Origin of the sequence: Polaromonas sp. YR568 (assembly GCF_900116715.1) — a bacterium.
Classification (GTDB): Bacteria; Pseudomonadota; Gammaproteobacteria; order Burkholderiales; family Burkholderiaceae_C; genus Polaromonas.
The window spans coordinates 113,998-168,615 of record NZ_FPBM01000007.1 but is presented as its reverse complement, the minus strand read 5'-3'; the positions used below and the strand labels follow the sequence as shown (position 1 = coordinate 168,615).

The window sequence follows — 54,618 nt, the reverse complement described above, 5'->3', positions numbered from 1 at the left end:
GGCAAGCGCGGCGACCAGCATGCCCGCCAACACGCCGCCCGCCGCCATGGCGGTGAGCGACAGGCCGCACAACATAAAGCCGATGGCAACGCCGGGCAGGATCGCATGGCTGAGCGCGTCGCCGAGCAGGCTCATGCGCCGCAGGCTCAGGAAGACGCCTATGGGTGCGGCGCTGAGCGAGAGCGCCAGTGTGGCCACCAGCGCGCGGCGCATAAAGGCAAACTCGGCAAACGGTGCTGCCAGCAGGCTCCACGCGCCGTGGATCATGCCCTGGTGAGTCATCAGGCCGGTGTCCATCAGGCTGCGGCCTTTTGCGCGTGCCATGCAGCCGGCGCCGGGCCGGTGCGGCAGACCTCGGCTGCCTCGTCCCATGCTTCGGCCATGGCGCGTGACTGTGCGAGATGGCTGTCGGTCAGCACCTGCGCGGTGGGGCCCCAGGCCACCAGCTCGCGGGCCAGCAGCAAGGTTTGCGGAAAGTGCTGGCACACCTGCGTGTTGTCGTGCAGCACGGTGATCACGGTGCGTTGTTGCTGGTGCCACAGCTGCACCAGCGCCAGCAGCGCCGAGGTGGTTTTGCTGTCCATGGCGCTGAAGGGCTCGTCCAGCAAGATCAGCTCGGCGTCTTGCACCAGCAGGCGGGCAAACAGCACCCGCTGCAACTGCCCGCTGGAGAGCGAACTGATGGGCCGGCGCTCAAAGCCCTCCAACCCCACCGAGTGCAATGCTGAATCGACACGCGCCAGCTGCCCGCCCTGCACGCCGCCCCACGCGCCCTGGTGCGGCCAGCAGCCCAGTAGCACGCAGTCGTGCACATCAATCGGGAAGCCGCGGTCAATCTCCGCGAGCTGCGGCAGGTAGGCGATGCGCGCGCGCGGCGCAGACACGGCCACCCGCCCGCCCGAGGCCGGCAGCAGGCCCATGATGCTTTTGAGCAGCGTGCTTTTGCCGGAGCCGTTGGGCCCGATCACCGCAGTGAGCGAGCCCTGCGCAAAGCAGCCGCTGATGTGGTGAAGGGCGGGGTGCTGACGGTAGCTGACGGTGAGGTCGTCCAGCGTCACCATGGCATCAGCTCCAGGCTGGCCCAGTGGACGGCCAGCCACAGCAGCACCACAGCGGGCGCTACGGCCAGCACACGCAGCCAGGCTGACCAGGCCAGCACGCTGCGGGCCGGGGGTTTTGTGTTGGTCGGAGGGGTGGAAGCAGATGGAGGTGGCAAGCGGTGTCCGTCTTTACAAATTTTTGGGTGGAAAGCGCATCAAAAGTCGCCGGGTCGCGGTCATAATGCAACTCGATTGCAGTATAGTTTAATGCAACATTGTTGCGTTATTGCTTATTCCGCCTTTTGTCCCGTCGCCAGAAACTTCAAAACTTCAAAGACACATGGCCTCCTCCATTCCCCCCAGCGATTTCCCGGCCGACCCCATAGACACCCTGTTGTCGGCCCACGGCCTGCGTCGCACGGCAGCCGCGCGGCTGGTGCTGGGCTGGCTGCTGGCGCACCCTGACACCAGCTACACCCATGCGCAATTGCAGGCGGCGCTGGCCGACGATGCCGAGCCGGCGCTGGACCGCGTGACGCTGTACCGCCTGATCGACCGGCTCACGCAGGTCGGTTTGCTGCTGTGCCGGGTCGATACCAACCGTGTGCGCCGCTACCAGGCCATGCCCAGCAGCGTGCATGCGATTCCGCACTTTGAATGCCAAACCTGCCACCGCGACAGCCCGCTTGCGGGCGCGCTGTCGGGCAAGCGTTCGGGCGCCTTGAAGGCCAGCGCCAAAGACCTGGAGCGCGCCGCGCAAACCGCGCTGGAAGCTTTGAAGGCGCTGGGCTACCAGGGCATGAGCATGGACTTTGCGGTGCGCGGTGTGTGCGCTGATTGCGCGACCGGTGCGACAGGTGCAAGCGGCGCGGCTTCTTCATGATCAGCACCCGCCAGCTGGCTTACCGCTACGCCAAGGGCCCCGAGCTGCGCTTTGCGGACGTGGAGGTAGCGCAGGGCGACACACTGTTGCTGCGCGGCGCCTCGGGCTCGGGCAAGTCGACCTGGCTGGCGCTGGCCGCAGGCTTGCTTGCGCCGGGCGAGGGCGACATTACCGTGGCGGGCCAGTCCTTGAAGGCGTTGGGCGCGCGTGCGGGTGACGCCTGGCGGGCTAAGGCCATTGGTTTTTTGCCGCAAAAATTGCATTTGAGTACAGCGTTGACGGTGCAAGGCAACCTGGCCATGGCGCAGTGGGCTGCCGGCCAGCCGGCGGATGACGGCCGCATTGCCGAGGCGCTGGATGCATTGGATGTGCGTGCGCTGGCGGAACGCAAGCCGGCGCAACTCTCGGGCGGGCAGGCGCAGCGTGTGGCGCTGGCGCGGGCGGTATTGCTCAAGCCGCGTGTGATCCTGGCCGATGAACCGACAGCCAGCCTGGACGATGAGGCCGCCGCCGCGTCGTTGGCCCTGCTGCAGGCCACGGCCAGCCAGGAGGGCGCGACGCTGGTGATTGCCACGCACGATGCGCGCGTGGCGGAATTCTTTCAAGGCAAAGAGGGCGTCCAGTCCATCAACATCGTGGGCGTACAACGATGAAAACCATCCTGTTTGCCTGGCGCTATTTGTGGTCGCGGCCGCTGGCGGCGGCGCTTAATCTGTTGCTGCTCACTTTGGGGCTGGCTTCCATCACCTTCCTGCTGCTGGTCAGCCACCAGCTCAGCCAGGCCTTTGACCGCGACGTGGCGGGTATCGACGTGGTGGTGGGCGCCAAGGGCAGCCCGATGCAGCTGATTTTGTCGGGCGTGTTCCACCTCGACGTGCCGACAGGCAATGTGCCGCTGGCCGCCATCAGGGAGCTCGAAAAACACCCGCAGGTCGCGAAGATCATTCCCATCAGCCTGGGCGACAGCTTCCGGGGCTACCGCATCGTGGGCACCACGCCTGACTACATCAGCCATTACGACGCGCAACTGGCGCAGGGCACCTTGTGGGCCAAGTCCATGCAGGCGGTTATCGGCGCGCAGGTGGCGCGGCAAACGGGCCTGAAAGTGGGCGACAGCTTTGTGGGCACACACGGGCTGGCCGGCGGAGGCGAAGAGCACAAGCTGAGCCCTTATGTGGTGTCGGGCATCCTGGCCGACAGCCACACCGTGCTGGACCGCCTGGTGCTGACGGCGACTGAATCCGTCTGGCAGGTGCATGAAACCGATACCGCGCTGGACGACGACGACCGCAAGGTGCTGGAAGAAGACCGCGAAATCACGCTGGCGCTCATCCAGTACAAATCGCCGCTGGCGGCGGTGACTTTTCCGCGCTACATCAACAGCAGCACCGAGATGCAGGCCGCCGCGCCGGCGCTGGAAATCACGCGCCTTTTGAGCATGGTGGGTGTGGGCACCGATGTGCTGCGCGCGCTGGCCGGTGTGTTGCTGCTGACTGCGGGTTTGAGTGTGTTTATCGCGCTGTGGGGCGCCGTGCGTGAGCGCAGGGCCGACCTGGCGCTGCTGCGCATGCTGGGTGCGCCGCCGGCCAAGGTGGCCGGCCTGCTGCTGTGCGAAGCGCTGTGGCTGGCGCTGCTGGCTACCCTGCTGGGCGTGCTGGCGGGGCAGGGCCTGACGGCGCTGCTGGCCTGGGCCTTGCAGCTTGAAAAATCCGTGTTGATCGGTGCGCTGTCATGGCCGGTCGAGCTGGTAAGTGTGCCGGTACTGGCTTTCGGGGTGGCGCTGGCGTCTGCGCTGCTGCCCGCCTGGGAAGCCTACCGGGTCAGTGTGTTTGAACTTCTCCAATCAAGGTAACTTTTATGACAAGCGCCCGTTCCATCAAGACATTCCTCACCGTGTCACCCATCCTGGCCGCCATTGCCGCGGTGGCGCTCAGCGTCAGCTTCTCGGTTGCGCACGCGCAGCACAACGACAAGGACAGCAAGGAAACCAAAGAAGACATCCAGCGCCACCGCGCCATGGCTGCCGCCCACGAAGGCGCGGCCAAGTGCCTGGAGTCGGGTAAAAAAGACGAGGTTTGCGAAAAAGAACTGCAAGCCGCTTGCAAAGGGCTGGCAGTCGGCAAATACTGCGGGATGAAACACGTCCACTGAGACGCCTGTTTTCCCCCATTTCCTTCTGGAGCACCGCATGACCACCTCCTGCGCACCTACCGCACGCGTTGCACGTATTGCACGCATTGATCAATTGCCGGGCCTCAAACACGCGCTGGCTTGTGGCGCGTTGCTGGCAGCTTGCGGTTTGTCGGCGCAGACCTTGTCGTCGCCCATTGCATCTTCGCCCGCGCCTGCCGGTGCAAAGCCGGCCGCCACCGCGCCGGGCTTTGACTTGCCGGTGGGCCAGGGCCCGGGCGTGCATGGCGCCAACAGCCCCTTCCCGCCGCTGGCTGCCCGCACGGACGTGGTGCCCTGGTCGATGCTGACATCGGTGAAAACCAAAACCGAGAAGAACCGCATCCTGCCGGTCTTCAACCTCGATCAGATGACGCTGAACCAGAAGACGCAGCGCATCCAGGGTTTCATGATGCCGCTGGACCCGGGCGAAAAGCAGAAGCACTTTTTGCTGTCGTCGGTGCCGCTGACCTGCGCCTTCTGCCTGCCCGGCGGGCCTGAGAGCATGGTCGAGGTCAAAACCAAAACACCGGTGAAGTACAGCATGGAGCCGGTGGTGGTGGAGGGGCGCTTTCTGGTGCTGAATGATGACTCTTACGGGCTGTATTACCGCATCACCGATGCCACCAGCGTCAAGTAAGCGCCGTAGCTTTGCCGGCGTGTGGCTGCTCGCTGCCACGCTCTTGCTGGCGCAGCTGCTGGGTTTGATGCACGGCGTTGTGCACGGTCCGCAGGCGCATTTGCATCCGCATGCGCATGTTCACCACGAGCTTGCCTCTGCGCATGCCTCGCACGACCACGGCCATGATCACGACGATTCAGCCGCCGCACACGATGAACACGGCGGCTGGCTGGCGTCGCTGTTCTCCTCGCACAGCGGCGATTCGGATTGCCGGCTGTTTGACCAGGCCAGCCAGGGCCATGCAGCCCCTGTGCTGCCCATGCTGAGTTTGCCGCTGGTGCTGTGCACCGTGGCCTTCGATCTCTCCCGCGGCGAAGCACTCGCCCGCTGGGCGGCGCTGTTTGACGCGCGCGGCCCGCCCCTGACTCACTAATCCCCCGTTTCCCCAGGTTGCTTCGCGCTGGCCTTACAGGCCGGGCGCAGCTTTGCTCTTTGCCGATGTTTTTCGGCTTTCCCCCGATTCAGTGAGTCACCATGAAACCACCTTTTATCAGCCGCGCGCTCTGCGCCGCGGCCACGCTTTCTTGCGGCCTGGCCAGTGCCCAGACTGCAGCGCCCGTCCCCGCGCCCGCCCCCAGCCTGAAAGAAGTCACCGTCACCGGCAACCCGCTGGGCGCTGCCGATTTGATCGCGCCTGCTGCGCAGTACTCGGGCGCCGGACTGCTGCTCCGGTCCAAAACCACGCTGGGTGAAACGCTGGACGGCACGCCCGGCGTGAGCAGCACCTACTTCGGCCCCAACGCCAGCCGGCCCATCATCCGCGGGCTGGACGGCGACCGCATCCGCATCCTGGGCAACGGCGGCGCGACGCTGGACGCCTCCAGTCTGAGCTATGACCACGCGGTCACCAGCGACCCGATCAGCATCGAGCGTGTGGAAGTGCTGCGCGGCCCGGGCGCCTTGCTCTACGGCGGCAGCGCGGTGGGCGGCGTGGTGAATGTGATCGACAACCGCATCCCGCGTGAGGCGCTGTTTGATGAGAAGGGCGGCATAGGCGGCAAGGTTGACCTGGGCCTGGCCACCGGCAACCGCGAGAAAAGCAGCGGCGTGCTGCTTGAAGGCGGCAACAACCGTTATGCGCTGCATGTGGATGTGTTCAACCGCGACACCGGCGATGTGAAGGTGCCCACAGATCTCGCCTGCAGCAAGGGCGGCGTCAACACGATTACCAACCGCATCTGCAACTCCGACAGCAAGGTACGCGGCGGTGCGGCGGGCGGCTCGCTGTTCTTTGACCACGGCTACCTGGGCGCATCCGTCAGCACTTACCGCAGCAACTACGGCACGGTGGCTGAGGACGACGTGACGATTGACATGAAGTCCAACCGCGCGGCGCTGGAAGGCGAGGTGCGCAACCTGGGTGGCTTTATCCAGAGCGTGAAAGGCCAGCTGAGCCACACCGACTACGAACACACCGAATTCGAAGGCCCCAACCCCGGCACGGTGTTCAAGAACAAGGGTAGCGACTTCCGGCTGGAGGCGCGTCATGCGCGCCTGGGCAATCTTGAAGGCGTGATCGGCTTTCAGGCCGAGAACAACAAGTTTTCTGCCGACGGCGCTGAGGCCTTTGCGCCTTACAGCAAGACCTCGCAGAACGCCGTGTTTGCGTATGAGGAATACGCCACCAGTTGGGGCAAGCTGAGTTTTGGTGGCCGGCTGGAGTCGGTGAAGGTGGAATCGCTGGGCAACCCGCTGGTGGCGCGCTTTGCGCCGCTGACGCGCGACTTCACGCCGCACAGCTATGCGATGGGCGCTTTGTGGAATGCGGCGCCGGGCTGGCAAGTCACCAGCAACCTGGCCTACACCGAACGCGCGCCCAAAGACTACGAGCTCTTTGCACAGGGCCCACACGTGGCGACCAAAGCCTGGGAAACCGGCGACCCGACGCTGGGCAAGGAAAAGTCGACCAGCCTGGACGTGGGCGCCAACTGGAAGTCGGGCGCCAACAGCTTTAGCGCCAACGCCTATGTGCACCGCTTCAAAAACTACATCGGCTTGCTGGCCACGGGCAACACCTATGGGCAGGAAGACGGCGCGCTCAACCCGGCCGACCTGGACGGCGACGGCGTGGACGATGCCGATCCGGACAACGGCATCCTTCCGGAGTTTGCCTACACCGGCGTGCGCGCCCGCTTTGTGGGGCTGGAGGCCAGCGGCAATATCCGCCTGATGGAAGGCGCCTCCACACTGGATCTGGCCTTGCGCGGCGACCTGGTGCGCGCCACCGACCTGAGCAGCGGCCAGCCGCTGCCGCGCATCGCGCCGGCGCGCGTGGGCGCCAGCCTGATCTGGGCCAGCGGTCCATGGGGCAGCAGCATCGGCTTTGACCATTCGATGGCGCAAAACCGCGTGGCGGCAGGCCAGCGCGCCACGTCGGCCTATACGCTGTGGAACCTGGCAGCCACCTACCGCATGAAGGCAGGCGTGAGCAACATCCTTTGGTATGCGCGGGTGGACAACCTGACCAACCAGCTGGCCTACAGCGCGGCTTCGGTATTGACGACGACGGCGTTCCCGAAGGCGCCGCTGCCGGGGCGCAGCCTGAAGGTGGGCATGCAGCTCGCTTTTTAAGCGGGGGCTCTACGTAAAGCACGCAGACTCGCTGGCAACCCGCACGCTAAGATCATGCGGATGAACCAGCTTGTCTTCGTGTCCCTGTTTCCTGTCGTCCTGTTGATTGCCGCAGGTTATGCCGCGGGCCGGGCGCAGTGGATCAGGGCCGATGCCATCAAGGACCTGTCCAACCTGATCTTTTTGCTGCTCACGCCGGCGCTTCTCTTTCGCACCATGAGCAAGGTGCGCATCGAGCAACTGGATTTCACGCCGGTGTTGGCCTACTTTCTGGCCGTCATCATTTTGTTTGGCGGCACCTTGCTGCTGCAGGGCTTTAACCGCCGCGCAGCGGTGCTGGCGCTGGCCAATACTTTTTCCAACACCGTGATGATCGGCATCGCGCTGATCGGCCTCATGTATGGGCCCGAGGGCCTGGTGACGCTGTTCACGCTGGTGTCGGTGCATTCACTGGTGCTGCTGACCAGCGCCACCGTGGTGCTGGAACTGGCTGTGGCGCACGAGCAAAAGCTGGGCACCAACGACGAAGTCACCCGCGCACCGCGCCACCCGGTGGCCACCGTGCTGATGGCCGTGAAGAACGCGCTGCTGCACCCGGTGCCGCTGCCCATCATTGCGGGCCTGCTGTTTGCGCAAACGGGCCTGGCGATTCCCGCCGTGATCGACAAGCCGCTGGAACTGCTGGCCAACGCCTTCGGCCCGCTGGCGCTGGTGATGGTGGGCGTGACGCTGGCCAACACCCGCGTGGGCGAGCACTGGCGGCAGGCCTTGGTGCTGGCCGGGGTGAAGAATTTGCTGCATCCGCTGCTGGTGTTTTTTCTGTGCCGTCTGCTGGGCGTGAGCGGCGTGCCCATGACGGTGATGGTGGTCGCCTCGGCCCTGCCGATTGGCGCGAATGTATTTTTGTTTTCCCAGCGCTACAAGGTGGCCGAAGAGCTGATCACCGCCAGCGTGGTGGTGTCGACCGCGCTGGCGCTGGTGACGCTGACTGTGGTGCTGCTGCTGGTCGGCCGTTTCGCATAAATCAAGCAAGGATTCACGGATGCAGTTCCTTCAATCACTCCCCATCTCGGCACAAACCATAGGCTTGCTGCTGCTGTCCAATGTCTTCATGACCTTTGCCTGGTACGGCCACCTCAAGAACCTGGCCACCTCACCCTGGTACGTCGCAGCCCTCATCAGCTGGGGTATCGCGCTCTTTGAATACCTGCTGCAAGTGCCGGGCAACCGCATCGGCTTCACCCAGTTCAGCGTAGGCCAGCTCAAGATCATGCAGGAAGTGATCACGCTGAGCGTGTTTGTGCCCTTTGCCGTGTTCTATCTGAATGAGCCCCTGAAGCTCGACTATCTGTGGGCCGCGCTGTGCATGGTGGGCGCCGTCTACTTCATCTTTCGCTCCGCCTGAATCTTCGGTATTGGTATTCGGTTCCCGTTCCCGTACCCGTACCCGTACCCGTACCCGTACCCGTACCCGTACCCGTACCCGTACCCGTACCCGTACCCGTACCCGTACCCGTACCCGTACCCGATTGCCCCTTCTGTCTGCGCCGAGGAGCACAGGGCCAGACGGATAAGGGCAAAAACTTGTTTGAGCGAAGCGAGTTGTTTTTGACCCCGTCTGGACCGAGCACCGCAGGTTGCCCGTAGCGAAGCGAAGGGACGCAGACAGTAGGGTCGCCTTTCTTTTGGGTACTTTTGGTGTTTGCGTAACTTCGCTGCGCGAAGTGAGCAAACCCCGCGCGCGCAGCGCGCCTTTGGCGAACAAAGAAAACCCGCTTTGCGGGTTTCGGTAAAAGTACCTCGCCCGCCGGGGCGAGACCCGGCCAGCAACCTTCGCAAGAGACCCCCCTTCAAACGCCCAAACCACCCCAGAATCCCGGGCGGTTAAACTGCGGCCAGTCACAAAAACGTCACAAATTTGACATATTTCCTGAGGAACTGACATGCTGTTTGGCAAATTGCTGCCCCGCGAAGGCAATTTTTTCGAGATGTTCAACCAGCATGCCGAACGGATCGTGGAGGCTGCGCACGCCTTCTCGAACCTGGTTGCCAACTACGCGGACGTGCAAAAGCGCGAATCCTTCAACCGTGAAGTCGACCACGCCGAGCGCGCCGCCGACCGCATCACCCATGAAGTCAACCGCGCGCTGCACAAGACTTTCATCACGCCGATCGACCGCGAGCAGATCCACAAGCTCATCAACACCATGGACGACGTAGCCGACCTGATCCAGGATTCGGCGGAGACCATGGCGCTGTACGACGTGCGCCACATGACCGAAGACATCGTGCGGCTGACCGACCTCAGCGTCAAATGCTGCGAGCGCCTGCAAGATGCCGTGGCGCTGATCGAAAAGGTCAGCGACCCCGCGACGGCCGAAGCCGCACTCAAGACCTGCGAAGAAATCGACAGGCTTGAATCCGACGCCGACCGCGTGATGCGCTCGGCCATGAGCCGCCTGTTCCGCGAAGAGCCCGACGTGCGGGAAGTCATCAAGCTCAAGGCGGTGTATGAACTGCTGGAAACCATCACCGACAAGTGCGAAGACGTCGCCAACCTGATCGAGGGCATCGTCCTCGAGAACTCCTGATCACGGGCGGCTGAACCATGCAAACCGTACAGGCCGCCCTGTGGGTGGTGTTTCTGCTGGTCTTTCTGGCCATCGCCTTCGACTTCATGAATGGCTTTCATGACGCGGCCAACTCGATTGCCACCGTGGTGTCGACCGGCGTGCTCAAGCCGGGGCAGGCGGTGCTGTTCGCCGCTTTCTTCAACTTCCTGGCGTATTTCGTCTTCCACCTGAGCGTGGCGGCGACCATCGGCAAGGGCATCGTGATGCCCGGTGTGGTCGACACCCACGTGGTGTTCGGTGCGCTGACGGGCGCCATCACCTGGAACATCCTCACCTGGTTCTACGGCATCCCCAGTAGCTCGTCGCATGCGCTGATCGGTGGCATCGTCGGGGCGGTGATCGCCAAGGCCGGTGCAAGCGCCTTGATTGCTTCAGGCGTGTTCAAGGTGGTGGCCTTTATCTTTGTCTCGCCCTTGCTCGGGTTTTTGCTGGGCTCGCTGATGATGGTGGCGGTGGCCTGGGTATGCCGCCGGGCGACGCCGTCAAGGGCCGACCGGTGGTTTCGCCGGCTTCAGCTGGTGTCCGCGGGCGCCTACAGCCTGGGGCATGGCGGCAACGATGCGCAAAAGACGGCCGGCATTATCTGGCTGCTGCTGATTGCTGCCACCACCAGCAATGTGCAGGGCCTGCCGGTCTGGATGATGGCGACCACCGAGCACCTGCCGGTCTGGGTGGTCATCGTCTGCTACATCGCCATCGGTTTCGGCACCATGTTCGGCGGCTGGCGCATCGTGAAAACCATGGGCCAGAAGATCACCAAACTCAAGCCTGTGGGCGGGTTTTGCGCTGAAACCGGCGGTGCGATGACATTGTTTTTGGCCACCGCGCTGGGCATTCCGGTATCGACCACACACACCATCACCGGCGCCATTGTGGGCGTGGGCTCCACACAGCGCGCGTCTGCCGTGCGTTGGGGTGTGGCCGGAAATATCGTCTGGGCCTGGATTTTCACCATTCCCGCTTCAGCCTTCGTGGCCGCAATCGCCTACTGGGTCAGCCTGCAGGTCTTTTGATCACTGAGAAATCTTGCGGGCTTCCTCGACCTGGTATTCGAAATAGCGCTGGAAGCTGAACACGATGCTGGACATCAGTGAAATCGTGCCGAACAGCAGCGCAAACACCACGGCGCCTATGGTCAGCCAGTTGGTGTTGCCGGCTTTCGTTCCCGGTACGCCTGCGTTGTGCAGCGCATTCCACTTGTCTGTCGACATCAGGCCGTAGTAAATCGCCGTGAGCGCCGTGCCCGCCAGGGTGAAGCCCAGTAGCGGAATCAGCACCCAGGCCAATTGGTCGTCTTGCCCGTAAAGGCGAACACGCTCCACGCCCCACCAGCCCAGCGCCGCCACGATGGGGTGCGCCCAGGCCCAGACGTCGCCCAGGCCGAACAGGTAGAGGCGATGAAGACCGAGCTGGCCGCCGATAAAGGCGAGCCAGGCTGCGAGGGTTTTGTTTTTGGGGGCTTTGGGAGAGGTGGAGGCGGAGGCTTGCATGCGGCGATTATGCGGCGGGCGCATCCTGGGGCGGCAGGGTGTCACCTGCGCCCAGGGTCTTTTCCATGATGACGATGTCGCGCCAGGCGCCGAACTTCCAGCCGCAGGAGACCATGGTGCCGACCTCCGTGAAGCCGAGCGAGCGGTGCACGCCCACCGAGCCCGCATTGGCCGAGTCGCCGATGACGGCCATGGCCTTGCGTATGCCCACGGCTTCAAGCCGCGCCAGCAGCTCGGCCAGCAGGGCGCGGCCCAGGCCCTTGCGGTGCTGGTCGGGTGCGAGGTAGATTGAGTCTTCCACCGAAAACCGGTAGGCGGGGCGCGGCTTGAACCAGTTGCCGTAGGCAAAACCCACAATGTTTCCGCCGTGCTCGGCCACCAGATAGGGCAGGCCCTTGGCCAGCACGTCGGCCCGGCGGGCGCTCATGTCGGACGCGCTGGGGGGCTCGGTTTCAAAGGTGCCGGTGCTGTGCAGCACATGGTGTCCGTAGATGGCTGTGATGGCGGGAATGTCTTCGTCGCGGCTGGGGCGTATGAGGGGCATGTCGGTCGTGGTTTCGGGGCTGGAAAGAGGGGGCAGGGGAGGGCGGGGGAGGCGAATTTGGGCCAAAACCGTTCCGCAGGCTATAATCTCAGGCTTTGCAGCAATTCGCTGGCCGGGTGGCCATGTCGTGTGTCTCAAGCGCTGCAGAACATTGGGGTACCTACCTTACCGGTAAGCTCCACCACCCGAAGGATAAATCATGGTCGTCATTCGACTTGCACGCGGCGGTTCCAAGCACCGTCCATTTTTCAATATTGTTGTGGCTGACAAACGCGTTCGCCGCGACGGCCGTTTCATCGAACGCATCGGTTTTTACAACCCGATTGCCAAAGGTGGCGAAGAAGGCCTGCGCATTGCGCAAGACCGCCTGACCCACTGGATCGGTGTGGGCGCCCAGCCGTCTCCTACCGTTCTGCGCCTGGTCAAGCAAGGTGCGTCGGCTGCCGTCAAAACGGCCTGAGTTTTAGAGATTGATGCAGCCCGGCCTTCAGCCGTCCGCTGGCTTGACACCCTCAAGCCTTCCGGACGACGCGATCGAAGTCGGGCGCATCCTGGATGCATGGGGTGTCAAGGGCTGGGTGAAAATCCTGCCGCACAGCACCGATCCAGAAGCGCTTTTTGCGGCTAAATCCTGGTTTTTGCAGGCGCCTGACGCCAAATTCCGGCCAGGGTTTACCGTGTTCTCCGGCACCGTCACGCTGAGCGTCGACGAAGCCAAAGTCCACTCCGATTCCGTCGTCGCCAAATTCAACGGCCTGGACGACCGCAATGCCGCCGAGGCTTTGCGCGGCGCGCGCATTTTTCTGCCGCGCAGCAGCTTTCCCGCCGCCTCCAAAGACGAGTACTACTGGGTCGACCTGATCGGCCTGAATGTGGTCAACCGCGAAGGTGTGGCTTTGGGGGTTGTGCGCGACCTGATGGCCACCGGCCCGCATTCAGTGCTGTGCGTGGAATACACCACCCAGCAGGAAGATGGCAAGGAAGACGGCAAGGAAGGCGGCGCCAGCGTGACCGCCGAACGCATGATTCCGTTTGTCTCTGTGTATGTCGACGCCGTCGATATCGCCGGCAAATGCATCACTGTTGACTGGCAGCCTGATTACTGATTTGTGCTGCTCTCGGGGGCTGATTGCCCTTAGTCGCCCGGCTCGCGCAAAATAGCCTTCCCATGCGCTTTGATGTCATCACCCTGTTCCCCGAGCTTTTCGCGCCTTTTTTGGCCAGCGGCGTCACGCGCCGTGCCTATGAATCGGGCCTGGTAGACGTCAAACTCTGGAACCCCCGCGAATTTGCCGACGGCAATTACCGCCGGGTCGATGACCGCCCCTTCGGCGGTGGGCCCGGCATGGTGATGATGGCCGAGCCGCTCACCCTGTGCCTTGAAAAAATCCAGGCAGATCGCGCTGCCAGCGGTGCACCCAAGGCTCCCACGGTGCTCTTTTCCCCCGTCGGCAAGGCCCTGGATCATTCGGGCGTTGAGGGCTGGTCAGCCAGCGTAGGCGCAGTGTTGATTTGCGGCCGCTACGAAGGGCTGGACCAGCGCTTTATCCAGGCCCATGTCGACCTTCAGATCAGCCTGGGCGACTTTGTGCTGTCGGGTGGTGAGATTGCGGCGATGGCCTTGCTGGATGCGGTGGCCCGGTTGCAGCCCGGCGTGCTCAATGACGAAGGCAGCCACCAACTGGACAGCTTCAACCCGGCGCTCGACGGTCTGCTCGACTGTCCCCACTACACACGGCCCGAAAGCTGGCGCGGCCAGCCCGTGCCGGCCATTCTGATGTCGGGAAACCACGCCCACATCGAGCGGTGGCGGCGCGAGCAGCGCCTGGCGCTGACCCAGCGTCGGCGCCCCGAATTGGTGCAAAAGGCCAGGCTAAGTGGGTATTTGAGCGAAAGCGACGAGGCTTTTCTGGCCGATTTGGTCGAAAACCCTGACAAAGACGCTTGAAAAAGCCCCGCCTTGCTATAATCAAAGGCTTTTCGATCCTCTGGCGGCCACTGCAACCATCTGAGTCATCCTCGGGTGAATCCATGGATTTGCGGTCTTTAGCGTAGCGCGTGAATGAACGAAAAAGTTAGATGGAAAAATCATGAATCTGATCCAGACTCTTGAGCAGGAAGAAATTTCCCGCCTCAACAAAACCATTCCCGCATACGCACCCGGCGACACCGTCATCGTGAGCGTGAACGTGGTTGAAGGTACCCGCAAACGTGTGCAGGCTTTTGAAGGTGTTGTGATTGCCAAGCGCAATCGCGGCCTGAACTCCAGCTTCATCGTCCGCAAGATTTCCAACGGCGAAGGCGTCGAGCGCACCTTCCAGGTGTACAGCCCGCTGATCGCCAAGATTGAAGTCAAGCGCCGCGGTGATGTGCGCCGCGCCAAGCTGTACTACCTGCGTAGCCGCAGCGGCAAATCCGCACGTATCAAGGAAAAGCTGGGCGCCTGATCTGCCAGTCCGGTTTGACCGGAATGCAGGGCAGCCCGAACAGCCCCTTAAAAAGCCGCTCCCCGAGCGGCTTTTTTTATGCCTGGGGCACAGCCCACCAACACCGCTTCCCGCCTCGATGAATTACAAGCCTCTGCCCAAGTTTGACCCGCGCAGCATTCCGGTGCTGGGCATTGACGACCACCTGGCCGGCGTGCCGCTGGAGCGCCTTTCCCCACAAGCCCTGCGCGAACGTTTCAGGCACCCACCGGTCTGGACGCCTGAGCACAGCGTCGAGAAAAAATTCACCGACCGCACGCCGGCGCTGGCAGCCGTGCTGGTTCCTCTGGTCATGCGCGATGAAGTGACTTTGCTGCTGACGGAGCGCACCGCCAATCTCTCCACTCATTCGGGCCAGGTCGCCTTGCCCGGCGGTCGTACCGACGAGACGGACCGCGATGCCGTCCACACAGCCCTGCGGGAAGCCCATGAGGAAGTCGGCTTGCCCGAAGCGCATGTCGAGGTGCTGGGCACGCTGCCCACCTATGTCACCGGCACCGCTTTCATCATCACGCCGGTCGTGGCGCTGGTCAAACCCGGCTTCGTGCTGCAACCCAACCCCGGCGAAGTCGCAGACGTCTTCGAGGTGCCGCTGGGTTATCTGATGAACCCGGCCAACCATCAGCGCCACGAGATGGAATTCGACGGCGCCATACGCCGGTGGATTTCCATGCCTTACTCCGACCCCGCCGTAGAAGGCGAGGACGGTGAGGCCAGGGAGCGCTACATCTGGGGCGCCACAGCGGGCATGCTGCGCAACCTCTATCGTTTCTTGATTGCCTGACACCCCCGTCCGGACTCACTTCGTGTAGTCCGTTCCCCCTCAAGGGGGGCGGCGCCTGGGGCCGGCAAAGCCGGACCCTCGGCCCCCACTGGTGAATACCACCCGCTAGTTACGCCCTGAATTCTTCAACCCAGCATGAGCCGTGGAACCGGCTTTGCCGGGCCACAGGCGGGCGGCCCCCGAGGGGCTGGAGCCCGCGGCTCCAAGCCTGCCTGCGCAGGCTTGGACGGGCGACAGAGGCGAAGCGTCTCGCGAGCCGCGGCCTGCAAGGCCTCGGGAGCGACACGCAGTGCGCGACCGTGGGGGCCGCTATGATTCATGCATGAGCTTTTTTGCCGTTTTGTTTGCCCTCATCATCGAACAGGCCCGGCCACTGGCTCGCGGCAACTGGATCCATGCCGGCTTTCGCGGATGGGCTCGCTGGACTAATCGCAGCCTGGATGCCGGCAAACCGCATCATGGCTGGATCGCCTGGACTGTTGCCGTCATCGTGCCTGCGCTGGTCACCATGCTGATTCACTGGCTGCTCTGGAGCATCAACATCGTGCTGGCCTTTGCCTGGAGCGTGGCGATTTTGTACGTCACGCTGGGCTTTCGGCAGTTCAGCCACTATTTCACCGACATACGCGACGCGCTGGACGACGGCGACGAAACCACGGCGCGCGAGCTGCTGGCGCAGTGGCGCCAGGTTGACGCCAGCGAACTGCCGCGCAGCGAAATCGTGCGGCACGTCATTGAATACTCGGTGCTGGCGGCACATCGCCACGTGTTTGGCGTGCTGGGCTGGTTTTCGGTGCTGGCCGCCCTGGGCCTGGGCCCCGCCGGCGCGGTGCTCTACCGCATGAGCGAGTTTGTCTCACGCTACTGGGCCTACAAGAGGAAGACCGCCGCTGCGGCAGGTGAGGGCGCCAGCATGGCCCTGCAGATCGCCGCCAGCCGCGCCTGGGGTGTGATCGACTTCGTGCCTGCGCGTGTCACCTCGCTGGGGTTTGCGGTGGTTGGCAGCTTTGAGGATGCGATCGACGCCTGGCGCAATTACACCCAGCGGTTTCCGGCTAACGCGCCCGTGGCCACCGAGAACCGCAACGACGGCATCATTCTGGCGGCGACATCCGGCGCCGTGAATGTGCGCCTCGGCGGAGAAGCGCTCAAAACCACTTTTTCGCCCAACACCTCCCAAGGCTTCCAGGCGGGCGGGCTCGATGCAGAAGACAGCATTGCCACTGAAGCCACGCCGGGGCGGGAGCCCGAAGTCGCGCACCTGCGAAGCATCGTGGGCCTGGTGTGGCGCTCCGTCGTGTTGTGGATGGTGCTACTTGCGTTGCTGACCCTGGCGCGTTTGCTGGGCTGAACCGCGCGCTACCGCAACACCTCAATACCGGCTTTGCGACAGCTCCGCAAACAGCTCGCTATACAAACGATAGCGGCTTGCGCTGATGCTGCTTGGGTGATCGGTTGAATTGACCTCTGAAATTACGCCACAGCCCGGTTCGTGAAGATGGGTGCAGTTGTAGAACTTGCAGTCTTGCGCATGAATCCTGAAGTCAGGCATATAGCCGGCCAGCCGCATCGGGTCGATATGGTGCAGCCCGAATTCCTGAAAGCCGGGTGAATCAATCAATGCCGTACTCCGTGTGTTTCCGTCACCGGTATCCACCCAATACAGCGTGGTGCTCGTCGTAGTGTGCTTGCCGGAGTTCAGCGCCTGTGAGATCTCCGCCGTCAGTACCCGCGCATCAGGCACCAGCAGGTTGGTCAGGCTGCTTTTGCCAGCGCCCGAAGGCCCCAGCACCAGCGTTTTTTTGTTCCGCAGCAGCTCCATCAGTTCCTGCAACTCCGCTGGCTGTGTGCCCGCCTGGCTGGCACTTTCAGTCTTGGGTTTGATGGCCAGCGACAGCATGCGGTAGCCCATGGTCCGGTAGGGCGCCAGCTTGATCCAGGCGCGGCCGAAGGGCTCGGCCAGGTCGCGTTTATTCAGCGCGATAACGGGTGTGATGCCTTCGGCCTCGGCGGCGATCAGCGCGCGGGTCAGCTGGCTTTCCGAAAATTCAGGCTCGGCCGCGATGAGGATCAGCACCTGGTCCAGGTTGGCCGCAAAGGACTTGGTACGCATCTCGTCCTGGCGGTAAAAGAGGTTGCTGCGTTCCTCGATTTTTTCGATGGTGCCTTCGTCTTGCGAGGGCAGCCAGCGGATGCGGTCACCGACCACTGCCTGGCTTTTTTTGCCGCGGGGGTGGCAGATGACGCGCTCGCCGCTGTCGGTTTCCACCAGCACATGGCGGCCAAAACCCGCCACCACCAGCCCCGGCTGCGTCCCCGCTGTGGGGGCCGCCGCAGGGCGTGAAGGTTTGCTCAAGCCAGCAAGGCGTCAACCTTCGACGCGCAAAAGAAGTCGCTGACGGAAATGCCGTCCACATCGTGCGTGTTGAAGCGTACGGTGCATTTGCCGTAGCTCACCGCCAGGTCGGGGTGATGGTCTTCGGCGTTGGCAATAAAGGCCAGCGCGTTCACAAAAGCGATGGTCTCGTAGTAGTTTTTGAAGGTGTAGGTTTTCTCGAGCGAGCCATCGATCAAGCGCCAGCCCAGGGCCTGCTCGCCGTTGAGCTTGCTCAGCTGGGTGACGATCTCGGTGGCGCTCAGCGCCCGGCGGTTTTGGTGGATGGGGTTGCTCATGTCGCAGCGCTTTCAACGGAAGGGATCATGCGGCCCAGCCGCTCGGAGGCGGGCGGGTGCGAATAGTAAAACTTCACAAACACCGGGTCGGGCGTGAGGGTGCTGGCATTGTCTTGATAAAGCTTGAGCAGCGCGCTCTGCAGGTCCTTGCCGTCGGTCTGCGCCACGGCATAGGCGTCGGCCTCGAACTCGTGTTTGCGCGAGAACTGGGCGAACACCGGCGAGATGAAGAAGCTGAAGAGCGGCACCACCAGCAAAAACAGCAGCAGCGCCAGCGCATCGTTGGCGCCGGTGAGATTGGGCCGCACGCCCAGGCCGGTATAGAACCACACCTGCGACGACAGCCAGCCCAGCAGCGCAAAACCAGCCAGGCTCATGGCAAACATCGAGATGATGCGTTTGATGATGTGTTTGTGCTTGAAATGGCCCAGTTCATGCGCCAGTACGGCGTCCACTTCGCCAGGGCTGAGCTGCTTGAGCAGGGTGTCGTAAAACACCACGCGCTTGGCCGCGCCAAACCCGGTGAAGTAGGCGTTGGCATGGGCCGAGCGTTTGCTGCCGTCCATCACGAAGAGGCCCTTGGCCGCAAAGCCGCAGCGCTGCATCAGCGCGGTCACACGCGCCTTCAGGGCCTCGTCTTCCAGGGGTTTGAATTTGTTGAACAGCGGTGCGATCACGGTGGGGTACAGCACCAGCACCAGGAGGTTAAAACCCATCCACACGCCCCAGGCCCAGAGCCACCAGAGCTTGCCCGCGCTGCCCATCAGCCAGAGGATGAGCGCCACGATGGGCAGGCCGATGACGATGCCCACCAGGGTGGACTTCACGAGGTCGGTCAACCAGAGCTTGAAGGTCATCTTGTTAAAGCCAAAGCGCTCTTCAATCCGGAAGGTGCTGCAAAGCGTGAAGGGCAAATCCAGCACGCCGCTGATCAGGCCGAATGCTGCCAGCAGGGCCAGCTGCGGCACCAGTGCTCCCCAGTTCGCCAGGCTCGAGCCGGAGAGCGCCTGGTTTAGCGCATCGATGCCGCCCAGCAGCGTCCAGCCCAGTAGCACGGCGGCGCCAAACGCCATCTCCAGCATGCCGAAGCGTGCTTTGGCGATGGTGTAGTCGGCCGCCTTCTGGTGCGCGGTCAGTGAAATGGTGGCGGCGAACGCGGCCGGCACGGCGCCGCGGTTGCGCGCCACGTGGCGGATCTGCCGCGAAGCCAGGTAGAACTTCGTGAGCAGGCCCAGCACCAGCACGGCGGAAAACACCCCAGTGAAAACAAGCGAATGGTCGGTCATGGGTGGCAGTTTAGGCGATCAACGAGAATAGCAAGATGCCTGAAACTGAACCCCTACTCAAAAAATCAGACCAAAACCTCGTCTGGCTCGACTGCGAAATGACCGGGCTGGACCCGGAAAAAGAGCGCCTTATTGAAATCGCCGTCATCGTGACGGGCCCGCAGCTCACGCCGCGCATCGAAGGGCCCGTGCTGGCGATCCACCAGACCGACGAATTGCTGGACCAGATGGACGCCTGGAACAAGGGCACCCACGGGCGCAGCGGCCTGATCGACAAGGTCAAGGCCAGCACCGTGGACGAGGCGGATGCCGAAGCGCAGATTCTGGCCTTCCTGTCCCAGTACGTTCCCAAGGGCGTTTCGCCCCTGTGCGGCAACACCATCAGCCAGGACAGGCGCTTTCTGGTCAAGTACATGCCCAAGCTCGAGGCCTTCCTGCACTACCGCAATGTCGACGTGAGCACCTTCAAGGAGCTTGCCAAGCGCTGGCGCCCCGAGGTTTACAGCGCTTTCAAGAAGCGCCAGAGCCATACCGCCCTGGCTGATGTGCACGAATCCATCGACGAACTGGAGCATTACCGGGAGCACTTTTTGAAGTGATATTTCAAGTCTTTTTGGGGTCTGGCCTACGCGGTATATGGGCAGGTAGCTCCTGAAATGATAGCGAATGACTGGCTCAGGCAGCGTGTCCGCCAGGCCGCGCCGCAGCCGTAAAAGCCCCGGATTGACAGGGGGACTAGTAGAAACCCGTAAAGCACGCTATAATCGTGGGCTTGCGGTTGCACAGGGTGCGCTGCATTTGTACATCTACCTCACACTTTTGGACTCCACAACGGAGTCACCGCTTCGGGCACAGCTTCAATCAAGGGATTGATGCTCGCCGCCCAAGCTGCATATTCGTTTGATGGTTGATGTTTTATTAACCATGAACGAATCCTTCTGCATCGCAGGAGGTGAAGTTTCCTGTTCCCTCGCCAAAAGCGTTGCGAACAGGTGATTAGTGAGAAAAACATGACTGACTCTTTTGAGGCTCGTGGCGACTTTTTGCCTGAAGCCATTGCCGCCGACAACATCGACACCGGTTTTAATGCCGCCCCGGATTTTTCCGATGCGCTTGAAGCCAGCCCCACTTCGCTCGACGCGATCGTGGCCGAGCCCAACGGCTTTGTAGAACTGGGCCTTGCCAAGGAACTGCTGCAGGCTGTCGCCGACATGGGTTTTACCAAGCCCACCGCCGTGCAAATGGCCACCATCCCCAAGGCCATGCAGGCCCTGGACGCTGACCCCAAGGCTGCCAAATTCACCGACTTGCTGGTCTCCAGCCAGACCGGCAGCGGCAAGACCGCCGCTTTCCTGCTGCCCGTGCTGCACACCCTGCTCATGCAGCAGGAAGAAGCCGAGCGTTTTGAACGCTCCGAGTTCGAACGCCTGAGCGCAGAAGCTGTCGCCCGCGGCGAAGCCCCGCTGAAAAAGCCCAAGCGCAAAGACCCGACCAGCCCCCGCAACTTCAAGGCCGCCACGCCCGGCGCGCTGATTCTGTGCCCCACGCGCGAGCTGGCCCAGCAAGTCTGCGCCGACGCGATCGACCTGGTGCGACACTGCCGCGGTCTGCGCATCGCCAACGTCGTTGGTGGCATCCCTTACCAACTGCAAATCGCCAAGCTGCAGAACGCCAACCTCGTGGTCGCCACGCCCGGCCGCCTGCTCGACTTGCAGCGCAGCATGCAGATCAAGCTGGACAAGGTGCAGTTCCTCGTCGTTGACGAAGCCGACCGCATGCTGGACCTCGGCTTTGCCGATGACCTGACCGAAGTCAACCAGCTCACCATCGAGCGCAAGCAGACCATGATGTTCAGCGCCACCTTCGCGCCCCGCATCATGCAACTGGCAACCCGCGTCATGCGCACGCCGCAACGCGTCGAAATCGATTCACCGCATGAAAAGCATGCGTCCATCACGCAGTCGCTGCTGTGGGCCGACAACATGACCCACAAGCGAAAGCTGCTGGATCACCTGCTGCGCGACACCACCATCAACCAGGCCATCGTGTTTGCGAGCACCCAGGTTGAATGTGACGGCCTGGCCAACGACCTGGTGCAAGAAGGCTTCAGCGCCGTGGCGCTGCACGGCGCGCTCGGCCAGGGCCTGCGCAACCGCCGCCTGATGGCTTTCCGTGACGGCCGCGTGCAAGTGCTGGTGGCAACCGACGTGGCCGCCCGCGGCCTGGACGTGCCCACCATCACCCACGTGATCAACTACGGCCTGCCGATGAAAGCCGAAGACTATGTGCACCGTATCGGCCGCACCGGCCGTGCCGGCCGCGAAGGTGTGGCTGTGACGATCGCCGAATTCCGCGATCGCCGCAAGATCCAGGACATCGAACACTACATGCAGCAAAACCTCAAGCCCAGCGTGATCGCCGGCCTTGAGCCGCAGCAGCGCTTTGCCCCGACCTCCGAGCGCCCACGCGGCAACTTCGGTGGCGACCGCGGCGGCCGCAATTTTGGCGGTGGTGATCGTGGTGGTTACGGCCGCAAGCCGCAGAGCGGTTTTGGCAATGGCGGCTTTGCCGGCTTTGGCAACAACCGTGATGACCGTGGTGGCGATCGCGGCGGTGACCGCGGCGCCTTCCAGGGCCGTCCTCCCGCACCGCACGGCGGCAACAACTACGCAGACCGTTCGGGCTTCAATGACCGCGGCCCGCGCCGTCAAGACGACCGCGGCTTCGGCGGCGGCAACAACAATGGCGGTTTCGCCCAGCGCGACGACCGCAACTTCGCCCCGCGTAACGACGGTTTTGCGTCCCGCAATGAAGGCTTCGCACCGCGTCCTGACTTCGCCAACCGCAAGCCTGGTTTTGCCAAGCCTGCCGGCAAGGTGTTTGTGCCCCGCGATGCGGCCAAGAAGCCCGGCAAGTTCTCCAAGCCTTTCCGCGATTGATTTTTAAGTAATCAACGCACAGTAAAGCAAAAACAAAAGGCCGCTGCAGACAATGTCTGCAGCGGCCTTTTTCATGGGCGTCGGGCTTATTCGACCTTGATTCCGATGTCCTTGACCACTTTGCCCCAGCGGTCCATTTCTTTCACCATGTACTCCGACATCGCCTCAGGGCTGGACGGCGTGGGCTCTACACCTGCGTCGTACAAAGCCTTTTTGGTGTCCGGCGTGTTCATCAGCTTGGCGATCTCCGAGTTGAGCTTGTTCACGATGTCCTTGGGCGTGCCGGCGGGCGCCAGCAAAGCCAGCCACACCGAAGCCTCGTAACCCGGAACACCGGCCTCCTGCATGGTTGGCACATCAGGCAGTTGCGGAATGCGCTTGGCGGTGGTTACGGCAAAGGCCTTGAGCCGGCCCTGCGGCACCTGCGACAGCGCATTGGGCACGCCGGCAAAACTGGTTTCCACCACACCGGCCACCAGGTCGGTCGACGCACCGCTGCTGCCGCGGTAAGGCACATGCTTGAGCGGCGCGCCCGTCATCGAGACGAACAGACCACCCATCAGATGCTGCGAACTGCCGTTGCCCGACGATGCGTAGTGAATGGTCTCCGGCGCAGCCTTGGCCAACGCCACCAGCTCCTTCACATTGTTGGCCTGCACCTTGGGGTTCACCAGCAGCACATAAGGCGAATCCACCAGCTTGGAGACCACGGTAAAGCTCTTGATCGGGTCATAAGGCATGGTCTTGTAGATCCACGGGCTGATCACGTGCGTGGTCGAGATCATCACCAGTGTGTAGCCGTCAGGCGCGGCCTTGGCGACGAAGTCCGTGCCTATGGTCGAGCCCGCGCCAGCCTTGTTCTCGATGACGAACTGCTGCCCCATGGCCACCGACAGCTTCTGGCCCAGGATGCGCGCGACCACGTCGGTGAAGCCGCCCGGCGCAAACGGCACGATAAGCCGCACCGGTTTGTTCGGGTAGCCCTGTGCGGACGCCGTACCCAGGGCCAGCGCCAGCGCAGCACCCAGCACCACTGATTTGTAGATTGGTTTCATGGTGCTACCCCTTGTAGGAAGGTTCAGGCATGGTGAAGAAGCTGTGCAGGATCTGGTAGACCATCATGTAGTTCTTCTGCTGAAAGCTGGCGTGCGAGATGCCGCGCATCACGCTGAACTGCTTGTTCATGTTGGGCAGCAGCTTGAAGTAGTCGATCAGGTCGTCCATGCCGGCAATGCCGTCGTACTCGCCGCGCAGGATGATGGTCGGCACGGTCAGCTTTTTCGGGTCCAGCAGCGGCAGCTTGGAACACATGTCGACATAGGTGCCGGTCGGCATTGAGTCGTCCAGCGTCAGGATCGCATCGGCGAATGCCTCGACCACGCGTTGCTCCACCGTGTCGGGATGGTCGCGCTGGAAGATGCTGTGCACAAAAGGCCGGTCGATGGCGCGGCGGTTTTTGGCCAGAAACTCCGGCAGTTTCTTCTTGCGCTGCTCCAGCGTGTGGCTGCCTTCACCGGTCCAGACAAAGGCGTCCAGCGCGATCTTGCCCACGCGCTCGGGGTGGCGCTCGGCAAAGAGGCCTGCTTTGAGTGCGCCTGAAGAAATTCCGTACAGCAACAGTGACTGCGCGCCGGTCTTCTTCATGATGTATTCGCTGCCGGCGGCCAGGTCGTCAGCGCCGTTGCTGATGTCGAAGTTGATGTCGCGGTGTTTGTCGGAGCGGCCGTAGCCCTCGTTGTCCATGGTCCAGGTGTCAAAGCCATGCTCGGTGAACCAGTCCATGGCCGACGAGTACGCACGCCCGGGAACATGCAGGTCAAAGGTGGGCTGCGACGCCATCGAGGAGCCGTGCACAAAAAAGATGGTGCCTGCGTGCGGCACTTTGGTTGAGGCTTTTTTCTCCCAGAGAAAAAGCTTGATATCGCCCTCGGGCGTTTTCTTGTGGGTCCAGTGCTCTACACCGCCCGTCCACTTCACGTTGCTCATCAATGTCTCCTTGTTATGGCGCTTCTTGCGCAGTCAGTCAGTGAATAAATCAATCAATCCATGCCCGGATGGGCCTACACAAAACGGTTTTCGATCACGCCCAGGCCGTCGACCTCGACGCGCACCACGTCGCCGGCCTTGAGGTACTGCGGCGGGTTCATGCCCATGCCCACGCCGGCCGGTGAGCCGGTGGCGATCAGGTCGCCGGGGTAGAGCGTGATGCCGCGCGAGCAGGTTTCAATCAGCGTCGGCAGGTCGAAGATCAGATCGGTGGTCTGTGCGTCCTGGCGCAGCTCGCCGTTGACCCAGCCGCGCACGCGTGTGTTGTTGCCGTCAAGCTCATCCGCCGTCACGATCCACGGGCCCATGGGGCAAAAGGTGTCGAACGATTTACCCAGGTCCCACTGCTGGTGGCGCATCTGTACGTCACGTGCCGTCACGTCGTTGATGATGGTGTAGCCGAACACATGCTGCATCGCGTTGGCGCGTGTGATGTTGCGCCCGCCCTTGCCGATGACGATGGTGAGTTCTGACTCATAGTCGATCTGCTCCGACACCCCCACCGGCAGCACCACGTCGTCGTGCGGGCCGACCACGCTCTCGGGCACCTTGGTAAAGACGATGGGCCAGGACTCGGGGTTGGCCGTGTTGTTCTTGAAGACCGATGCCTGCAGCTCTTTGGCATGCGCATGGTAGTTGCGGCCTACGCAGAACACATTGCGGCGCGGCACCGGCAGCGGTGCTTCGAGCTTGACGGAGGCTATGGCTACGGAAGCACCCTGCAAGGGGATCTTCTTGGGGTTACCCGCCTCGATGATCGCCTGGGCGCCCCTTTGCATTTGCTCGGGCGGGAGGTCAAACGGCGTGATGCTCTGGCCGTCCGTAGATACCAGGCCGACCAGCCGCCGGCCCTTGAGTTGAAAAGTCGCGATGCGCAAATCCTGTCTCCTGTTGATGGGGCTGCGGCAGCCCGGGTGAGGCCTCTCAGAGGCTTTTTAACGCCAGACCATCGTAGGACCAAGATCAACCAATAAGCAACCGCTCCGGACAAGATATCGAAAATGTTTGGGGAAAACACCTATGAAATACGGCTAGAAATAGTGAAAATACGTATAAACCAATTGCAACCAATCTGGTTATTATTTCAACCACTTGTTGCATGCCGGTATCATCAGCGGCAACTCTTTATTTCACCCGAACAGGCACCTGAATCACTCTATGGACAGCGCAACCGCCCTGCAGGAAAGCATCCTGGACAACCTGAAGTCGCGCAAATGGCGCGCCGGTCACCGCATTCCGACGGAGCGCAGCTTCAGCGAGCAAAGCGGCCTGAGCCGCGCCACGGTGCGGCGCGTGCTGGCAGTCCTCAAGGAGCGCGGCCTCATTACCCAGACGGTGGGCAGCGGCACTTACGTCAGTGCGCACATTGCCGAGGCGCTGGCCGCCACTACCGACGGCGGGCCGGCGCATTCCGCCAGCCCTGCCGAGTTGATGAGCGCCAGGCTGGCGCTGGAGCCGGCCATCATCGACATGGTGATTGGCAACGCCAACTCAGCCGACTTCGAGCGCATGCACGAATGCTGCAACAAGGCCGAAGCTGCCACCACGCTGGAAGATTTCGAGCGCTGGGACAGCCTGCTGCATGAGGTCATCGCCGATTCGGCGCACAACAGTTTTATCTCCGGCGTCTTTCGCCTGATGAACCAGGCGCGTTCAGACGCCGAGTGGGGCACCCTCAAGCGCCGCAGCGCCACGCCCGAGCGCCGGCTGGAATACCAGCGCGAGCACCGCAGCCTTGTTGAAGCCCTGCAGCAACGGGACGCGGTGCGCGCGCGTGAGCTGTGCATCGATCACCTGGTGCATGTACGCGTCAACATGCTGGGAAACTGAGACTCCTGAAAAAAACACCGGGCGCCGTCAGCTCATGCCATTGCGACTGGCCAGTTCGACAAACAGCGCCGACTGGTCGAGGTCGGTCAGGCCGTTTTCCACGCCTTCGGCGTAGAGCTTCTCAAAGAGCGCGGTGACGGGCGCCTCGAAGCCGATCTCTTGTGCAGTCGCCAGCGCATTGCGCATGTCTTTGAGCTGGATGTCCATGCGCGCACGCGGCGCGAAGTCGCGCTCCAGCATGCGCTGGCCGTGCAATTGCAACACGCGGCTGTCGGCGAAGCCGCCGGTGATGGCCTCTTTGACCTTGGCCATGTCGGCGCCACCGCGCGCGGTGAACAGCAGCGCCTCTGCCACCGCGCCAATCGTGATGCCCACAATCATCTGGTTGGCCAGCTTGGTGAGCTGGCCGCTGCCGTGCGGGCCCACATGCACGGCGTGACCGAGGTGGCCAAGCACGGGCAGGGCGCGGGCGAAGTCGCCGGCTTTGCCGCCGGCCATGATGGCCAGCGTGCCGCTTTCCGCGCCGCCGGGGCCGCCTGAAACCGGTGCATCCACATGGGCGATGCCCAGTGCGCCCAGGCGCGCTGCGTGGTCGCGCGCTTCACGGGGCTGGATGGAGGCCATGTCGAGAAAAAGCGCGCCCGGCCTCATCGCGGCGGCCACGCCCTGCGTGAACAGTACGTTCTCTACCACTGGGCCGCTTTCAAGCACGCTGATGACGATGTCGGCAGCAGCCACGGCGGCGCTGGCCTGTGCGTGGGCCGTGGCGCCCAGCGCCACGAGCGGGCCGGTCTTGCCCGGCGTGCGGTTCCAGACCTGCAGTGTGTAGCCCGCCTCGCAAAGGCGTGACGCCATGGGCAGCCCCATGACACCCGTGCCCAGAAATGCGATGCGGGGAAGGGGGGTGTGGCTGGCGGTGGTCATTGTTGTGTCCTCAAGATGGCTATGAGCCATCATGAAGCACCCCGCACGAGAAGGCTGTCAGCCAGCTTTCTAGACTGGCGTTTGGTACAACTTTTACGTGGGTTTTGAAGCAGCTTTTATGCGGCCTTTTTCAGCGCCGGCGCAAACATGCTTTCCATTTCTTGCCGCACTTTGTACGCGTGGGTCGATGTGTCCATCGCCACGTCGGCCCAGCTCAGGCTCTGGCCTTTCTTGACGGCACGCACGACCTTGACGTTGTGCGCCAGGCCCAGCGGCAGCCCACCCATCTTCATGGAGGTGTCTGCCGGCAGCAGCTTGCCCCACACGGTGTAGCCGCCTTCGCCGTCCAGCATGTCGCCCGGCTTCAGGTCGCGCTTGGCTGTCGCCACCACGTCGGCGTTCCAGCAGGTCGCCACACCGGTCGGTTCACCGCGCAACGCCACGCTGGCCACCGACACGCCGACTTCCAGCCCGATCAGGTGCCAGCGCTTGTACAAGGTGAAGTAACGCCCGCTCGGGTCGGTGTGGGCGTTGTATTCCTCAAAGCAGTTCTTGATGTAGTCGGTCTCAGCTTCGACCGTCACCCAGACGCCCATGCGGATGTCGTAGGGAATCTTCCGGCCATTGGCTTCCAGTGACGAGATCACTTCGACCATGCCTTTGCGCTCCAGCACGCCGCCCTCTTGAATAGGCCGCGTGACATACGGAATGTCTTCCACGCTGGCCGGCGGGTAGAGCAGGCCGTTGCTGGGCACTGTGAGGCCGGTGGCGTTGGCCACGGCGGTTGATTCAATCGAGGGCTTGGAGCCGTCGAGAAAACTGTTGAACATCTTCGGGTTCAGCCCGCCGCGCTCAGCCTGCTCGGGCGTGAGGCCGTAGTTGCCCCAGACCGTCTCGGGCGTCGATTCGCAAAAATGCGGCAGCCACTTGTGGCCGCGGCCCGCCGCCACCACCGGAAAGCCGCAGGTGCGCGCCCAGTCCACCAGGTCACAGATCAGTGCCGGCTGGTCGCCAAAGGCCAGTGAATACACCACGCCGGCCTCGGCAGCCTTGCGCGCCAGCAGCGGCCCGCAAAAGGCATCGGCCTCCACGGTGACGTTGACTACATGTTTGCCGTGTGCGAAGGCCTTCAGGCAATGGTCTACGGCTGCAATCGGGTTGCCGGTGCATTCCACGATGATGTCGATCTGCGGATGCGTCACCACCGCCTGCCAGTCGTCGGTGATCCATGTTGCTCCGGTTTTGATAGCTTCTTGCGCTGACTCTGCCTGTGTTGCAGCTGGATTCCACCCTACACGGGCGAGGTTGGTGCGGGCCGCGTCAGGCGAAAGGTCGGCAATCGCGACCAGGTGCACGCCCGGCGTGCGCGGCACTTGTGCCAGGTACATGGAGCCGAATTTGCCGGCGCCTATGAGGCCGATGCGCACCGGTTTGCCTTCGGCGGCGCGCTGCTGGAGTTTGGTAAAGAGATTCATGGAATAAGGTGATGTGAAGGTCAGGCCGCCTTGCGCTCAGGCACGATTTCTTCCATCGAGGTTTGCAGCGCGCTCGCCGGGATGCCGTCTTTCCACGGCAAGTCCACCGGGTAGTCTTTCAGCAGGCAGTCATCGGGCAGGCAGCTGATGGGCGTGAAGTCGCGATGGGCGATGTACTCGGGCCGTTTGTGGCGGCGGATGTGGTTGCTGATGGCGCACAGGCTCAGGTACACGCTCACCCGGTTGAAGGGCGAGAGGTTGCTGCCCGAGGCATGCACCAGGCAGGAGTGGAAGAGGATCATCGAACCCGCCGGGCCCTTGGGGCTGACGATGCCGCCTTCTTTGCCGCCGGCGCGTTGCACCAGCTGGCGGATCAGGTCGTTGTCCACCGTCCAGAGCGGGTAGCTGGTGGTGGTGAGGTCGTGCTTGGCATCGACCACGCCTTTCTTGTGGCTGCCGGGAATGAACATCAGCGGGCCGTTGTGCTCGGTCACGTCGTCCATGAAGATGGCCACATTCATCGCGCGCTCGGTCGGCATCATGTCGTCGTTCAGCCAGGTGCCGTAGTCCTGGTGCCACTGCCAGACGTCGCCCTCGAAGGCCATCTTGCCGTTGATCTTGAACTGGTGCATGTAGAGCTGCTCGCCCAGCAGGTCTTCCACCGGCTCGATCATGCGCGGGTGCCGCGCGAGCTTTGCAAAGGGTTCGCTGTACATGTGCGCGGCGAAGTTGGTGCGCACGGCGTCCTTGCCCTTTTCACGGATGTTGTAGTCCTCGCGCCGGCTGTAGAGCTCTGGCACGGCCTCGTTGAGCGTGCGGGTTTCTTCCGGCGTGAAGAGGCCGGGGAAAAACAGGTAACCATCGCGGTCGAATTGCGCAAGTTGTTCGGGGCTCAGTCTCATCGCATGTCTCCTGGTGTGGGTGTTCGAGGAATTTGTTCTGGCTAATTCAAGGGGTTTAAGGGGTTCAAGGAGCGGCTGAAGTCGTGGGCGCACCGAGCGCGCTGGACAGCAGCGCGGCCAGGTTGTGGCCGGCTTCTTCGCCGTGCTCGCGGATCAGCGCTTCGGCCCGGGCTTCGTCGCCGGCGGCAATCGCCTCTGCAATCGCTTCGTGCTCGTCCCAGATCGATTCGCGCATGGTCGAGACCTGCAGCACGGCGCCCATGGCGCGGCGGATGTGATGCCAGTGCAGCTGCGCGCTCTGGGCAATCAGCGGGTTGCCCGAGGCGGCGTAAATGGCCGCATGAAACTGCGCGTCGGCCGCCATCATTGCTTTGACGTCATGGCCGCGCGCGGCTTTGCGGCCCTGGCGAATGAGTTGCGGGTCAAGCCGGGCGCGGCCTTGCGCGGCCAGCCGGGCAGCCAGCGCGTCGAGCGCGCTGCGCACCTGGTAAATCTGCACCAGCCAGGCCACGTCCAGCGGCGCGACCAGCACGCCGCGGCCGGGCGCGTCCAGCACAAAACCGTCTTTCTTCAAGAGGCGCAGGGCCTGCAGCACCGGTTGGCGCGACACCGCCAGCTGGGCGGCAAGGTCTTCCTGCATGATGCGCGCGCCCGGCGCGAGCGAGCCTTCGCTGATGGCGTCCAGCAGGCTGCGGTAAACCTGGTCGACCAGGTCAGGCGTGGATTCGATTTTGACGAGCTGGGGGGTCATGGGTGCTTGAAATGAAACTCTGTATACAGAATACGCCGAATCAGGCGAGCCGTATTTCGGGTTTACCCGGGGCAGGCTGAATGCCCGCCCAGCTGTGCCAAGATGGCAGGCATTGCCGCCGGTTTTGTCCGGTGCCGCACGTACCGGTTTGATTTTTCTCAGGAGAACCCGATGACGTCGCCCGATCCCGCCTGGCTGGACCGCATGTACAACAACCGCGCGCTGGTGCCCGATCACCCGGCCTACTTCGCGCGCTGGGCGGAAAGCTCACAGGCCGTGCGCAAACGCCAGCCCTGCCAGATCGATATTCCTTATGGCAACGGCGCGGGTGAATTGCTCGACGTGTTTCCGGCAGGGGGCTTTAACGCATCGAGTAGCAAGGAGGGGGCGCCGGTCATGGTGTTCATCCATGGCGGCTACTGGCGCGCGCTCGACAAGTCAGAGCACTCCTTTGTCGCGCCCGAGTTCACCGAAGCGGGTGCTTGCGTCGTGATGCCCAATTACGCCTTGTGCCCGGCGGTGACGATTCCGGACATCACGATGCAGATGGTCAAGGCGCTGGCGTGGACGTGGCGCCACATCGCCCGCTACGGCGGCGACCCGAACCGCATCACGGTGATCGGGCATTCGGCCGGCGGCCATCTGGCGGCGATGCTGCTGGTGTGCCAGTGGCAGGCCTATGCGCCCGACTTGCCGGCGGACCTGGTCAAGAACGCGCTGTCGATTTCGGGCCTGTACGACCTGGAGCCTCTGCGCCATGCGCCCTTTGTCAAGGATTCGCTGAAGCTCACGCCCGAGCAGGTGGCGAAAGCCAGCCCGGCCCTGTTGCCCGCGCCCGGCCGCGGCACGTTGTATAGCGTTGCGGGTGCGGATGAAAGCGCCGAGTTCTTGCGCCAGAACCTGCTGATCCAGCAGGCCTGGGGCGCCGGCATAGTGCCGGTGTGTGAATCGCATTTGCGCCGCAACCACTTCAGCGTGCTTGAGGCTTTGACGGAGCCCACCCATCGCCTGCACCAGCTGGCGCTCGGGTTGCTGGGCCTTTGCACCACGCACGAATAGCCGCGCCGGGCCGGCGTGCCTGGTGATTTACATCAGCAGGTGTTCGCCCGCGTTGTCGCCACCCAGCGTGACGTAGTTGACCTTGCGGATGTCCAGCAGTTTGGTGCCACCGGCATAGCTGATGGAGCTCTGGATGTCTTCTTCCATCTCGCGCAGCGTGTCGGCCAGCGTGCCCTTGACGGGCTCCAGGATGCGTTTGCCTTCAACATGCTTGTACTCGCCCTTGTTGAAGTCCGAGGCGCTGCCGTAGTACTCCTTGAATAGCTTGCCGTCCACCTCGACGGTCTGGCCGGGGCTTTCTTCCAGGCCCGCCAGCATGGAGCCGATCATCACCATGGTCGCGCCAAAGCGCACTGATTTGGCAATGTCGCCGTGCTCGCGGATGCCGCCGTCGGCAATGATGGGTTTGGTCGCTACGCGCGCGCACCACTTGAGCGCCGAGAGCTGCCAGCCGCCGGTGCCAAAACCGGTTTTCATTTTGGTGATGCAGACCTTGCCCGGGCCTATGCCGACCTTGGTCGCATCGGCGCCCCAGTTTTCCAGGTCGATCACGGCTTCGGGTGTGCCCACATTGCCGGCGATTACGAAGGACGCGGGCAGCTTCTGCTTGAGGTAAGCAATCATCTTCTGCACCGTGTCGGCATGGCCGTGCGCGATGTCGATGGTGATGTATTCGGGCACCAGGCCTTCGGCCACCAGGCGGTCCACCGTGTCGTAGTCGGGCTTTTTCACGCCCAGCGAGATGGAGGCATAGGCGCCGCGCGCCTTCATGTCCTTGACGAACTGGACGTTGTCCAGGTCAAAGCGGTGCATCACATAGAAGTAGCCGTTTTTCGCCATCCATGCGCAGATGTCCTCGTTGATCACCGTCTTCATGTTGGCCGGCACCACCGGGATGCGGAAGCTGCGCCCGCCCAGCGTGGTGCTGGCGTCGCATTCCGAACGGCTTTCCACGCGGCATTTGCGCGGCAGCAGCAGGATGTTGTCGTAGTCGAAGATTTCCATGATTCCCAAGCCTTAGAAAAAACTGTTGAAGAACAGAAGGCACTTGGACTGGACCGGCTTTGTTTGCGGGCGCTTGCAACAAGGCAAGGCAGAAACAAAAAACCGGGCGCAATTGCTTGGGCCCGGTGATTGATTCTATGCGCTTGTCATGCAGACCATCTTCTGCAAAGCGGTATAGCCTTTATATGCATAGTGGCATCTTGCTAATTTGAGCTTTGAGGCGTTGATCAACGAACTTCAATCCCGGCCACGCGCACAGTCTCCTGGCCGTGCGCCAGGCGCAAGGTCGTCCATTCGTCGCGGGCCTGCGGCGTGCCGAAACCGGTGGTGATGCGCACCATCACCGTGGTGCCGCCCGACAGCACCTGCTGGCGATGGCCGAAGAACTGGGCCTCCACGGTGTATTTGCCGGCCTTGGCGGTTTTTAAGGAGAACTCTTCCGGCCCGTAGCCGCCGGTGGCGTCGGGGCTCATCGCGCCGCCCTGGCGGGTCAGCCGGTTGGCATAGCTGGCCTTTTCGCCGTTCGGGTCGGTCACCCACATGTCGATGTCGGTGTCGTCGCTGTCCCAGGCCATCACCACGCGCAGGGCCAGCGGCAGGTTGCGGCGCAGGCGCGTGTCGACCCGGCTCATGTCCAGCGGGGGCACGTCGGTCGCTGCCGCTTGCGTGGCAATGGCATTGAGTTCGGCCAGCGCAATCATGTTGATGCCGGCGAAGCGGCCATTCCAGGGGCGCGACACCACTTCCCACAAGGCGTTCACTGCGCGCTGCGGCTGGCCGCTGTCAGCCAGCGCCAGGCCCAGGTCGCGCCACGACTGCGGCTCGTTGGGCGCCAGCTCGCTGATGCGTTCAAACACGGGAATGGCCAGGTCGGCGCGCTGTGCCTGCACCAGGCGGTAGGCATACAGGCGCAGCAACTGGCGGTTCTCCAGGTTCATCTCAGCCAGGTTGGAGAGCACGCGCAGGCCCAGCTCGGGCAAGCCGCGGTCCAGGAACACACCGGCTGCGTCCATGTAAAAAGAACTGCTGTTCAAGTAAGCGGCGCGCTCGTCCAGGTAGACGCGGTAGAGGTCGGCCTTATCGGCGTCTTGCAGGCGCTTCATGTAGGGCGCGTCGGGCACCCAGGCTTGCAGGGCGATGGTGGGCGAGGGCGCTGCTGCGGACGCGGTTTTCGCCTGGCGGTTTTCCGTATCGGCGGCACGTGCGGAAAGTGCGGCAGGTGCTGCCTGGGCCGCAGCCGCAGGAGCCGCAGCAGCGGGGGAGGGGGCGATCGGCATGGGTGCCGCCACAGGCGCCCCGCCGACAAAAGCCTGATCTTTTCGCATTGCATCGAAGCGTTCACGCCCCCGCGTGCTTGCGCCCATCGCACCAATCCCGCCCTGCACCTCGGCCTCGGCCTTGGGCTCCGCCCGTTTGGGCGCGTCTTTCGGAAAGTCCTTGTCCCACCAGCGCTGCTTGGTGTCGAACTGTTTCACCATGGCTTCGATGTGCGCTTGCCGCGTATGGGTGGCCTGCGCCATCAGCTGCTGGCTGATACGCGCCACTTCATCGGCCAGCTCAGGCGGCGCCGGTAGTTTGTAGTTCGCGTAGTCGCTTGCCAGCTCCAGCACGATCAAGGAGCTGTTGGGCCCCACGATGCCGTGTTCCGCAGCGATGCGCTGGAGCTCGCCGCTGTGCAGCCCGGCGTTCTCGGCCAGCTCGGCGCTGCGCCACTGGGCCCACTGCTGGCCGGGCCAGCGGCCTGCGGTGGCCTTGGCGTTCACGTCCAGTGTCAGTGTGCGTTTACGTCCGTCAGGGTGCACCAGCGCGATGTCGATGCGGGCCTGCGTGTCGAGCAGCTCGCCCGCCACAGCGATGCGGCCCTGGCGCACGCTGGTCGTGGGCGTCACGAGTTTTTGCGCCGACAGGCTGGCCAGGCGCTCGATGCGCCAGCCCTGCATCAGCATGGCCTGCGCGCCGGCCTCGGCCGTCAGCAGGGTAGCGTCCACCAGCGCACCGCCAGTGCGGTCGGCCAGCCGGGCCAGGCGTGCGGTGTCGGCGCTTGCTGCGCCATTGATCACCATGACGGGCGCCGTGTGCAGATAGTTGATGCTTTTTTTGCCGTCCGTCATCAGGCCGTCCGTCACCATCAGCGTCATGTCGGCATCGGCGGGGATGGGCAGATTGTCAAAGTTGCTGGAGCCGTCAAAAGGCTCTGCGCGCAGGACACTGGCCAGGTCGCCGAAGCGGCCCGGCGCCACCGTGAAGCTGCGCACTGGCTCGGTCTTGTTGCGCACGACCAGCAGGCTCACCTTGACGGCTTTGTCCAGTTTGCGAAAGTAGGCGTCCAGCACCGGCAGCACGCGGGCCTGAGATGCTGCCGAAGCCGACGCATCCCACACCAGCGCGATGTGCGATGGCGCGGGCCGCTTGACGAGTTCATCCCGAAAGTCGATCTGCCCGGCAAAAAATGGCTTGCCGCCGGATTCACCCACCATGATTTGCGGTTTACCCGTGCGCCGCACCGCCAGTTGCAGCCATCCGGCCGGGCCTTGGGGGGCGGTCCACTGATTTTTTTGCAGGTATAGCTCCGTGCCGGTTGCGTTGACGCTTAGCTGCGTATCCGCAGGTGCCTGGATCAGTTGCAGGTCTTGCCGCGCGGCGCCATGGGCGTGCACCCGCAACTGCAATTGCCCCACCGCCGAGGCAAACGCCAGCGGCACCCGCAGCACGCCGGCATCACGCGAGTTATGCAGTCGCGGCAGGGTTTCGTTGATGGTGATCACCACGCGGCGCTCTCCCTGTGCGGGGATGGGGTAGACGCGCAGCTTGTACTGGTTGCCGGCCGTGGCTTCCAGCAGCCCCGGGTCCACGCGGCGGCGGCGGATGTCTTCAAAGATTTCCTGCCCCCGTGCCTTGGGCACCGCGGCGGCGTCGCGCAGGTGGCCGTTCACGTCCAGTGCAAAGCCTGTGACCACCTGGCCTTCTTGCAGCGGAAACTGCAGCTCGCCTTCGAGCACGCGGTGGTTGGGGTTAAAGAGGCGCAGCTCCACGCGGGTTTGCGCCTGGTCGCCAAACAGGTCAACCTCCATTGATACCGCGCGCAGCGCTATGGGCTGGCCCGATGCGTTGTTGAGTGCGATGACCGGTGGCCGCCAGTCAGGCGGCGGGGCGAATTTGCCGCCGGAGATGGGCTGAGGCATCGGGCTGAGCGCCAGCGCCTGAAAGCTGAAGCAGACCGCCGCGGCGGCCTGAACGAAGCGGATGACGCGAGAACCGTGTGGCATAAAAACCCCTTTGTTGTTGGCGATGCACCCTTAAACGGGGCGCGCGGCGCAACGGGGTTAAATGCCTGAAATTATTTTTGGGGCGGGCCGCAGCGGGACTCGGCGGCCACCCGCACCTGGCCTTTGTCGTCTTCCACCCAGCCCACCACACGCATGCGCTCAGGGTTGGCGCCTTCCGCGATGCTCATGGAGCGTCCGTCGAAGAAGCGGTTTTGCTCTCCCTTTGATAGCGGCTTGCGCCCGTCCCATGTGGTCTGTAGCACGTTTCTGATCAGATTTCGCTCGACAGGCGAGTTTTCGGCGCCCGCCGGCAGGGTTTCTACCAAAGCCAGCCAGGCGGTCCATTGCCGGCCCTTGGCGGCGGCTGGAATGGGTTTGAGTTCAATGGAGGTGCCCAGGTAGCCATTGAGCGGCAGGCCATGCGCAACACGCAGCGTGGCGCCTTTGAGGCCGGTGACTGGCTGGGTAGAGGCCAGGGATTGCGCTGGCGGGGTTTTGCCGAGCACCGCCAGGCGGGCCAGCGCTTCGCGGGCGGCCACGGCCGACAGCGGTGCGTCATCGCCCTTGCTGCCGGGTAGCACCCAGTCGATGGCCAGCTGGTTGGCTGCGGCCTTGGGCGTGGCCGGGTCGGCCCAGCACGTGTCGCAGTCGGCGTTGATGAAACGCTCCAGCAACTGCACGGGTTTGGGCTGGCCGTCGCTGGCGCAAAAGGACTGGGCCCAGGCTGTGCCGGCAGGCGCCAGGGCGGCGGCAGCCAGCATTAACGACGTGAACGCCAGGGCTGAAGAACGGTGCACAAATGGTTTCATCGGGGCTTTCTACAATGAGGGATGTTCTCAGAAGTCGCGCCAACCTCCCCTCTCTTACAAAATCTTAACCCGGAGCAACTGGCCGCGGTGACTTTGCCCGCCACGCACGCACTGATCCTGGCGGGCGCCGGCTCCGGCAAGACACGGGTGCTGACGACGCGCATCGCCTGGCTGCTGCAGACCGGCCAGGTCTCGCCAGGCGGTATTCTGGCCGTCACCTTCACCAACAAGGCGGCCAAGGAAATGATGGCGCGCCTGTCGGCCATGCTGCCGGTGAATGTGCGCGGCATGTGGATTGGCACCTTCCACGGCCTGTGCAACCGGTTTTTGCGTGCGCACTACAAGCTGGCCAATTTGCCGCAGAGTTTCCAGATCCTCGACACGCAAGACCAGCTGTCGGCTATCAAGCGCCTGTGCAAGCAGTACAACATCGACGACGAGCGTTTTCCGCCCAAGCAGCTGATGTGGTTCATCGCCGGCAACAAGGAAGACGGCCTGCGCGCCAAAGACGTGCAGGTGCGGGACGAAGAAGGCCGCAAGAAGGTCGAGATTTATGCCCTGTATGAAGAGCAGTGCCAGCGCGAAGGCGTGGTCGACTTCGGCGAGCTGATGCTGCGCAGCTACGAACTGCTGCGCGACAACGCACCGGTGCGCGAGCATTACCAGCGGCGCTTTCGCCACATCCTGATCGACGAGTTTCAGGACACCAACAAGCTGCAGTACGCCTGGATCAAGATGCTGGCCGGGCAGGGGCCGGATGCCATTCAGGGCGCCGGCGCCATGCCGGGCGGCTCGGTCGTGGCCGTGGGTGACGACGACCAGAGCATTTACGCCTTTCGCGGCGCACGCGTGGGCAACATGGCCGACTTTGTGCGCGAGTTTGAGGTCACGCACCAGATCAAGCTGGAGCGCAACTACCGCAGCTTCGGCAACATCCTCGATTCAGCCAACGAGCTGATCAGCCACAACAGCAAACGCCTGGGCAAAAACCTGCGCACCGAGGCCGGCCCGGGCGAGCCGGTGCGTGTGTATGAGTCAGCCACCGACTTCGCCGAGGCGCAATGGTTTGTCGACGAGGTCAAACAACTGGTGCGCGATGGCGTCGAGCGCAAAGAGATTGCGCTGCTCTACCGCAGCAATGCGCAAAGCCGGGTAATGGAAACCGCGCTCTTTAATGCCGGCGTGCCTTACCGCGTGTATGGCGGCTTGCGCTTTTTCGAGCGCGCTGAAATCAAGCACGCACTGGCTTACCTGCGCCTGCTGGAGAACCCGCGCGACGACACCAGCTTCATGCGCGTCGTCAACTTCCCGCCGCGCGGCATTGGGGCGCGCAGCATCGAGCAGTTGCAGGACACCGCACGCGCCGCGGGCTGCTCGCTCTACGACGGTGTGAGCGCCACCACCGGCAAGGCCGGTGCCAACCTGGGCGCTTTTGTGGCCAAGATCGACGTGCTGCGCGAGCAGACCACGGGCCTGACGCTGCGCGAGATCATCGAGCTGGTGCTGCAGCACAGCGGGTTGGAAGAGCATTACAAAACCGAAAAAGAAGGCCAGGACCGGCTGGAGAACTTGGCCGAACTGGTTAACGCCGCCGAATCCTTTGTCGGCCAGGAAGGTTTTGGCCGCGACGCGGTAGCGCTGCCGGTTGATGAGCTGGGAGCGCGGCTCACACAATCGCCTGCCAGCCAGGGGCTGGATGCGTCCGCGCCGCAACTCAATGAACCGCTGCCCGAGACGCTGGCGCCCGACACCGAAACCGGCGAGACGCTGTCGCCGCTGGCGGCCTTCCTCACGCATGCCGCGCTGGAGTCCGGCGACAACCAGGCGCAGGCCGGGCAAGACGCGGTGCAGCTTATGACGGTGCATTCGTCCAAGGGGCTGGAGTTTGACTGCGTGTTCATCACCGGCCTGGAAGACGGTATCTTTCCGCATGAAAATTCGATGAGCGACCGCGACGGCCTGGAGGAAGAGCGCCGCCTGATGTACGTGGCGATCACGCGCGCGCGCAAGCGGCTCTACCTCAGCCATTCGCAGACGCGCATGCTGCACGGCCAGACGCGCTACAACCTCAGGAGCCGGTTTTTCGACGAGCTGCCGGAAGCCGCGCTCAAGTGGATCACGCCCAAGAACCAGGGCTTTGCCTCGGGCATGGGTTCGGGCAGCTGGGGTGGTGCCGGCAATTCAGGCGCGGGTGGCGGTCGTAAAGACTGGGCCAGCAGCGTTTTTTCTTCTTCAAAGGCCGGCTCGGCCGAGCGTTTTGCCAGCCCGCCTGTGCCGCCGCAGAAGAACGCGCCTTCGCACGGGTTGAAAAGCGGCATGGAAGTGTTCCATGCCAAGTTCGGCGAAGGCAAGGTGATGATGCTCGAAGGCAGCGGCGACGATGCCCGTGCTCAAATCAACTTCACGCGCCACGGGGTGAAATGGCTGGCCCTGAGTGTGGCCAAATTGACCGTGGTGTAGCGGCCCCGCGCTGCTTGAGGCAAGCTTTTAATTGAACCCACCCTGATGAGAAAAAAATGACAGAGACAAATTCCGCAACCGGCGCCCAAAATGGCGACAACTCAGAAAGCACTTCGGCGGTTTACGTGCCGCACCAGGAGTTCAAGACCGGCCTGCCGATGGGTCGCTTTCGCGTGATCGTGAACCCGGAGCGCGCGCAAAAGTACGTCAAGCACCGCCTCTTTGTGGTCGGCATTTCGCTGCCCCTGCTGGGCATAGGCGTTGTGCTTTCGCTCTACGGTTATCTGTGGGTGGGCTTGCCGATGATTGCCGTCGGCATGCTGATGCACCGGGTCATCAAGGCCCATGCGCCAAAAATTCTGCTGCACCTGGCGCTCAATGACGCCAAGACCTACGAGGAAGCAATGGAGTACGAAATCCTCGAGGTCCGATACACGCCCTGACACACCGCGCGTGGTGTGTCGGCGGGTTAGCGGACCGGCACTTGCGCTGACTGCGCGGGATGCGTCTGCCCGGGCTGGGTGTCCATGTAACCCATACCGTCCTTCACGCCTTTTTTGCCCGCGATCTGCCAGGCCGTGCGCTGGTTGATCAGGCCCGCGAGGAATTCGAGTTCCTCGTCGCTGTGGTTGATCGCATTGGCGGGCGTCAGCCGGCGACCGTTTTTGGGCTCGACTTCGCCCCAGAATGACTGGTGGTAACTGGCCTGTGACACGGTTTTCTCGCCGTTGGACTCCATGTCGACCGTGCCGTAGCAGTTGCAAAAATAGCTGCGGTTGCCTTGCGAGGCAAACACCTCGGCATACACGCCCGTGCCGCGTATGCCGGCCGTGAGTGTGGGCAAGTTGATGGAGCGGTTGCTGCCCCGGCCCCAGACGCTGACCACCGCGCCCGTGAGCAGGCGCAGCAGGCTCACGGTGTTGATCGAGTTGCCGCGCTCCACCGTCATGAAGGAGTTTTCGCGCACCTGGAAGGCCGAGTTGCCGATGACAAACATCAGGTTGGAGCCGGGCCCTGTCTGGATCTGATCACCGGTGAGGATGGTCTGGCCGGTCTGCAGCTGGCGGCCGTTGAGCAGGGCGTCGCCCCGGAGCTGGACGATATTGCTGCGCTGCTGTGCCATGGCGGCGGGCAGCCCACCCATGGCCACCCAGGCGGCTGCGGCCTTGAGCGTGTCTCGCCTTTGAAACCACAAAATCTCTTTTTCACTACGGCCTTGCAACTGGTGCTGGGTCATGAAGCTCTCCTGGGGTAACGGTGGGGTCGTCAGGGGTTGTCGTTGGTGTTTTGGGCGTCCTCAGCGCTTTCCGGCGAATCGCCGGGCGGCGTGGCCACGAAGCTATCACGAAATGTGAAGTAAATCGAGGTGGAAAACATCGCCGCCATCAGCAATACCAGCGGCATCACGGCGGCGGCCATGAATTCGGCGCTGCCCAGCAGCCCGGACACCAGGCTGATCACAATGCCCATGCCGAGGAAGACGGCGAACCAGCCCAGCCCGAACATCAGGAAGGCACCGGCGTTGCGAAGGCAGGCCACGAAGCTGAAAAACAGACTCTTGACCGGTGAAATGCCATGCCAGTGGACCAGCGCCGGTGCATGCCAGAAGAGCAGCGAGACCGGCAGGTAAAACAGCATGGTGACCAGCATGGTCAGCTGGAACTGGGGCGTGAGCATGGCTTCACGGCCCGCATCGGCTGCGGGAGGCGGGGTGGCGCCCACCAGCAAGGGCACGGCCAGCGTGATCAGCAGGCAGGCCGCGGCATACAGGCCACCCAGCACCAGCATGGCCCGCACCCGCTGGCGGCCTGCCCGAAAGGCGCTGATCAGCACCGTGGGCATGGGGAACTTGCCTTTGAGCGCCTCTTGCGTCGCGGCCATCAGGCCCAGCGTGGCGGCCGGCACGATCATCAGCGCCAGGATGAGCCCGAACACCGGAAGAAAAGACAATATCGTGCCCGCGGCCATATAGAGAAAGAACAGCCCCGACATGGCCAGGGGCTGCTGCAAAAAGGTCTTGATGCCCAGCCTGACCCAGGTCATGCCGGTGCTCGCGGGAACGATATTGAGTTTCATGGTGCTCGCAGGGAGAGAGTTGCCGGGCGGGGCCGGGCAGGGGGTTGCAGGGGGCAGTGTGCCTGAAAGTGGCCTGGCACCGCGGCAAGTCCGTGTATCAACCCTGCCGGGCCGGCTTACAACACGTAGGGCTGCGCGAGCCGCGCGCGCAGGACGCGCTCGAAATGGCTGGGGTCATGCGCCTTGAGCACCGCCGCTTCGCGCGGCAAATGGAAGTCCCACAGGCGTGACAGCCAAAAGCGCAGGGCGCCGGCGCGCTGCATGGCGGGCAGCAACTGGCGCTCCTGCGCGGTCAGCGGGCGCACGGCCTGGTAGGCCGCCATAAAGGCTGCCGAACGCGCATCGTCACCGGCGCCGCTGGCCAGGTCTATGCACCAGTCGTTCAGGCAGACGCCGATGTCGAACAAAAAGGTGTCGCAGCCGGCAAAGTAGAAATCAAAAAAGCCGGTGAGCTTGCCGTCCTCGAACATCACGTTGTCGCGAAAGAGGTCGGCATGCACGACGCCGCGCGGCAGGCTGCGGCAGGCGGAGGAGGCCGCGATGTGGTTCTGGTAGGCCAGCTCGCCCAGGATGAGGCTGCTTTGCTCGTCAGTGATATGGGGCAGCACCACCGGCACGGTGTCGTTCCACCAGTCCAGGCCGCGCAGGTTGGGCTGGCGGCGCGGGTAGTCCAGGCCGGCCAGGTGCATGCGCGCCAGGGCTTCACCCACGCTGGCGCAGTGCGCGGCGGTGGGGGCCAGCTCGCTGTGGCCGCGCAGCTTGCTGACCACGGAGGCCGGCTTGCCCTTGAGCTGGTGGAGGATATTGCCTTTGGTGTCGCCCGCCGGGTCCGGCACCGGGATGCCGTGCGCCGCCAGGTGCTGCATCAGGTGCAGGTAAAACGGCAGCTGCTCGAAGGTCAGGCGCTCAAACAGCGTCAGGACGTACTCGCCCTGGTCGGTGTCGACAAAGTAGTTGGTGTTTTCGATGCCGCCGGCGGCACCCTTCATGTTCTGCAGCTGCCCCAGATTCAGGGCGTTCAAGAACGCTGCAGCCTCGTCAAACGAGACTTCGGTATATACGGCCATGCCTGAAACTGAACCCTGAAATACTTGGAATGTTGAAAACGGAAAATCAGAACTTCAGCACGTTCCAGACGCGCGAACCATTGGTGTCGCTGTTGGCTGCTGCAGGCGCCGCGCCCCGGGCGCCTTCCGCCGGCTTGATCTCATAGGCCGGGCCGCCGGTTTTGGGCTGCACGGTGATCTGCTGGGTTTCCCCGCCCACCCGCAGCTCGTCGATGCGCGTGCCGGCATCTTCGGTGCGGATGCGCTGGATGGTCTGGTCGGGGCGGCCGGACTGTGCCGGTGCTTCCGCCCTGGCCGCGGATTCGGCATTTTGCGCAGGCGCCTGGGCCAGGGCCGCAGCCAGCGGCAACACTGCAAAAACAGCGACAAGAGGGCGGACAAGGTGGTTCATGCCTGCATTGTAGGCTTGCGGGCCCAGCCCGACAAAGCCCGCGCCTGTCGTAATAAAGAGGCTGCCTGTGTAGGCGAAAACCCCTGTTTTCGGCGGGTAGGGGGATGCGCCCAGGCCGCAGGCAGGGCCTGGCCGATATCCCTGACAATCAGGCCCATGAGTACCGACAAAAAAACGCTTCTGCTGGTCGATGGTTCCAGCTACCTGTACCGCGCTTTCCACGCCATGCCCGACCTGCGCGCCAACCCGGGCGACCCGGCCAGCCCGGCCACGGGCGCCATCCGCGGCATGGTCAACATGATGCAAAAGCTGCGCAAGGATGTGCGCGCCGACTTCGCCGCCTGCGTGTTCGACGCCAAAGGCCCGACCTTTCGCGATGCGCTTTACCCCGAGTACAAGGCCCAGCGCTCCCCCATGCCCGACGACCTGCGCAGCCAGGTCGAGCCCATCCATGAGGTGGTGCGCCTGCTGGGCTGGACGGTGCTGGACGTGCCGGGCGTCGAGGCCGACGACGTGATCGGCACCCTGGCCTGCATGGCCTCGCAGCAGGGGATTGAAGTCATCATCTCCAGCGGCGACAAGGATTTGAGCCAGCTGGTCGATGAAAACATCACCGTCATCGACACCATGAACGACCGCCGCCGCGACATGGCCGGGGTTGAAGCAGAGTTCGGTGTGCCGCCGCGCCTGATGGTGGACTACCAGACGCTGGTGGGTGACGCGGTCGACAATGTGCCCGGAGTGCCCAAGGTCGGACCCAAGACTGCTGTGAAATGGCTGCTCGAATACGGCTCGCTGGACGCGCTGGTGGCCAAGGCCGGCGATATCAAGGGCGTGGTCGGCGACAACCTGCGCCAGTCGCTGGACTGGCTGCCCAAGGGCCGCGAGCTGCTGACCATCAAAAAAGACTGTGACCTGGTTGAATACATTGCCGGCCTGCCCGCCCTGGACGCGATTGCCATGGGCGCCCAGCAGACGGACGCCTTGAAGGCCTTCTACGAAAAATACGGCTTCAAGGGGCTGGTCAGGCAGATCGACACCGAAAGCACGCCGCCCGAATTGATAGGCGGGCCGGAAGGGCGCCATACCAAGCCCGCGGCCAAAGCGGCAGTCGCCAACCCGGATGCGCCCGGGCTGTTTGATGAGCCGGCTGCGGCGCCGGAGGCCCCGCTGGCCGAGCGCGCCAGCAACCTGAAGTACGACACCATCTTCACCTGGGAGGCGTTTGACCGCTGGCTCACCAAACTTGAAGCCGCCGAGCTGGTGGCGCTGGACACCGAAACCACCTCGCTCGATGAAATACTCGCCGAGATCGTCGGCCTGAGTTTCAGCGTCACGCCCGGCGAGGCGGCCTACATTCCACTCACGCACGACTACCCCGATGCGCCCGTGCAACTGCCGCGCGACGAGGTGCTGGCGCGCCTTAAACCCTGGCTGGAAAACCCGGCCAAGGCCAAGCTGGGCCAGCACGTCAAATATGACCGCCATGTGTTCGCCAATCACGGCATTGAAGTGCAGGGCTATGTGCACGACACCATGCTGCAAAGCTATGTGCTGGAAGTGAACAAGCCGCACGGCCTGGCCAGCCTGGCCGAGCGGCATGTGGGGCGCAGCGGCATCAACTACGAAGACCTGTGCGGCAAGGGCGCGCACCAGATCAAGTTCAACCAGGTCGATATCGCCAAGGCCGCCGAATATTCCTGCGAAGACTCCGACCAGACGCTGGACGTGCACCGCGTGCTCTGGCCGCAACTGGAGGCCAACGAGAAGCTGCGCTTCATCTATGAGCTGGAAATCAAAAGCAGCGAAACCCTCTACCGGATCGAACGCAATGGCGTGCTGATCGACGCACCCACGCTGGCCGCGCAAAGCCACGAACTGGGCCAGCGCATCATTCAGCTGGAATCCGAGGCGTATGAGATCGCCGGCCAGCCCTTTAACCTCGGCAGCCCCAAGCAACTGGGCGAGATCTTCTTTGACAAGCTGGGCATGCCCGTCATCAAGAAAACGCCCAGCGGCGCGCGCAGCACCGACGAAGAAGTGCTTGAAAAACTGGCCGAGGATTACCCGCTGCCCGCCAAGCTGCTGGAGCACCGCTCGCTCAGCAAACTCAAGGGAACTTACACCGACAAGCTGGCGCAACTGGCCGACCCCCGCACGGGCCGGGTGCACACGCACTATGCGCAAGCCGTCGCGGTGACGGGCCGCTTGTCGAGCAACGACCCCAACCTGCAGAACATCCCGATCCGCACGGTGGAAGGCCGGCGTGTGCGCGAAGCTTTCGTCGCGCCCGCGGGCAGCGTGATCGCCAGCGCCGACTACTCGCAGATTGAGCTGCGCATCATGGCCCACATCAGCGGTGATGAGGCACTGCTGCGCGCCTTCACCGACGGGCTGGACGTGCACCGCGCCACGGCGGCTGAAGTGTTCGGCGTGGCGGTCGACCAGGTCAGCAGCGAGCAGCGCCGCTACGCCAAGGTCATCAACTTCGGGCTGATCTACGGCATGAGCAGCTTCGGCCTGGCGCGCAACCTCGGCATCGAAACCAAAGCGGCGGCGGCCTATATCGACAAATACTTCCAGCGTTATCCGGGTGTGAAGAACTACATGGACCAGACCGTGGTTTTTGCCCAGGAAAACCATTTTGTCGAAACCGTGTTCGGCCGGCGCCTCTACCTCTCAGAGATCAACGGCGGCAACGGCCCGCGCAAAAAGGCGGCGGAACGCCAGGCCATTAACGCACCCATGCAGGGCACGGCGGCCGACCTGATCAAGCTCAGCATGAACAAGGTGCAGGAAGTGCTGGATGCGGAAAAGCGCGCCACCAAAATGATCATGCAGGTGCACGATGAACTGGTGTTTGAAGTGCCCGAGGCGGAAGTCGAATGGGTGCGCACCGAGATTCCGCGCCTGATGGCGGGTGTGGCCGATCTCAAAGTGCCGCTATTGGCCGAGATCGGCGTGGGCCCCAACTGGGACAAAGCGCATTAAGCCGCCCCCACTTCCTTCTTCTCTTGCAGCGGGCCCGCGTGGGGGAAAGCGCCGGAAGCTCTTCGTTGCCGGCGCCGCCTTGGCTTTGTTGCTGGCCGGTGCTGCGGTAACTTATGCTTGGTACCGGTTGACGCAACCTTTTGTGTCTGCCAGTGACACGACGGCTCCCGCATCGCAGGCGGCATCCGCTGCCAGGCTGGAGCAACTGGTTCGCAAGCTCTCCACCGATTTTTCCAATCGGACCTTCGACAACGGGATTCGCCTTGAAGGCGCCGCCGTTTACGTGGAGTCACAGCTTTCCGCGTTGGGCCTCAAGGTGGAAAGCCAGCGGTTTGAAGCCGAAGGCAGGCCATACCGCAATCTGATCGTGAAGCTGGGGCCCGATACGCCGGAGGTGATGGTGGTTGGCGCTCACTATGACGTGGCCGGTGAGCAACCCGGCGCGGACGACAACGCCAGCGGTGTCGCGGGCCTGGTCGAACTGGCGCGACTGCTCAGGGGGCAGTCTTTCCGCCAACGAGTGGAACTGGTGGTCTACACCAACGAAGAGCCTCCTTTTTTTCGCACACCTTACATGGGCAGTGCCGTTCACGCACGGTCTTTGGCTGAGTCCGGCAAACGTGCATCTCTCATGCTGTCGCTTGAGTGCATTGGGTACTTCAGTGACGAACCAGGAAGCCAGGACCATCCTGTGCGGCTTCTCAATGCGATCTATCCGACCACCGGAAATTTCATCTCGCTCGTGGGCTTTTACCAGGACGGGGACGTCGCACGCCAGGTGAAGTCGGCGATGAAGTCGGCCTCTGACCTGCCGGTGTACTCCATCAACGCGCCGGGTTTTGTGGTGGGGATTGATTTTTCAGACCACCTCAATTATTGGAATGAAGGCTACGTGGGCATGATGGTCACCACACAGCCTTCTACCGGAACAAGGCCTATCACACGCCGCAGGACACCGCCGACAGGCTGGACTACCGGCGCATGGCGAAAGTCGTCGACGGCGTGCGGGCGGTGGTCATGCTGCACGCGGCAGTCACCGGGCCTGCGCGCTAGGTTTCATCGCTTCCGGCGTCCCACCGTCGTCCACGGGTTTGCGCGCGGTGACCATGTAGTAGCCGAATCCCGGCAGCCACAGGCCCAGCAAAAAGGCCGCGTACGAGGCCACGATATGGCCGCGGCGCAGCGGCGACAGGCGAAAGCGGGCGCGCCACAGTTCACGCAGCGCAAAGCGCGTGGCAAACAGCGGAATCTGCAAGGCGCTGGGCGCCAGGCGCAGACTGATGTCCTGGAAACGGATGTCGGTGAACCCCTGGCCGGCCAGGGCGGCATGCAGCGCTTCTTTCTCGGCCAGCTCGTTCACCGCCCAGTGGCGGCACCAAAGCCTGTAGATGCGCTCCATGAATCCGGGCAGGGGCTTGTTGTTGCGGCGCAAGGCGTCGGCGATCACCAGCGTGCCGCCGGGCCGCAGCAGGCGGGCCGCTTCGCGCACCAGGGCGCGCTTGTCCGCGCCCTGCGCGTGGCAGGCGCTTTCCAGCGCGTAGACACCGTCGTAAGCGCCTGCGCGCAAGCCGGTGTTCACATAGTCGGCCAGGTGAAAGCGCACCTGGTTGGGCAAGGCCGCGGCCTGGTTGAGCTGGGCGCCCTGGACAATTTGCTGCGCCACCAGCGTGACGGCATCCACCGTGCAGTGCTTGCGGTGCTGGACGATGGCCCGCGCCGTCGCGCCGGCGCCGCAGCCCAGGTCGGCCAGCCGGGCGGCGCCGCTGGCCGGCAAATCCAGCCGGTGCAGCACTTCGAGGTTCATGCGTTCCAGCATGGCTTCGCGGCGCAAAGGATTGACCTTCCAGGACCAGTAGCCGAAGTGCATGTTCATGCCGGGGCTCCAGGCGCGGTAGTCGTCTGCCACGGCGTTGTAGTAAGACCGGATGTCCGCCAGCCGGGCTTCGCCGCCTTTGGCGGGCTGGGTGATGGCGCGGGAGGTGACGGGCGTTGCGGTGATCATTGTTGTTCTCCGTTCATGAACCTCTTCAGGCGGGCCAGCCGGCGGTGGAAGACTCGTCGGCTGCCGCCGTTACAGCTGCTACAGCGGGCCTGGCTGCGCCACCCCCTGCACATGGGCGGCCAGCTCTTTCGCTGCCAGCCATTGCCGCACCTGCATCCACACATTGCGCGAAATAACCGCCACGGTGACAAACACACCCGCCAGCACCAGCCACAGCGAACGCCGTACGGTGTCGATGACGCTGCTGTGCTCATTGAACTCGCCGAAGCTCAGCATCAGCAGCAAGGTGCCCGAGACCGCCAGCAGGTAGGCGCAGCGTATCCAGAACTCCGCGCCGCCGTCGGCATCGCAAAGCATGCGAAGCACCTTGTAGAGGATGGGCTTGAGATAAGTGATGGCGATGACCGGGCCGACCAGCGCAATCAGCAGGGAGACAAAAAACAGGTTGGCACTCATGATGATTTCCTTTCGTTTTCGCTTTGGTTTTCTTTTTGCTCGGATACCTGGGTAGGTTTGCCAGGCTTAACGTGCGCAGGTCCCCGCATCGCAGCGCGCCAGGGCCGAACGCTCTGCGGCGCGCCGCACGGCGCCCTCAAACAGCAGGCGCACCACACCGCGGGGGATGCGGTGGCGGTTGCGGGCCAGCACCGGGTAGCCCCATTCGGCCAGCGGGCGCAGCAAAGGCATGCGCATGGCCGAGCTGACCCAGCCCATGCCGACGGCTTCATAAGCCAGCCGGAACACCTCCACACCCTTGAGCACCCGGCCGTCCGCGGTGCGCGCGTGGATCAGCGTCATCAGGTCTTCCATGGTGGCGCCGGCGGGCACGTCTGTGAAATCCGGCGCCGAGACATCGGCAAAGCGCAGATGGCCTTCGGTGTCGCGCAGCATGAGGTTGCTCATCTCGGCGTTGCAAAGCGGGCAGGCGGCTTCGTAAAACAGCGTCAGCGGGTAGATGGTGGGGTCAAGCCCCGCCTTGAAGCTGTCGTAGCGGGTGTTGCCGAGGTCGGGGATGCTGCGGGTTTCGGTGCGGATGCTTGTCATATTTCTCTCCTTAAGAAATTTCAGTACAAACAGAAATTGATAGTCAAAAAAAGGGCCAAAGCTGGCCGGGTTCCTCAAATCAAAAAGTAGGCGGTAAAAGTTCGGAAGGGTCCATGGGTTTGGCGTCGCTGTCGCCGCGCACAAACTTCTGCACGCTGGCGCCCATGCGCAGCACTTTCTCAAGCGTGGTGGGCGACAGCCGCAGCATCTCGTCGGCCCACAGGCCCAGCGACTCCATCAGGCGCAGGGTTTCGCGCACGCGGTCCTGGGCGTCGGCGGATTCGGCCTCGAAGCCTTCTTCTTTCACCAGCTCGCGCAGCATGCGCACCGTCGGGTCGTATTCGCGCTCCTTGCGTTCACGCACCACGGTGCGAAACAGCTCCCAGACGTCGAGTGAGGTCTCGTAATAGTCACGCCTGTCGCCCAGCACATGGGTGGCGCGTATCAGGTTCCAGTTCAGCAGTTCCTTGATGCTATTGCTGACGTTGGAGCGGGCCACGGCCAGGGTGTCGGCGATATCTTCGGCATGCAGGGGCCGGCCGTGGAAGAAGAGCAGGGCGTGGATTTGGGAAACGGTGCGGTTCACGCCCCAGGCGGTGCCCATTTCTCCCCAGTGGACGACAAATTTGCGGGCGACGGGGCTGAGTTCCATGGCTTCGAATATACGCTTTCGTTAATTTCTGTCAAGACAGAAACTAAAAGATTCCACGAAAAACCACGAAAGGGCTGCACAGGCCCACGGAAAGTCTGCGGAAGGCTTTGTACCGATGCGCCCCCCACTGTCAGCGCCGAGAATACCGCCCATGACAGACACCAGCGCCATCAAAACCTACGGCATGTCCGAGCGGGCCGACCACCTCGACTTTGACATCCGGTCCCAGCTGGTGCGGCCGCCGCTGGTGCGCCCGCACCGGCACGAGTATTTCCAGATCCAGATCAGCCTGCAGGGCGATACCGAACAAAACGTGGCCGGCACGGTGCGGCCCTTCCGGCGCGGTTATCTGAGTTTCATCCTGCCCTATCGCGTGCATGTGATTCCGCACCCCGAGGGTTCGCGCTACGTCATCATCAATATGTCGCAGCAGTTCCTGCGCCCCGGCCTGGACGTGGACCCGCTGGACCTGGAAGACGTGCCGCTGACCCGCGCGCCCGAGCTTGCGCCCTTTCTCTTCCAGGAACACACCGACTTTTATTTCTCGGAAGAAGAATTGCCCGAAGTCGAGCTGCTGCTCGAAAAGCTTGCGTCGGAAAACGCCAATCGCCGCTTCGGCTCCATCGAAATGATTCGCGGCCTGATGCTGCAGCTCATTGGCCTGGTGTGCCGCAAGTACGAAGCCGAACTGCTGCGCTTTTCAGCCAGCCAGGCGCAGCAGGGCAGCCGCCGCGCCAGCCTGCAGCGCGCGGTGCGCTACATCCGCGAGCATCTGGCCGGTGAAGTCACGCTGGCCGATGCGGCCGCGGCCGCGTTCCTCTCGCCCAACTACCTGGCGCACCTGCTCAAAAAAGAAACCGGCAAAACCTTCACCGACCTGGTGACGGAGCGGCGCCTGGAGTACGCGCAGGAACAGCTGGCGCATAGCAGCCAGCGCATCGCCAGCATCGCCCATGCCTCGGGCTTTGCCGACGAGGCTTACTTTGCGCGGCGCTTTCGCCAGCGTTTTGGGCAGACGCCCAAGGCTTTTCGCGACAGCGTGCGGGCGAAAATTTCCGGTACGGCCTGACCGCACAGCTGCTGCAACGCAGCAGCGGTGCATTGAATCGTCCGGTAAATGCGTAATTGCGTCTGCTTATATCTGGCATGTGCAACCTAAGCTCGACTGTTGGAGAAAAAAGCTCATAACAAGCTCCAGCTTTTATCAATCCCAGGAGACACACATGACAAAACCAGACATGAGCAAACGCGGAATTCTGCAAACCGGCGCCCTGATGACGGCAGGTGCCATGGTCGGCTGCGCCACACCCGGCACGGCGGCCAATGCACCGGCCACACCTTTCACGGTGGCCGAAACCTATGTGCCGATTGCCGGCAGCGCCGAGATGTTTCCGGTGCGCCGCATTTATTGCATTGGCCGCAACTACGCCGCCCATGCGATCGAGATGGGCTCGGACCCGACGCGCGAGCCGCCGTTTTTCTTCCAGAAGCCGACGGACGCCATCCAGGTCGTGCCGCCCGGCAAGGTGGCCGATCATCCCTACCCGACGCTGACCAAGAACTACCACTACGAAGTCGAACTCGTGGCGGCGCTCTCCAAGGGCGGGCGCAACATCCCGATGGACAAGGCGCTGGACCTCGTCTACGGCTATGCACTGGGCCTGGACATGACGCGCCGCGACCTGCAGCGCGGCATGGGTGATCAGAAGAAACCGTGGGAAATCGGCAAAAGCTTCGACCGCTCCGCCCCCATAGGCCCCATCCACAAGGTGGCGCAGACCGGCCACTACACCAAGGGCTCGATCTGGCTCAAGGTCAACGGCCAGGTCAAGCAGAACGCCACGCTCAACCACATGATCTGGTCGGTGGCAGAGCAGATCTCCAAGCTGTCCGAGGCGTTTGAGCTTTTCCCCGGCGACATCATTTACTCGGGCACGCCTGAAAACGTCGGCCCGGTGGTCAAGGGCGATGTCATCGAATGCCATATCGACGGGCTGCCGGAGCTCAGCGTCAAGATCGTTTGAAGCAGGCCGGCTAAAAGGGGGGCAAGGGAAAACACCGTGTCATCGCTTTGTGGTGGCAAGAACTTCCGCCGCCGCATAGACTCCGACTGTTTGCTTTTTGCCCCTCCAACAACATTACTGAGGAACCGCCATGCTTGAACACGACCAGAAAAAAGACTTCGATGCCCTGCTGCCTGCCGGGCAGTCCACCGAAGCCGGCGCCAGCCGCCGCACCGCGCTCAAAACGGCCCTCGGCGTCGGCTATGCCGCGACGGCCATGCCCATCATGGCGCAGACCGCCATCAAAACCTCGTCAGACGGCCTGAAGACCGGCGAGACCACTTACGAAGTCAACGGCTTCAAGGTGCCCGCCTTCTTTGCAGCGCCCGCCGGCAAAACCAACCTGCCAGTGATGCTGGTGATCCAGGAAATCTTTGGCGTGCACGAGTACATCGCCGACACGGCACGGCGTTTTGCCAAAGCCGGCTACCTGGCAATTGCCCCTGAGCTCTATGCGCGCCAGGGCGACCCCAGCAAATACAACGAGATGGCCAAGCTGATGGCTGAAGTCGTCTCCAAAGTGCCCGACGCGCAAGTCATGGCCGACCTGGACGGCGCCGTGAAGTGGGCAACCGCTAACGGCGGAAACGCCAAAAAGGTGGGCATCACCGGCTTTTGCTGGGGCGGCCGCATCACCTGGCTGTATGCCGAGCAAAGCAAGAACGTCAAGGCCGGCGTGGCCTGGTACGGCCGCTTCGTGGGCCAGCCGTCTGCGCTCACGCCCAAGCACCCGCTGGACCTGGCCGCCGACCTCAAGGCGCCGGTGCTGGGCCTCTACGGCGGGCAAGACGGCGGCATCCCGCTGACCACCGTCAACCAGATGAAAGACGCCCTGGCCGAAGCCGGCGCCAAGGGCAACAAGGCGGCAGCGGCCTCCGAGTTTGTCGTCTACCCGCAAGCGCCTCATGCCTTCCACGCCGACTACCGTCCGAGCTACCGCAAGGATGCGGCTGAAGACGGCTTCAAGCGCGCCCTCGAATGGTTTAAAACCCACGGCGTGGCCTGATCCCTGCTGTCAGGCAGAAAGCCGCCGGGTCCGAAAGGGCCGGCGGCTTTTTTTGCGCGTGCCCCCTTGACGCGCTTGATAAGATCAAAGGTAGCCCCGGCCGCAGGCATTGGATGCCGTGCCCCGGGGTTTTGTCGTCTGTGGTGTAACCTCCACGGATAGTGTTGAATGACTTCGGGCTACAGTCCCCTAAATACGAGCGTAAGCAGCTATGACTTTGATAGCGATCCTGATCGGGACCCTGGCGGCCGGCATCGGCAGTGTGTGGCTGGCGGCGCTGCTCAGCTTTGGCGTGCTGGCCCGCTACACCCAGCACATGCTCAGCCTGGCCGCCGGCGCGCTGCTGGCCACGGCTTTTATGCATTTGCTGCCCGAGGCCTTTGAAAGCCAGGCCGGCGCCAAAGAGCTGTTTGCCACCTTGCTGGTCGGGCTGGTGTTTTTCTTTCTGCTCGACAAGGCCGAGCTCTGGCACCACGGCCATGAACACCATGGCGGCGAACACCACGGCCCTGAAGCGGCGGCGCATGCCCAGCATGACCATACCGGGCACGTCCATGCCGCGCACAGCCACCATGGCCACGATCATGGGCATGGCGAAGTCAAAAGCGGCAGCTGGGCCGTGCTGGCGGGCGACAGCGTGCATGCCTTCGGCGACGGCATCCTGATCGCGTCGGCCTTCATGGCAGATTTGCGGCTGGGCGTGGTGGCCGCGCTGGCGGTGCTGGTGCATGAGGTGCCCCACCACATGGGCGACCTGGTCGTGCTGCGCCAGACCTCCAACAACCGGCGCGCCGCTTTCGTCAAGGTCTCGCTGGCCGGCGCCGTCACCGCGCTGGGCGGGGTGGTGGGTTATGCGCTGGTCGACCAGCTCTACGACTACCTTCCGTTTTTCCTGATCATGGCGTCCAGCAGCTTTATCTATGTCGCGCTGGCCGACTTGATCCCCCAGTTGCAAAAGCGCGTCACCGCCCGCGAAACCGTGGCGCAAATCGCCTGGCTGGCCATAGGCATAGGCCTGGTCACGCTCATCAGCGGGATGGCGCACCACCATTGAGCGGCGGGGTTCGGCTGCTGTCAGACGGCGCCTGACAACTACAAGCGCCGGCCACCTATAGGCGGGTTTTGGGCGCGGCGGGAAGATCAGGGCAAGCATCGTCCGATGCCCCGTTCTACTGCGCAAAGGCAGGCCCGCCATGAACTTCCATTCAGACTCCAGCACGGTTTCCAGCGCTTTCCGTCCCTCCGCCTACGACGTCAGCGGTGAGTTGATGGAGGCGACGAGGCATGAGGCGCCCGAACACAAACAAAGCAAACCACGGAGTTTTCGCCGTCCGCGGGCTGCCGCTTACATCGCTTTTTTCATCACGGTTTTTGCCAGCATGGCCGCGGCCGCCGCGCTGGCGACGCATGACATTCCGCTCATGGTGGTGGGCTTGTGATGGCCACCAACCCCAACGTTCCGCCGCCCGAGCCGCTGCCGCCGCTGGACACCCCGCCGGACCCGGGCGAAGTGCAGACCACCCCGATGCCCATGACATGCCAATGAGGCTGAAATAGGCGAAAAAGCGCCGCTGGCAGCGAAATCGAAACCGGTGTAATGTCGTATTGCCCCCCAAGGGGCGGCAGGAGATGCATCACAGGCCTCAAAGGCCCGTGCCGGATGTTCTACAGGGTTTGACTGCTCTCAAGGAGAACCGACATGCCGATCGATACCGCGCCAGAAGGTGCCGAGTTGCTGCACCAGCCCGTCGTGAAACCGTTTCCCGAGTTCAGCCCCAAAACGCCTCACCAAGCCCAGGACGCGGGCAGTGACGGCCACAACCATGACTACGATGCCGCTATGCAGCAGGGCGTTTCCACCGGTTCATCTACCGGTACAGGGCAAAAGCCGGGCCTGGGTTCTGCGTCGCCTTAGCACCCGAACGCTTGCACCGGCCGGCAAGCTTGGCTAAGGTCGGGGGACTCTGATTCCCCGAGGAGACACCATGGCCGAAACAATAAATGTTCGCTGCTGCATCGCAGGCGGCGGCCCCGCCGGCATGATGCTGGGCCTGTTGCTGGCGCGCGCCGGCGTCGAGGTTCTGGTGCTGGAAAAGCATGGCGACTTCCTGCGCGATTTTCGCGGCGACACGGTGCACCCGTCGACGCTGAATGTGATCCACGAGCTCGGCCTGCTCGACAAATTCCTGGCGCGTCCGCACGACGAGATCAGCGAGATGCGCGCGGTGATCGGCAACACCGAGGTGCTGCTGGCCAACTTCAAGCGTTTGAACATCCGCTGCCAGTTCATCGCGATGATGCCGCAGTGGGAGTTCCTCGATTTCGTGCGCGATGAGGCCGAGCGCTACCCGGGTTTTCGCCTGATCCAGAACGCCGAAGTGACGGGTGTGATCGAAGAGGGCGGTGGCGTGACGGGGGTGCAGGTCACCACATCCGACGGCCCCCTGGAGGTCATGGCCGACCTGGTCATAGGCGCGGACGGCCGGCGCTCGACGGTGCGCAGCGCGGCGGGGCTGGTGGTGCGGGATCTCGGTGCGCCGATTGACGTGCTGTGGATGCGCCTGCCCAAGCCGCCGGGCGACCCGTCCACCACCGGTGGGCGCATCACCACAGGCCTCT

The 54,618-nt window shown here is 63.2% G+C and carries 58 protein-coding genes and 1 pseudogene (2 of these 59 cut by a window edge); 32 read left to right on the top strand and 27 right to left on the bottom strand.

Features of this window, described 5'->3' with window-relative positions:
• The 3 genes in view from BM408_RS15920 to BM408_RS22980 are tightly spaced (at most 29 nt apart) and all read right to left on the bottom strand, a layout consistent with a single transcriptional unit that may run on beyond the window.
• Positions 1-267 carry the beginning of a metal ABC transporter permease gene (locus tag BM408_RS15920; protein ID WP_092130979.1) on the bottom strand. Its footprint begins 618 nt before the window's first position, so only the first 267 of its 885 coding nucleotides appear in the window; its start codon is at positions 265-267; its stop codon lies off the left edge, out of view.
• Positions 268-296: 29 nt separating this feature from the next.
• Positions 297-1,061 carry a metal ABC transporter ATP-binding protein gene (locus BM408_RS15915; protein WP_092130847.1) on the bottom strand — a complete coding sequence of 255 codons (765 nt, stop codon included), beginning with the start codon at positions 1,059-1,061 and terminating at the stop codon, positions 297-299.
• A complete protein-coding gene (locus BM408_RS22980; protein ID WP_175541810.1) occupies positions 1,055-1,216 on the bottom strand; it encodes a hypothetical protein in 162 nt (53 codons plus the stop codon). Before BM408_RS22980 ends, BM408_RS15915 begins: the two co-directional genes overlap by 7 nt.
• Before the next feature lie 164 nt (positions 1,217-1,380).
• Between BM408_RS22980 and BM408_RS15910 the strand changes: the two genes are divergently transcribed.
• From BM408_RS15910 to BM408_RS15855, 11 genes are all read left to right on the top strand, one after another.
• Positions 1,381-1,923: a Fur family transcriptional regulator gene (locus tag BM408_RS15910; RefSeq protein ID WP_092130846.1), complete on the top strand. Its 543-nt coding sequence runs from the start codon at positions 1,381-1,383 to the stop codon at positions 1,921-1,923.
• The gene (locus tag BM408_RS15905) at positions 1,920-2,576 is read left to right on the top strand and encodes an ABC transporter ATP-binding protein (RefSeq protein WP_092130845.1); all 657 of its coding nucleotides are present in this window, start codon (positions 1,920-1,922) and stop codon (positions 2,574-2,576) included. Before BM408_RS15910 ends, BM408_RS15905 begins: the two co-directional genes overlap by 4 nt.
• Positions 2,573-3,775: an ABC transporter permease gene (locus BM408_RS15900; protein ID WP_092130844.1), complete on the top strand. Its 1,203-nt coding sequence runs from the start codon at positions 2,573-2,575 to the stop codon at positions 3,773-3,775. The genes BM408_RS15905 and BM408_RS15900 overlap by 4 nt, the downstream gene beginning before the upstream one ends.
• A 5-nt stretch (positions 3,776-3,780) precedes the next feature.
• Complete coding sequence (locus BM408_RS15895; protein WP_254774841.1) at positions 3,781-4,074, top strand: hypothetical protein; 294 nt, start codon at positions 3,781-3,783, stop codon at positions 4,072-4,074.
• A 37-nt stretch (positions 4,075-4,111) separates the two neighbouring features.
• On the top strand, positions 4,112-4,732 hold the full coding sequence (locus tag BM408_RS15890; RefSeq protein ID WP_139237360.1) for a DUF3299 domain-containing protein: 621 nt from the start codon (positions 4,112-4,114) through the stop codon (positions 4,730-4,732).
• Complete coding sequence (locus BM408_RS15885) at positions 4,713-5,147, top strand: hypothetical protein (protein WP_092130843.1); 435 nt, start codon at positions 4,713-4,715, stop codon at positions 5,145-5,147. Before BM408_RS15890 ends, BM408_RS15885 begins: the two co-directional genes overlap by 20 nt.
• A 101-nt stretch (positions 5,148-5,248) precedes the next feature.
• Complete coding sequence (locus tag BM408_RS15880; protein ID WP_092130842.1) at positions 5,249-7,345, top strand: TonB-dependent receptor; 2,097 nt, start codon at positions 5,249-5,251, stop codon at positions 7,343-7,345.
• 60 nt (positions 7,346-7,405) lie between these two features.
• The gene (locus tag BM408_RS15875; RefSeq protein WP_092130973.1) at positions 7,406-8,368 is read left to right on the top strand and encodes an AEC family transporter; all 963 of its coding nucleotides are present in this window, start codon (positions 7,406-7,408) and stop codon (positions 8,366-8,368) included.
• 19 nt (positions 8,369-8,387) lie between these two features.
• On the top strand, positions 8,388-8,750 hold the full coding sequence (locus tag BM408_RS15870) for a DMT family protein (RefSeq protein WP_092130841.1): 363 nt from the start codon (positions 8,388-8,390) through the stop codon (positions 8,748-8,750).
• A gap of 538 nt (positions 8,751-9,288) precedes the next feature.
• Positions 9,289-9,936, top strand: coding sequence for a DUF47 domain-containing protein (locus BM408_RS15860; protein WP_092130840.1), 648 nt, complete (start codon positions 9,289-9,291; stop codon positions 9,934-9,936).
• A gap of 17 nt (positions 9,937-9,953) precedes the next feature.
• Positions 9,954-10,991, top strand: a complete 1,038-nt coding sequence (locus tag BM408_RS15855) for an inorganic phosphate transporter (protein WP_092130839.1) — start codon at positions 9,954-9,956, stop codon at positions 10,989-10,991.
• On the opposite strand, the gene BM408_RS15850 is transcribed toward BM408_RS15855, so the two are convergent.
• Complete coding sequence (locus BM408_RS15850; protein ID WP_092130968.1) at positions 10,992-11,468, bottom strand: hypothetical protein; 477 nt, start codon at positions 11,466-11,468, stop codon at positions 10,992-10,994.
• A gap of 7 nt (positions 11,469-11,475) precedes the next feature.
• The gene (locus tag BM408_RS15845) at positions 11,476-12,012 is read right to left on the bottom strand and encodes a GNAT family N-acetyltransferase (protein WP_092130838.1); all 537 of its coding nucleotides are present in this window, start codon (positions 12,010-12,012) and stop codon (positions 11,476-11,478) included.
• A gap of 199 nt (positions 12,013-12,211) precedes the next feature.
• Here BM408_RS15845 and rpsP point away from each other — a divergent pair, with 199 nt between their 5' ends.
• The 6 genes from rpsP to BM408_RS15815 all read left to right on the top strand — a co-directional run bounded on the left by rpsP (position 12,212) and on the right by BM408_RS15815 (position 16,633).
• Positions 12,212-12,472 carry a 30S ribosomal protein S16 gene (rpsP, locus tag BM408_RS15840; protein WP_092130837.1) on the top strand — a complete coding sequence of 87 codons (261 nt, stop codon included), beginning with the start codon at positions 12,212-12,214 and terminating at the stop codon, positions 12,470-12,472.
• A gap of 13 nt (positions 12,473-12,485) precedes the next feature.
• Positions 12,486-13,118 (top strand): ribosome maturation factor RimM, encoded by a 633-nt coding sequence (gene rimM, locus BM408_RS15835; protein WP_092130836.1) that lies wholly within the window; start codon positions 12,486-12,488, stop codon positions 13,116-13,118.
• 62 nt (positions 13,119-13,180) lie between these two features.
• Positions 13,181-13,960 (top strand): tRNA (guanosine(37)-N1)-methyltransferase TrmD, encoded by a 780-nt coding sequence (gene trmD, locus BM408_RS15830; RefSeq protein ID WP_092130835.1) that lies wholly within the window; start codon positions 13,181-13,183, stop codon positions 13,958-13,960.
• 142 nt (positions 13,961-14,102) lie between these two features.
• Positions 14,103-14,459, top strand: a complete 357-nt coding sequence (rplS, locus tag BM408_RS15825; RefSeq protein WP_007865865.1) for a 50S ribosomal protein L19 — start codon at positions 14,103-14,105, stop codon at positions 14,457-14,459.
• A 118-nt stretch (positions 14,460-14,577) separates the two neighbouring features.
• Positions 14,578-15,282 (top strand): CoA pyrophosphatase, encoded by a 705-nt coding sequence (locus BM408_RS15820; RefSeq protein WP_092130834.1) that lies wholly within the window; start codon positions 14,578-14,580, stop codon positions 15,280-15,282.
• A gap of 322 nt (positions 15,283-15,604) precedes the next feature.
• Positions 15,605-16,633: a CobD/CbiB family protein gene (locus tag BM408_RS15815; RefSeq protein WP_092130833.1), complete on the top strand. Its 1,029-nt coding sequence runs from the start codon at positions 15,605-15,607 to the stop codon at positions 16,631-16,633.
• A 21-nt stretch (positions 16,634-16,654) separates the two neighbouring features.
• Here the strand turns inward: BM408_RS15815 and rsgA are convergent, their stop codons facing one another.
• Genes rsgA through BM408_RS15800 form a run of 3 tightly spaced genes read right to left on the bottom strand, consistent with a single transcriptional unit; the run spans position 16,655 to position 19,241 of the window.
• On the bottom strand, positions 16,655-17,638 hold the full coding sequence (gene rsgA / locus BM408_RS15810; RefSeq protein WP_092130832.1) for a ribosome small subunit-dependent GTPase A: 984 nt from the start codon (positions 17,636-17,638) through the stop codon (positions 16,655-16,657).
• Entirely contained in the window at positions 17,635-17,955 is a 321-nt protein-coding gene (locus tag BM408_RS15805) for a 4a-hydroxytetrahydrobiopterin dehydratase (protein ID WP_092130831.1), read from the bottom strand. The genes rsgA and BM408_RS15805 overlap by 4 nt, the downstream gene beginning before the upstream one ends.
• Positions 17,952-19,241 (bottom strand): M48 family metallopeptidase, encoded by a 1,290-nt coding sequence (locus BM408_RS15800; protein WP_092130830.1) that lies wholly within the window; start codon positions 19,239-19,241, stop codon positions 17,952-17,954. The genes BM408_RS15805 and BM408_RS15800 overlap by 4 nt, the downstream gene beginning before the upstream one ends.
• Positions 19,242-19,276: 35 nt before the next feature.
• Here BM408_RS15800 and orn point away from each other — a divergent pair, with 35 nt between their 5' ends.
• Together orn and BM408_RS15790 are read left to right on the top strand one after the other, a co-directional pair.
• Positions 19,277-19,840 carry an oligoribonuclease gene (orn, locus tag BM408_RS15795; protein ID WP_092130829.1) on the top strand — a complete coding sequence of 188 codons (564 nt, stop codon included), beginning with the start codon at positions 19,277-19,279 and terminating at the stop codon, positions 19,838-19,840.
• Between the two features lie 411 nt (positions 19,841-20,251).
• Positions 20,252-22,180, top strand: a complete 1,929-nt coding sequence (locus BM408_RS15790) for a DEAD/DEAH box helicase (protein ID WP_092130828.1) — start codon at positions 20,252-20,254, stop codon at positions 22,178-22,180.
• A gap of 86 nt (positions 22,181-22,266) precedes the next feature.
• Here the strand turns inward: BM408_RS15790 and BM408_RS15785 are convergent, their stop codons facing one another.
• The 3 genes from BM408_RS15785 to BM408_RS15775 all read right to left on the bottom strand — a co-directional run bounded on the left by BM408_RS15785 (position 22,267) and on the right by BM408_RS15775 (position 25,104).
• Entirely contained in the window at positions 22,267-23,235 is a 969-nt protein-coding gene (locus BM408_RS15785) for a Bug family tripartite tricarboxylate transporter substrate binding protein (protein WP_092130827.1), read from the bottom strand.
• Positions 23,236-23,239: 4 nt separating this feature from the next.
• Positions 23,240-24,166 carry an alpha/beta fold hydrolase gene (locus BM408_RS15780; RefSeq protein ID WP_092130826.1) on the bottom strand — a complete coding sequence of 309 codons (927 nt, stop codon included), beginning with the start codon at positions 24,164-24,166 and terminating at the stop codon, positions 23,240-23,242.
• Between the two features lie 74 nt (positions 24,167-24,240).
• A complete protein-coding gene (locus BM408_RS15775; RefSeq protein ID WP_092130825.1) occupies positions 24,241-25,104 on the bottom strand; it encodes a fumarylacetoacetate hydrolase family protein in 864 nt (287 codons plus the stop codon).
• Between the two features lie 280 nt (positions 25,105-25,384).
• Here BM408_RS15775 and BM408_RS15770 point away from each other — a divergent pair, with 280 nt between their 5' ends.
• On the top strand, positions 25,385-26,056 hold the full coding sequence (locus BM408_RS15770) for a FadR/GntR family transcriptional regulator (protein ID WP_092130824.1): 672 nt from the start codon (positions 25,385-25,387) through the stop codon (positions 26,054-26,056).
• A gap of 27 nt (positions 26,057-26,083) precedes the next feature.
• Here BM408_RS15770 and BM408_RS15765 read toward each other — a convergent pair whose 3' ends face one another.
• The 4 genes from BM408_RS15765 to BM408_RS15750 form a co-directional block, all read right to left on the bottom strand.
• Entirely contained in the window at positions 26,084-26,980 is an 897-nt protein-coding gene (locus BM408_RS15765) for an NAD(P)-dependent oxidoreductase (RefSeq protein WP_092130823.1), read from the bottom strand.
• A gap of 116 nt (positions 26,981-27,096) precedes the next feature.
• On the bottom strand, positions 27,097-28,455 hold the full coding sequence (locus BM408_RS15760) for an NAD(P)H-dependent oxidoreductase (RefSeq protein WP_092130822.1): 1,359 nt from the start codon (positions 28,453-28,455) through the stop codon (positions 27,097-27,099).
• A gap of 20 nt (positions 28,456-28,475) precedes the next feature.
• Positions 28,476-29,357 carry a phytanoyl-CoA dioxygenase family protein gene (locus tag BM408_RS15755; protein WP_092130821.1) on the bottom strand — a complete coding sequence of 294 codons (882 nt, stop codon included), beginning with the start codon at positions 29,355-29,357 and terminating at the stop codon, positions 28,476-28,478.
• A gap of 64 nt (positions 29,358-29,421) precedes the next feature.
• Positions 29,422-30,108 carry a GntR family transcriptional regulator gene (locus BM408_RS15750; RefSeq protein WP_092130820.1) on the bottom strand — a complete coding sequence of 229 codons (687 nt, stop codon included), beginning with the start codon at positions 30,106-30,108 and terminating at the stop codon, positions 29,422-29,424.
• Positions 30,109-30,279: 171 nt separating this feature from the next.
• Between BM408_RS15750 and BM408_RS15745 the strand changes: the two genes are divergently transcribed.
• Positions 30,280-31,167, top strand: a complete 888-nt coding sequence (locus BM408_RS15745; protein ID WP_092130819.1) for an alpha/beta hydrolase — start codon at positions 30,280-30,282, stop codon at positions 31,165-31,167.
• Positions 31,168-31,194: 27 nt separating this feature from the next.
• Here the strand turns inward: BM408_RS15745 and BM408_RS15740 are convergent, their stop codons facing one another.
• The 3 genes from BM408_RS15740 to BM408_RS15730 all read right to left on the bottom strand — a co-directional run bounded on the left by BM408_RS15740 (position 31,195) and on the right by BM408_RS15730 (position 36,247).
• Entirely contained in the window at positions 31,195-32,172 is a 978-nt protein-coding gene (locus BM408_RS15740) for a GMP reductase (RefSeq protein WP_092130818.1), read from the bottom strand.
• Between the two features lie 227 nt (positions 32,173-32,399).
• Positions 32,400-35,438, bottom strand: coding sequence for a VIT domain-containing protein (locus BM408_RS15735; protein WP_092130817.1), 3,039 nt, complete (start codon positions 35,436-35,438; stop codon positions 32,400-32,402).
• Positions 35,439-35,509: 71 nt separating this feature from the next.
• Positions 35,510-36,247, bottom strand: a complete 738-nt coding sequence (locus tag BM408_RS15730) for a hypothetical protein (protein ID WP_254774840.1) — start codon at positions 36,245-36,247, stop codon at positions 35,510-35,512.
• 21 nt (positions 36,248-36,268) lie between these two features.
• Here BM408_RS15730 and BM408_RS15725 point away from each other — a divergent pair, with 21 nt between their 5' ends.
• Positions 36,269-38,707, top strand: a complete 2,439-nt coding sequence (locus tag BM408_RS15725; protein WP_092130816.1) for a UvrD-helicase domain-containing protein — start codon at positions 36,269-36,271, stop codon at positions 38,705-38,707.
• 56 nt (positions 38,708-38,763) lie between these two features.
• Positions 38,764-39,150 carry a hypothetical protein gene (locus tag BM408_RS15720; protein WP_092130815.1) on the top strand — a complete coding sequence of 129 codons (387 nt, stop codon included), beginning with the start codon at positions 38,764-38,766 and terminating at the stop codon, positions 39,148-39,150.
• A 26-nt stretch (positions 39,151-39,176) separates the two neighbouring features.
• Here BM408_RS15720 and BM408_RS15715 read toward each other — a convergent pair whose 3' ends face one another.
• From BM408_RS15715 to BM408_RS15700, 4 genes are all read right to left on the bottom strand, one after another.
• Positions 39,177-39,944, bottom strand: a complete 768-nt coding sequence (locus tag BM408_RS15715; RefSeq protein WP_092130814.1) for a FecR family protein — start codon at positions 39,942-39,944, stop codon at positions 39,177-39,179.
• 29 nt (positions 39,945-39,973) lie between these two features.
• Positions 39,974-40,783, bottom strand: coding sequence for a BPSS1780 family membrane protein (locus tag BM408_RS15710; protein WP_092130813.1), 810 nt, complete (start codon positions 40,781-40,783; stop codon positions 39,974-39,976).
• A 116-nt stretch (positions 40,784-40,899) separates the two neighbouring features.
• Positions 40,900-41,850, bottom strand: coding sequence for a homoserine kinase (locus tag BM408_RS15705; RefSeq protein ID WP_092130812.1), 951 nt, complete (start codon positions 41,848-41,850; stop codon positions 40,900-40,902).
• 46 nt (positions 41,851-41,896) lie between these two features.
• Complete coding sequence (locus BM408_RS15700) at positions 41,897-42,241, bottom strand: hypothetical protein (RefSeq protein WP_092130811.1); 345 nt, start codon at positions 42,239-42,241, stop codon at positions 41,897-41,899.
• A 156-nt stretch (positions 42,242-42,397) separates the two neighbouring features.
• Here BM408_RS15700 and polA point away from each other — a divergent pair, with 156 nt between their 5' ends.
• Both polA and BM408_RS23260 read left to right on the top strand, forming a co-directional pair.
• Entirely contained in the window at positions 42,398-45,232 is a 2,835-nt protein-coding gene (gene polA / locus BM408_RS15695) for a DNA polymerase I (RefSeq protein ID WP_092130810.1), read from the top strand.
• Positions 45,162-45,899: pseudogene (locus BM408_RS23260) on the top strand (M28 family peptidase); the annotation flags it as partial. The gene polA and the pseudogene BM408_RS23260, both read left to right, overlap by 71 nt.
• Before the next feature lie 221 nt (positions 45,900-46,120).
• Here the strand turns inward: BM408_RS23260 and BM408_RS23060 are convergent.
• The 5 genes from BM408_RS23060 to BM408_RS15670 all read right to left on the bottom strand — a co-directional run bounded on the left by BM408_RS23060 (position 46,121) and on the right by BM408_RS15670 (position 48,930).
• Entirely contained in the window at positions 46,121-46,258 is a 138-nt protein-coding gene (locus BM408_RS23060) for a hypothetical protein (protein ID WP_217649436.1), read from the bottom strand.
• 7 nt (positions 46,259-46,265) lie between these two features.
• Positions 46,266-47,234 (bottom strand): SAM-dependent methyltransferase, encoded by a 969-nt coding sequence (locus BM408_RS15685; RefSeq protein WP_092130809.1) that lies wholly within the window; start codon positions 47,232-47,234, stop codon positions 46,266-46,268.
• 78 nt (positions 47,235-47,312) lie between these two features.
• Positions 47,313-47,690, bottom strand: a complete 378-nt coding sequence (locus BM408_RS15680) for a hypothetical protein (RefSeq protein ID WP_092130808.1) — start codon at positions 47,688-47,690, stop codon at positions 47,313-47,315.
• Between the two features lie 66 nt (positions 47,691-47,756).
• Entirely contained in the window at positions 47,757-48,278 is a 522-nt protein-coding gene (locus BM408_RS15675) for a thiol-disulfide oxidoreductase DCC family protein (protein WP_092130807.1), read from the bottom strand.
• A gap of 79 nt (positions 48,279-48,357) precedes the next feature.
• Positions 48,358-48,930 (bottom strand): GbsR/MarR family transcriptional regulator, encoded by a 573-nt coding sequence (locus tag BM408_RS15670; RefSeq protein WP_092130806.1) that lies wholly within the window; start codon positions 48,928-48,930, stop codon positions 48,358-48,360.
• Between the two features lie 151 nt (positions 48,931-49,081).
• Between BM408_RS15670 and BM408_RS15665 the strand changes: the two genes are divergently transcribed.
• The 7 genes from BM408_RS15665 to BM408_RS15635 all read left to right on the top strand — a co-directional run.
• Positions 49,082-49,999: a helix-turn-helix transcriptional regulator gene (locus tag BM408_RS15665; RefSeq protein ID WP_092130805.1), complete on the top strand. Its 918-nt coding sequence runs from the start codon at positions 49,082-49,084 to the stop codon at positions 49,997-49,999.
• A 154-nt stretch (positions 50,000-50,153) separates the two neighbouring features.
• Positions 50,154-50,954, top strand: coding sequence for a fumarylacetoacetate hydrolase family protein (locus BM408_RS15660; RefSeq protein WP_092130804.1), 801 nt, complete (start codon positions 50,154-50,156; stop codon positions 50,952-50,954).
• Positions 50,955-51,084: 130 nt separating this feature from the next.
• On the top strand, positions 51,085-51,999 hold the full coding sequence (locus tag BM408_RS15655; RefSeq protein ID WP_092130803.1) for a dienelactone hydrolase family protein: 915 nt from the start codon (positions 51,085-51,087) through the stop codon (positions 51,997-51,999).
• A 211-nt stretch (positions 52,000-52,210) separates the two neighbouring features.
• The gene (locus BM408_RS15650; protein ID WP_092130802.1) at positions 52,211-53,053 is read left to right on the top strand and encodes a ZIP family metal transporter; all 843 of its coding nucleotides are present in this window, start codon (positions 52,211-52,213) and stop codon (positions 53,051-53,053) included.
• 139 nt (positions 53,054-53,192) lie between these two features.
• On the top strand, positions 53,193-53,438 hold the full coding sequence (locus BM408_RS15645; RefSeq protein ID WP_092130801.1) for a hypothetical protein: 246 nt from the start codon (positions 53,193-53,195) through the stop codon (positions 53,436-53,438).
• Between the two features lie 260 nt (positions 53,439-53,698).
• A complete protein-coding gene (locus BM408_RS15640) occupies positions 53,699-53,914 on the top strand; it encodes a hypothetical protein (protein WP_092130800.1) in 216 nt (71 codons plus the stop codon).
• Positions 53,915-53,984: 70 nt separating this feature from the next.
• Positions 53,985-54,618: the 5' portion of an FAD-dependent oxidoreductase gene (locus BM408_RS15635; protein WP_092130799.1), read on the top strand. Its footprint extends 623 nt past the window's final position; 634 of the gene's 1,257 nt are visible here — the first part of the coding sequence; its start codon is at positions 53,985-53,987; its stop codon lies off the right edge, out of view.

Bases quoted from the DNA above. Each gene is read 5' to 3' on its own strand.
- BM408_RS15915 (WP_092130847.1), bottom strand. From the start codon at position 1,061: ATGGTGACGCTGGACGACCTCACCGTCAGCTACCGTCAGCACCCCGCC.
- BM408_RS15910 (WP_092130846.1), top strand. From the start codon at position 1,381: ATGGCCTCCTCCATTCCCCCCAGCGATTTCCCGGCCGACCCCATAGAC.
- BM408_RS15905 (WP_092130845.1), top strand. From the start codon at position 1,920: ATGATCAGCACCCGCCAGCTGGCTTACCGCTACGCCAAGGGCCCCGAG.
- BM408_RS15900 (WP_092130844.1), top strand. From the start codon at position 2,573: ATGAAAACCATCCTGTTTGCCTGGCGCTATTTGTGGTCGCGGCCGCTG.
- BM408_RS15895 (WP_254774841.1), top strand. From the start codon at position 3,781: ATGACAAGCGCCCGTTCCATCAAGACATTCCTCACCGTGTCACCCATC.
- BM408_RS15890 (WP_139237360.1), top strand. From the start codon at position 4,112: ATGACCACCTCCTGCGCACCTACCGCACGCGTTGCACGTATTGCACGC.
- BM408_RS15885 (WP_092130843.1), top strand. From the start codon at position 4,713: ATGCCACCAGCGTCAAGTAAGCGCCGTAGCTTTGCCGGCGTGTGGCTG.
- BM408_RS15880 (WP_092130842.1), top strand. From the start codon at position 5,249: ATGAAACCACCTTTTATCAGCCGCGCGCTCTGCGCCGCGGCCACGCTT.
- BM408_RS15875 (WP_092130973.1), top strand. From the start codon at position 7,406: ATGAACCAGCTTGTCTTCGTGTCCCTGTTTCCTGTCGTCCTGTTGATT.
- BM408_RS15870 (WP_092130841.1), top strand. From the start codon at position 8,388: ATGCAGTTCCTTCAATCACTCCCCATCTCGGCACAAACCATAGGCTTG.
- BM408_RS15860 (WP_092130840.1), top strand. From the start codon at position 9,289: ATGCTGTTTGGCAAATTGCTGCCCCGCGAAGGCAATTTTTTCGAGATG.
- BM408_RS15855 (WP_092130839.1), top strand. From the start codon at position 9,954: ATGCAAACCGTACAGGCCGCCCTGTGGGTGGTGTTTCTGCTGGTCTTT.
- BM408_RS15850 (WP_092130968.1), bottom strand. From the start codon at position 11,468: ATGCAAGCCTCCGCCTCCACCTCTCCCAAAGCCCCCAAAAACAAAACC.
- BM408_RS15845 (WP_092130838.1), bottom strand. From the start codon at position 12,012: ATGCCCCTCATACGCCCCAGCCGCGACGAAGACATTCCCGCCATCACA.
- rpsP (WP_092130837.1), top strand. From the start codon at position 12,212: ATGGTCGTCATTCGACTTGCACGCGGCGGTTCCAAGCACCGTCCATTT.
- rimM (WP_092130836.1), top strand. From the start codon at position 12,486: ATGCAGCCCGGCCTTCAGCCGTCCGCTGGCTTGACACCCTCAAGCCTT.
- trmD (WP_092130835.1), top strand. From the start codon at position 13,181: ATGCGCTTTGATGTCATCACCCTGTTCCCCGAGCTTTTCGCGCCTTTT.
- rplS (WP_007865865.1), top strand. From the start codon at position 14,103: ATGAATCTGATCCAGACTCTTGAGCAGGAAGAAATTTCCCGCCTCAAC.
- BM408_RS15820 (WP_092130834.1), top strand. From the start codon at position 14,578: ATGAATTACAAGCCTCTGCCCAAGTTTGACCCGCGCAGCATTCCGGTG.
- BM408_RS15815 (WP_092130833.1), top strand. From the start codon at position 15,605: ATGAGCTTTTTTGCCGTTTTGTTTGCCCTCATCATCGAACAGGCCCGG.
- BM408_RS15805 (WP_092130831.1), bottom strand. From the start codon at position 17,955: ATGAGCAACCCCATCCACCAAAACCGCCGGGCGCTGAGCGCCACCGAG.
- BM408_RS15800 (WP_092130830.1), bottom strand. From the start codon at position 19,241: ATGACCGACCATTCGCTTGTTTTCACTGGGGTGTTTTCCGCCGTGCTG.
- orn (WP_092130829.1), top strand. From the start codon at position 19,277: ATGCCTGAAACTGAACCCCTACTCAAAAAATCAGACCAAAACCTCGTC.
- BM408_RS15790 (WP_092130828.1), top strand. From the start codon at position 20,252: ATGACTGACTCTTTTGAGGCTCGTGGCGACTTTTTGCCTGAAGCCATT.
- BM408_RS15785 (WP_092130827.1), bottom strand. From the start codon at position 23,235: ATGAAACCAATCTACAAATCAGTGGTGCTGGGTGCTGCGCTGGCGCTG.
- BM408_RS15780 (WP_092130826.1), bottom strand. From the start codon at position 24,166: ATGAGCAACGTGAAGTGGACGGGCGGTGTAGAGCACTGGACCCACAAG.
- BM408_RS15770 (WP_092130824.1), top strand. From the start codon at position 25,385: ATGGACAGCGCAACCGCCCTGCAGGAAAGCATCCTGGACAACCTGAAG.
- BM408_RS15765 (WP_092130823.1), bottom strand. From the start codon at position 26,980: ATGACCACCGCCAGCCACACCCCCCTTCCCCGCATCGCATTTCTGGGC.
- BM408_RS15760 (WP_092130822.1), bottom strand. From the start codon at position 28,455: ATGAATCTCTTTACCAAACTCCAGCAGCGCGCCGCCGAAGGCAAACCG.
- BM408_RS15755 (WP_092130821.1), bottom strand. From the start codon at position 29,357: ATGAGACTGAGCCCCGAACAACTTGCGCAATTCGACCGCGATGGTTAC.
- BM408_RS15750 (WP_092130820.1), bottom strand. From the start codon at position 30,108: ATGACCCCCCAGCTCGTCAAAATCGAATCCACGCCTGACCTGGTCGAC.
- BM408_RS15745 (WP_092130819.1), top strand. From the start codon at position 30,280: ATGACGTCGCCCGATCCCGCCTGGCTGGACCGCATGTACAACAACCGC.
- BM408_RS15740 (WP_092130818.1), bottom strand. From the start codon at position 32,172: ATGGAAATCTTCGACTACGACAACATCCTGCTGCTGCCGCGCAAATGC.
- BM408_RS15735 (WP_092130817.1), bottom strand. From the start codon at position 35,438: ATGCCACACGGTTCTCGCGTCATCCGCTTCGTTCAGGCCGCCGCGGCG.
- BM408_RS15730 (WP_254774840.1), bottom strand. From the start codon at position 36,247: ATGAAACCATTTGTGCACCGTTCTTCAGCCCTGGCGTTCACGTCGTTA.
- BM408_RS15725 (WP_092130816.1), top strand. From the start codon at position 36,269: ATGTTCTCAGAAGTCGCGCCAACCTCCCCTCTCTTACAAAATCTTAAC.
- BM408_RS15720 (WP_092130815.1), top strand. From the start codon at position 38,764: ATGACAGAGACAAATTCCGCAACCGGCGCCCAAAATGGCGACAACTCA.
- BM408_RS15715 (WP_092130814.1), bottom strand. From the start codon at position 39,944: ATGACCCAGCACCAGTTGCAAGGCCGTAGTGAAAAAGAGATTTTGTGG.
- BM408_RS15710 (WP_092130813.1), bottom strand. From the start codon at position 40,783: ATGAAACTCAATATCGTTCCCGCGAGCACCGGCATGACCTGGGTCAGG.
- BM408_RS15705 (WP_092130812.1), bottom strand. From the start codon at position 41,850: ATGGCCGTATATACCGAAGTCTCGTTTGACGAGGCTGCAGCGTTCTTG.
- BM408_RS15700 (WP_092130811.1), bottom strand. From the start codon at position 42,241: ATGAACCACCTTGTCCGCCCTCTTGTCGCTGTTTTTGCAGTGTTGCCG.
- polA (WP_092130810.1), top strand. From the start codon at position 42,398: ATGAGTACCGACAAAAAAACGCTTCTGCTGGTCGATGGTTCCAGCTAC.
- BM408_RS15685 (WP_092130809.1), bottom strand. From the start codon at position 47,234: ATGATCACCGCAACGCCCGTCACCTCCCGCGCCATCACCCAGCCCGCC.
- BM408_RS15680 (WP_092130808.1), bottom strand. From the start codon at position 47,690: ATGAGTGCCAACCTGTTTTTTGTCTCCCTGCTGATTGCGCTGGTCGGC.
- BM408_RS15675 (WP_092130807.1), bottom strand. From the start codon at position 48,278: ATGACAAGCATCCGCACCGAAACCCGCAGCATCCCCGACCTCGGCAAC.
- BM408_RS15670 (WP_092130806.1), bottom strand. From the start codon at position 48,930: ATGGAACTCAGCCCCGTCGCCCGCAAATTTGTCGTCCACTGGGGAGAA.
- BM408_RS15665 (WP_092130805.1), top strand. From the start codon at position 49,082: ATGACAGACACCAGCGCCATCAAAACCTACGGCATGTCCGAGCGGGCC.
- BM408_RS15660 (WP_092130804.1), top strand. From the start codon at position 50,154: ATGACAAAACCAGACATGAGCAAACGCGGAATTCTGCAAACCGGCGCC.
- BM408_RS15655 (WP_092130803.1), top strand. From the start codon at position 51,085: ATGCTTGAACACGACCAGAAAAAAGACTTCGATGCCCTGCTGCCTGCC.
- BM408_RS15650 (WP_092130802.1), top strand. From the start codon at position 52,211: ATGACTTTGATAGCGATCCTGATCGGGACCCTGGCGGCCGGCATCGGC.
- BM408_RS15645 (WP_092130801.1), top strand. From the start codon at position 53,193: ATGAACTTCCATTCAGACTCCAGCACGGTTTCCAGCGCTTTCCGTCCC.
- BM408_RS15640 (WP_092130800.1), top strand. From the start codon at position 53,699: ATGCCGATCGATACCGCGCCAGAAGGTGCCGAGTTGCTGCACCAGCCC.